Source organism: Sphingomonas plantiphila (assembly GCF_046000505.1).
GTDB classification, from domain to species: domain Bacteria; phylum Pseudomonadota; class Alphaproteobacteria; order Sphingomonadales; family Sphingomonadaceae; genus Sphingomonas; species Sphingomonas plantiphila.
Genome location: NZ_JBELQC010000003.1, coordinates 1 through 55,456 on the forward strand (window position 1 = coordinate 1; position 55,456 = coordinate 55,456).

Annotated in this window: 57 protein-coding genes (1 of these 57 cut by a window edge); 35 read left to right on the forward strand and 22 right to left on the reverse strand. The window is 66.1% G+C overall.

Annotated elements, in window-relative coordinates; genetic code table 11:
* Nucleotides 1-289: 289 nt before the first annotated feature.
* The 3 genes from ABS767_RS14900 to ABS767_RS14910 form a co-directional block, all read right to left on the reverse strand.
* Nucleotides 290-832 carry a hypothetical protein gene (locus ABS767_RS14900; RefSeq protein ID WP_408079757.1) on the reverse strand — a complete coding sequence of 181 codons (543 nt, stop codon included), beginning with the start codon at nt 830-832 and terminating at the stop codon, nt 290-292.
* Between the two features lie 539 nt (nt 833-1,371).
* Nucleotides 1,372-2,571 carry a tyrosine-type recombinase/integrase gene (locus ABS767_RS14905; protein WP_408079758.1) on the reverse strand — a complete coding sequence of 400 codons (1,200 nt, stop codon included), beginning with the start codon at nt 2,569-2,571 and terminating at the stop codon, nt 1,372-1,374.
* Between the two features lie 207 nt (nt 2,572-2,778).
* Entirely contained in the window at nt 2,779-3,243 is a 465-nt protein-coding gene (locus ABS767_RS14910; RefSeq protein ID WP_408079760.1) for an Lrp/AsnC family transcriptional regulator, read from the reverse strand.
* Nucleotides 3,244-3,371: 128 nt separating this feature from the next.
* Here ABS767_RS14910 and ABS767_RS14915 point away from each other — a divergent pair, with 128 nt between their 5' ends.
* The 9 genes from ABS767_RS14915 (at nt 3,372) to ABS767_RS14955 (ending at nt 14,948) form a co-directional block, all read left to right on the forward strand.
* Nucleotides 3,372-4,430: a Glu/Leu/Phe/Val family dehydrogenase gene (locus ABS767_RS14915; RefSeq protein WP_408079761.1), complete on the forward strand. Its 1,059-nt coding sequence runs from the start codon at nt 3,372-3,374 to the stop codon at nt 4,428-4,430.
* Between the two features lies 1 nt (nt 4,431).
* Nucleotides 4,432-4,686, forward strand: a complete 255-nt coding sequence (locus ABS767_RS14920; RefSeq protein WP_408079762.1) for a hypothetical protein — start codon at nt 4,432-4,434, stop codon at nt 4,684-4,686.
* 166 nt (nt 4,687-4,852) lie between these two features.
* Nucleotides 4,853-6,832, forward strand: coding sequence for a serine hydrolase domain-containing protein (locus ABS767_RS14925; protein ID WP_408079764.1), 1,980 nt, complete (start codon nt 4,853-4,855; stop codon nt 6,830-6,832).
* Between the two features lie 135 nt (nt 6,833-6,967).
* Nucleotides 6,968-9,178 carry a TonB-dependent receptor gene (locus tag ABS767_RS14930; protein ID WP_408079766.1) on the forward strand — a complete coding sequence of 737 codons (2,211 nt, stop codon included), beginning with the start codon at nt 6,968-6,970 and terminating at the stop codon, nt 9,176-9,178.
* 11 nt (nt 9,179-9,189) lie between these two features.
* Nucleotides 9,190-10,230: a DUF1611 domain-containing protein gene (locus ABS767_RS14935; protein WP_408079768.1), complete on the forward strand. Its 1,041-nt coding sequence runs from the start codon at nt 9,190-9,192 to the stop codon at nt 10,228-10,230.
* A complete protein-coding gene (locus tag ABS767_RS14940) occupies nt 10,227-11,348 on the forward strand; it encodes a YkvI family membrane protein (RefSeq protein WP_408079770.1) in 1,122 nt (373 codons plus the stop codon). The genes ABS767_RS14935 and ABS767_RS14940 overlap by 4 nt, the downstream gene beginning before the upstream one ends.
* Entirely contained in the window at nt 11,345-12,925 is a 1,581-nt protein-coding gene (locus tag ABS767_RS14945) for a serine hydrolase (RefSeq protein WP_408079772.1), read from the forward strand. Before ABS767_RS14940 ends, ABS767_RS14945 begins: the two co-directional genes overlap by 4 nt.
* The gene (locus ABS767_RS14950) at nt 12,922-14,109 is read left to right on the forward strand and encodes a dipeptidase (RefSeq protein ID WP_408079774.1); all 1,188 of its coding nucleotides are present in this window, start codon (nt 12,922-12,924) and stop codon (nt 14,107-14,109) included. Before ABS767_RS14945 ends, ABS767_RS14950 begins: the two co-directional genes overlap by 4 nt.
* Before the next feature lie 266 nt (nt 14,110-14,375).
* Nucleotides 14,376-14,948 carry a hypothetical protein gene (locus ABS767_RS14955; protein ID WP_408079776.1) on the forward strand — a complete coding sequence of 191 codons (573 nt, stop codon included), beginning with the start codon at nt 14,376-14,378 and terminating at the stop codon, nt 14,946-14,948.
* Nucleotides 14,949-15,053: 105 nt separating this feature from the next.
* Here ABS767_RS14955 and ABS767_RS14960 read toward each other — a convergent pair whose 3' ends face one another.
* From ABS767_RS14960 to ABS767_RS14985, 6 genes are all read right to left on the reverse strand, one after another.
* Nucleotides 15,054-15,725: a helix-turn-helix domain-containing protein gene (locus ABS767_RS14960; protein ID WP_408079778.1), complete on the reverse strand. Its 672-nt coding sequence runs from the start codon at nt 15,723-15,725 to the stop codon at nt 15,054-15,056.
* A gap of 144 nt (nt 15,726-15,869) precedes the next feature.
* Entirely contained in the window at nt 15,870-16,859 is a 990-nt protein-coding gene (locus ABS767_RS14965; protein ID WP_408079780.1) for a dipeptide epimerase, read from the reverse strand.
* 3 nt (nt 16,860-16,862) lie between these two features.
* Nucleotides 16,863-18,812 (reverse strand): serine hydrolase domain-containing protein, encoded by a 1,950-nt coding sequence (locus ABS767_RS14970; RefSeq protein WP_408079782.1) that lies wholly within the window; start codon nt 18,810-18,812, stop codon nt 16,863-16,865.
* A gap of 23 nt (nt 18,813-18,835) precedes the next feature.
* On the reverse strand, nt 18,836-20,320 hold the full coding sequence (locus tag ABS767_RS14975; protein WP_408079784.1) for a serine hydrolase domain-containing protein: 1,485 nt from the start codon (nt 20,318-20,320) through the stop codon (nt 18,836-18,838).
* Between the two features lie 73 nt (nt 20,321-20,393).
* A complete protein-coding gene (locus ABS767_RS14980) occupies nt 20,394-21,455 on the reverse strand; it encodes a DUF1611 domain-containing protein (RefSeq protein ID WP_408079786.1) in 1,062 nt (353 codons plus the stop codon).
* A 2-nt stretch (nt 21,456-21,457) separates the two neighbouring features.
* Entirely contained in the window at nt 21,458-22,591 is a 1,134-nt protein-coding gene (locus ABS767_RS14985; RefSeq protein ID WP_408079788.1) for a dipeptidase, read from the reverse strand.
* 259 nt (nt 22,592-22,850) lie between these two features.
* Between ABS767_RS14985 and ABS767_RS14990 the strand changes: the two genes are divergently transcribed.
* A complete protein-coding gene (locus ABS767_RS14990) occupies nt 22,851-25,658 on the forward strand; it encodes a TonB-dependent receptor plug domain-containing protein (protein ID WP_408079790.1) in 2,808 nt (935 codons plus the stop codon).
* A gap of 59 nt (nt 25,659-25,717) precedes the next feature.
* Here ABS767_RS14990 and ABS767_RS14995 read toward each other — a convergent pair whose 3' ends face one another.
* Entirely contained in the window at nt 25,718-27,034 is a 1,317-nt protein-coding gene (locus ABS767_RS14995) for a replication-associated recombination protein A (protein WP_408079792.1), read from the reverse strand.
* Nucleotides 27,035-27,275: 241 nt separating this feature from the next.
* Between ABS767_RS14995 and ABS767_RS15000 the strand changes: the two genes are divergently transcribed.
* From ABS767_RS15000 to ABS767_RS15010, 3 genes are all read left to right on the forward strand, one after another.
* Nucleotides 27,276-27,728: a PadR family transcriptional regulator gene (locus ABS767_RS15000; protein ID WP_408079794.1), complete on the forward strand. Its 453-nt coding sequence runs from the start codon at nt 27,276-27,278 to the stop codon at nt 27,726-27,728.
* Between the two features lie 2 nt (nt 27,729-27,730).
* Nucleotides 27,731-28,057 carry a DUF2218 domain-containing protein gene (locus ABS767_RS15005; protein ID WP_408079796.1) on the forward strand — a complete coding sequence of 109 codons (327 nt, stop codon included), beginning with the start codon at nt 27,731-27,733 and terminating at the stop codon, nt 28,055-28,057.
* A 132-nt stretch (nt 28,058-28,189) separates the two neighbouring features.
* A complete protein-coding gene (locus ABS767_RS15010) occupies nt 28,190-28,558 on the forward strand; it encodes a hypothetical protein (protein WP_408079798.1) in 369 nt (122 codons plus the stop codon).
* Nucleotides 28,559-28,597: 39 nt separating this feature from the next.
* Here the strand turns inward: ABS767_RS15010 and ABS767_RS15015 are convergent, their stop codons facing one another.
* Nucleotides 28,598-29,749: a glycosyltransferase family 4 protein gene (locus ABS767_RS15015; RefSeq protein WP_408079800.1), complete on the reverse strand. Its 1,152-nt coding sequence runs from the start codon at nt 29,747-29,749 to the stop codon at nt 28,598-28,600.
* Between the two features lie 177 nt (nt 29,750-29,926).
* On the opposite strand from ABS767_RS15015, the gene ABS767_RS15020 reads away from it, so the two are divergent.
* A complete protein-coding gene (locus tag ABS767_RS15020; protein ID WP_408079802.1) occupies nt 29,927-30,622 on the forward strand; it encodes a glutathione S-transferase N-terminal domain-containing protein in 696 nt (231 codons plus the stop codon).
* Here the strand turns inward: ABS767_RS15020 and ABS767_RS15025 are convergent.
* Nucleotides 30,606-31,085, reverse strand: coding sequence for a hypothetical protein (locus ABS767_RS15025; protein ID WP_408079804.1), 480 nt, complete (start codon nt 31,083-31,085; stop codon nt 30,606-30,608). The two genes, ABS767_RS15020 and ABS767_RS15025, sit on opposite strands and share 17 nt — an antisense overlap.
* A gap of 83 nt (nt 31,086-31,168) precedes the next feature.
* Between ABS767_RS15025 and radA the strand changes: the two genes are divergently transcribed.
* On the forward strand, nt 31,169-32,536 hold the full coding sequence (radA, locus tag ABS767_RS15030) for a DNA repair protein RadA (protein ID WP_408079806.1): 1,368 nt from the start codon (nt 31,169-31,171) through the stop codon (nt 32,534-32,536).
* Here the strand turns inward: radA and ABS767_RS15035 are convergent.
* Nucleotides 32,518-32,886 (reverse strand): VanZ family protein, encoded by a 369-nt coding sequence (locus tag ABS767_RS15035; protein WP_408079808.1) that lies wholly within the window; start codon nt 32,884-32,886, stop codon nt 32,518-32,520. The two genes, radA and ABS767_RS15035, sit on opposite strands and share 19 nt — an antisense overlap.
* A gap of 146 nt (nt 32,887-33,032) precedes the next feature.
* On the opposite strand from ABS767_RS15035, the gene ABS767_RS15040 reads away from it, so the two are divergent.
* The 5 genes from ABS767_RS15040 to ABS767_RS15060 are packed head-to-tail and all read left to right on the forward strand — an operon-like array spanning nt 33,033 to nt 36,349.
* Nucleotides 33,033-33,608 carry a CvpA family protein gene (locus tag ABS767_RS15040; RefSeq protein ID WP_408079810.1) on the forward strand — a complete coding sequence of 192 codons (576 nt, stop codon included), beginning with the start codon at nt 33,033-33,035 and terminating at the stop codon, nt 33,606-33,608.
* Nucleotides 33,605-34,048, forward strand: a complete 444-nt coding sequence (locus ABS767_RS15045) for an iron-sulfur cluster assembly scaffold protein (protein ID WP_408079812.1) — start codon at nt 33,605-33,607, stop codon at nt 34,046-34,048. Before ABS767_RS15040 ends, ABS767_RS15045 begins: the two co-directional genes overlap by 4 nt.
* Complete coding sequence (locus ABS767_RS15050; RefSeq protein ID WP_408079814.1) at nt 34,048-35,871, forward strand: monovalent cation:proton antiporter-2 (CPA2) family protein; 1,824 nt, start codon at nt 34,048-34,050, stop codon at nt 35,869-35,871. The genes ABS767_RS15045 and ABS767_RS15050 overlap by 1 nt, the downstream gene beginning before the upstream one ends.
* On the forward strand, nt 35,868-36,200 hold the full coding sequence (locus tag ABS767_RS15055; RefSeq protein ID WP_408079816.1) for a DUF423 domain-containing protein: 333 nt from the start codon (nt 35,868-35,870) through the stop codon (nt 36,198-36,200). The genes ABS767_RS15050 and ABS767_RS15055 overlap by 4 nt, the downstream gene beginning before the upstream one ends.
* Nucleotides 36,179-36,349 (forward strand): hypothetical protein, encoded by a 171-nt coding sequence (locus tag ABS767_RS15060; protein WP_408079818.1) that lies wholly within the window; start codon nt 36,179-36,181, stop codon nt 36,347-36,349. Before ABS767_RS15055 ends, ABS767_RS15060 begins: the two co-directional genes overlap by 22 nt.
* 140 nt (nt 36,350-36,489) lie before the next feature.
* On the opposite strand, the gene ABS767_RS15065 is transcribed toward ABS767_RS15060, so the two are convergent.
* Together ABS767_RS15065 and ABS767_RS15070 are read right to left on the reverse strand one after the other, a co-directional pair.
* Nucleotides 36,490-37,749, reverse strand: a complete 1,260-nt coding sequence (locus ABS767_RS15065) for a sensor domain-containing phosphodiesterase (protein WP_408079820.1) — start codon at nt 37,747-37,749, stop codon at nt 36,490-36,492.
* A gap of 93 nt (nt 37,750-37,842) precedes the next feature.
* Complete coding sequence (locus ABS767_RS15070) at nt 37,843-39,723, reverse strand: M1 family metallopeptidase (protein ID WP_408079822.1); 1,881 nt, start codon at nt 39,721-39,723, stop codon at nt 37,843-37,845.
* 86 nt (nt 39,724-39,809) lie between these two features.
* Between ABS767_RS15070 and ABS767_RS15075 the strand changes: the two genes are divergently transcribed.
* The gene (locus tag ABS767_RS15075; RefSeq protein ID WP_408079824.1) at nt 39,810-40,172 is read left to right on the forward strand and encodes a PRC-barrel domain-containing protein; all 363 of its coding nucleotides are present in this window, start codon (nt 39,810-39,812) and stop codon (nt 40,170-40,172) included.
* A 48-nt stretch (nt 40,173-40,220) separates the two neighbouring features.
* Here the strand turns inward: ABS767_RS15075 and ABS767_RS15080 are convergent, their stop codons facing one another.
* The 5 genes from ABS767_RS15080 to ABS767_RS15100 form a co-directional block, all read right to left on the reverse strand.
* Complete coding sequence (locus ABS767_RS15080; RefSeq protein ID WP_408079826.1) at nt 40,221-41,093, reverse strand: sterol desaturase family protein; 873 nt, start codon at nt 41,091-41,093, stop codon at nt 40,221-40,223.
* 58 nt (nt 41,094-41,151) lie between these two features.
* Complete coding sequence (locus ABS767_RS15085) at nt 41,152-41,370, reverse strand: DUF2842 domain-containing protein (protein WP_408079828.1); 219 nt, start codon at nt 41,368-41,370, stop codon at nt 41,152-41,154.
* Nucleotides 41,367-41,918 carry a 5-formyltetrahydrofolate cyclo-ligase gene (locus ABS767_RS15090; RefSeq protein WP_408079830.1) on the reverse strand — a complete coding sequence of 184 codons (552 nt, stop codon included), beginning with the start codon at nt 41,916-41,918 and terminating at the stop codon, nt 41,367-41,369. Before ABS767_RS15090 ends, ABS767_RS15085 begins: the two co-directional genes overlap by 4 nt.
* Before the next feature lie 308 nt (nt 41,919-42,226).
* Nucleotides 42,227-42,529, reverse strand: a complete 303-nt coding sequence (locus tag ABS767_RS15095) for a cell division protein ZapA (RefSeq protein WP_408079832.1) — start codon at nt 42,527-42,529, stop codon at nt 42,227-42,229.
* A complete protein-coding gene (locus ABS767_RS15100) occupies nt 42,529-42,714 on the reverse strand; it encodes a hypothetical protein (RefSeq protein ID WP_408079834.1) in 186 nt (61 codons plus the stop codon). The genes ABS767_RS15095 and ABS767_RS15100 overlap by 1 nt, the downstream gene beginning before the upstream one ends.
* 147 nt (nt 42,715-42,861) lie before the next feature.
* On the opposite strand from ABS767_RS15100, the gene tkt reads away from it, so the two are divergent.
* The 4 genes from tkt to ABS767_RS15120 all read left to right on the forward strand — a co-directional run bounded on the left by tkt (nt 42,862) and on the right by ABS767_RS15120 (nt 47,780).
* Nucleotides 42,862-44,814 carry a transketolase gene (tkt, locus tag ABS767_RS15105; RefSeq protein WP_408079836.1) on the forward strand — a complete coding sequence of 651 codons (1,953 nt, stop codon included), beginning with the start codon at nt 42,862-42,864 and terminating at the stop codon, nt 44,812-44,814.
* A gap of 6 nt (nt 44,815-44,820) precedes the next feature.
* Entirely contained in the window at nt 44,821-45,831 is a 1,011-nt protein-coding gene (gap, locus tag ABS767_RS15110; RefSeq protein WP_408080731.1) for a type I glyceraldehyde-3-phosphate dehydrogenase, read from the forward strand.
* Between the two features lie 306 nt (nt 45,832-46,137).
* Nucleotides 46,138-46,593, forward strand: coding sequence for an MOSC domain-containing protein (locus tag ABS767_RS15115; protein WP_408079838.1), 456 nt, complete (start codon nt 46,138-46,140; stop codon nt 46,591-46,593).
* Entirely contained in the window at nt 46,590-47,780 is a 1,191-nt protein-coding gene (locus tag ABS767_RS15120; RefSeq protein ID WP_408079842.1) for a phosphoglycerate kinase, read from the forward strand. Before ABS767_RS15115 ends, ABS767_RS15120 begins: the two co-directional genes overlap by 4 nt.
* A 4-nt stretch (nt 47,781-47,784) precedes the next feature.
* Here ABS767_RS15120 and ABS767_RS15125 read toward each other — a convergent pair whose 3' ends face one another.
* Entirely contained in the window at nt 47,785-48,300 is a 516-nt protein-coding gene (locus ABS767_RS15125; protein ID WP_408079844.1) for a TlpA family protein disulfide reductase, read from the reverse strand.
* Nucleotides 48,301-48,456: 156 nt separating this feature from the next.
* Here ABS767_RS15125 and ABS767_RS15130 point away from each other — a divergent pair, with 156 nt between their 5' ends.
* From ABS767_RS15130 to ABS767_RS15160, 7 genes are all read left to right on the forward strand, one after another.
* The gene (locus tag ABS767_RS15130; RefSeq protein WP_408079846.1) at nt 48,457-49,359 is read left to right on the forward strand and encodes a fructose bisphosphate aldolase; all 903 of its coding nucleotides are present in this window, start codon (nt 48,457-48,459) and stop codon (nt 49,357-49,359) included.
* Nucleotides 49,356-49,874 carry a hypothetical protein gene (locus tag ABS767_RS15135; RefSeq protein WP_408079848.1) on the forward strand — a complete coding sequence of 173 codons (519 nt, stop codon included), beginning with the start codon at nt 49,356-49,358 and terminating at the stop codon, nt 49,872-49,874. Before ABS767_RS15130 ends, ABS767_RS15135 begins: the two co-directional genes overlap by 4 nt.
* On the forward strand, nt 49,864-50,550 hold the full coding sequence (gene thiE / locus ABS767_RS15140; RefSeq protein WP_408079849.1) for a thiamine phosphate synthase: 687 nt from the start codon (nt 49,864-49,866) through the stop codon (nt 50,548-50,550). The genes ABS767_RS15135 and thiE overlap by 11 nt, the downstream gene beginning before the upstream one ends.
* Nucleotides 50,551-50,658: 108 nt before the next feature.
* A complete protein-coding gene (locus tag ABS767_RS15145) occupies nt 50,659-51,633 on the forward strand; it encodes a L,D-transpeptidase family protein (protein ID WP_408079850.1) in 975 nt (324 codons plus the stop codon).
* Entirely contained in the window at nt 51,630-52,253 is a 624-nt protein-coding gene (locus ABS767_RS15150; protein WP_408079852.1) for a M23 family metallopeptidase, read from the forward strand. Before ABS767_RS15145 ends, ABS767_RS15150 begins: the two co-directional genes overlap by 4 nt.
* A 40-nt stretch (nt 52,254-52,293) precedes the next feature.
* On the forward strand, nt 52,294-52,857 hold the full coding sequence (efp, locus tag ABS767_RS15155; RefSeq protein WP_257846149.1) for an elongation factor P: 564 nt from the start codon (nt 52,294-52,296) through the stop codon (nt 52,855-52,857).
* A 123-nt stretch (nt 52,858-52,980) separates the two neighbouring features.
* Entirely contained in the window at nt 52,981-53,796 is an 816-nt protein-coding gene (locus tag ABS767_RS15160; protein WP_408079855.1) for an inositol monophosphatase family protein, read from the forward strand.
* Between the two features lie 16 nt (nt 53,797-53,812).
* Here the strand turns inward: ABS767_RS15160 and ABS767_RS15165 are convergent, their stop codons facing one another.
* Nucleotides 53,813-54,319 (reverse strand): YbjN domain-containing protein, encoded by a 507-nt coding sequence (locus ABS767_RS15165; RefSeq protein WP_408079857.1) that lies wholly within the window; start codon nt 54,317-54,319, stop codon nt 53,813-53,815.
* 181 nt (nt 54,320-54,500) lie between these two features.
* Here ABS767_RS15165 and ndhC point away from each other — a divergent pair, with 181 nt between their 5' ends.
* The 3 genes in view from ndhC to ABS767_RS15180 are tightly spaced (at most 47 nt apart) and all read left to right on the forward strand, a layout consistent with a single transcriptional unit that may run on beyond the window.
* A complete protein-coding gene (ndhC, locus tag ABS767_RS15170; RefSeq protein WP_408079859.1) occupies nt 54,501-54,875 on the forward strand; it encodes an NADH-quinone oxidoreductase subunit A in 375 nt (124 codons plus the stop codon).
* 47 nt (nt 54,876-54,922) lie between these two features.
* The gene (locus ABS767_RS15175; protein WP_408080733.1) at nt 54,923-55,453 is read left to right on the forward strand and encodes a NuoB/complex I 20 kDa subunit family protein; all 531 of its coding nucleotides are present in this window, start codon (nt 54,923-54,925) and stop codon (nt 55,451-55,453) included.
* Nucleotides 55,450-55,456: the beginning of an NADH-quinone oxidoreductase subunit C gene (locus tag ABS767_RS15180; RefSeq protein ID WP_408079861.1), read on the forward strand. 905 nt of this gene lie beyond the right edge of the window; 7 of the gene's 912 nt are visible here — the first part of the coding sequence; its start codon is at nt 55,450-55,452; the stop codon falls past the right edge of the window. The genes ABS767_RS15175 and ABS767_RS15180 overlap by 4 nt, the downstream gene beginning before the upstream one ends.

Here is a 55,456-nt window from a genome sequence, read left to right on the forward strand (position 1 = left end):
GTTGCCATCCCCTCAACCAACCATCATGAAGGAGCCGAACTCTACCTCTGACTGGTAACAATCAGGGGCGCACGTCAGCCTGTGGGTGCCTTATGGGGAATACCGTCACCTGAGAATCGTTTCCGATGACGGGAGCTTCGATGCACTTACTTTTGAGCAGCCGCGCGCGCGATGGGCACCTGCAAAAACCTGACCGAGCAGTGTCCGCAATGGGGTCGTTTGCTGCCCGTCCGCTATTGGGGTCACGTGACACGCGCGCGAACCGCTGAAACTGGGTGGTTAGCTGCAGTCAGGTTGGGCATTTTACGAAAGTGAATTCCCACGCATCCCTTGGCAATTCTTTATGCTTCTCCGCCGCCGATGCGTGGAAGACGACAGCACTCCCATCGTCACCAAGCGTAATTACCGACTTTTGATCCTCAGAAACACCATCTTCACGAGTTATAACTTCGAGCTGGTGCGGACCGAGAGAACGGGCGGCAACGACGCGAACACTCGTAATGCCGTTACCCAGTTCGCTCTTGGAGAGTGACAAACCAAGACGCGCCTTCCGCGCGCACGTTTCGAAATCTTGCGAATAAAAGCCGACGAAGCGCTCTGGCATTTCTACCGGCGTGGTCTGACTCCCGAGAAGCGATATCAGAAACCACACAGCTACCATTTGCATCCCCTCCGCCCGCAGGAAGGTGACCGAAGCGGCTCTCGTCCGCAATGGGGTCGGCACCTGAATGGCAGGAAATCGCGGCGTTTGCGGAAAAGCAGCCCTCCCGGTGCCGACCCCACTGCGGACATTGGATGGATCATCACGAGGAGTTCGGAAAGAGATGCTCACAAGCAGCGGAAACTAAGGTTTTGACCCTCAATCCTGATCGCGCCCTTGGCAGGCGTTCCGGGCCAAGAGTCTGAATAATAGCAGCCCCCGTCCGAGTATCTCTTGTTTCTGAAGGTCCAAGAAATCTGCGGCCCTCCTTCGCCTGTGAGCCGCCCGTTAAACCTCTTAATTCCTTTGGGTTGCAAATCACCAAGGTCCCAAACGGATTGGCCATCGCTGATCGTGACGGAGAACACCGGCTCGTCGGTATTGTTCACAATATCCAGATCGCTGCGGGTGTCGCCGCACCCTACCAATCCGGCCGCAACCAATATGCATGTCGCGGTTCGAGCGAGTGTCAGATTGCTGCTCCCTTAAAATGTAGCCTACCCTTCAACTGTGAATTGGCAATGGCGGCTTTCCACCCAATTGTTGACATTCTGCGCCCAGCGAAGCCTGCCTGAAAGCCGACGTGCGGCTTTGACCCGTTTTTCGCCAAGACCTGACATTCTGCAACCGGCCAGTTCCGGACACATGGGCCCGGCATGGTCGTGCACGCACTAGGCTGTTCGTCGAATCGGCACGACCTTCGGCGTTCTCGGTGCCCCGCAGAAGCTGCTCCAAGCATCCATGAGCTTGCGCCGCTTCTCGAACAGGTCGCCGCGCCGATAGGCGGCCTCGGCCTTGTTTGCGATGGTATGAGCTAATGCGATCTCACAAACCTCGTGCGGGAAGCTGGTTTCCTCCGACGCCCAGTCCCGGAATGTCGAGCGAAAGCCGTGCACGGTGACATCGACGTTCATTCGACGGAGCAGCATCGCCATCGCCATTGAGGAGAGCGGCGTCCCCGGCTTGGAGCCGGGAAAGACAAACCCCTCAGTGTCGAGTTCTTCCATCGCCTCGACGATCTCAGTCGCGCGTGGCGATAGCGGCACGCGGTGTTCGCGTCCCGCCTTCATCCGCACGGCCGGCACGGTCCACAACCTGTTCTGCAGATCGATCTCGTTCCAGCGCGCGCCGAGCACCTCGCCCGACCGCGCAGCCGTGAGAATTGTGAACTCCAAGGCGCGTGCGGCCGTCGCGCTGCGCCCCCTCAAATCCTCCATGAACGTCGGTGCCGCAGTGTAGGGCAGTGCGGCATGATGGCCGCGTGACAGCCGTTGGCGCTTGGGCAGAAGCTGATCCAGGTGACCGCGCCAGAGCGCCGGGTTCTCGCCAGACCGATACCCTTTGGCCTTGGCTGCGCTCAGCACATTCTCGATCCGGCCACGAAGCCGCTCGGCGGTTTCCGGCGTGCGCTTCCACAGCGGCTCCAGCACCCCGAGGATCTCGTGCGTGCCAATTTCGTCGATCGGGCGGTGTCGAAGTGATGCTGCATATTTGGTCAGCGTCATCTTCCACTGTGCGGCATGCTTGGGATTGCGCCAGGACGGCGTCATTGCCTCGACATAGGCATCAGCAAAGTCTCCGAAGTTCGGGACACCCTTGAGCTTGTCGCGCTCAGCCTTGGGATCACCGTCAGCGGCAAGGATGGCACGCAGCGCAGCGGCCTCTGTCCGGGCGGCTGCGAGCGACATGTCCCGCCCGCCTCCAAGGCCAAGCTCGGCGCGCTTCCCGCGCCGGGTATACATGAAAATCCAGCGCCGCCGCTTGGCGTCGTCGATGAAGAGATAGAGCCCGCCACCATCCGAATGTCGGCCGGGCGCAGTCAGCTTCGCAGCCTGAACCGCTGTCAGCTTGTTGAGTGTGCGCGCTGCCATCTCGATGTCTCCGCCGAACCTTTTGGGTCCCACTTTCGGTCCCACTTTGTAGGTTAGATGAAGCGAAATGTCGAGGAAAGCCTTCGGACGTCAAAATCACCAAACCACTGGAAAGCATTGGAAATATGGCACTTCACCGGCTGCGGAGAAACGTCATGAAACAGGGGGTTCGAATTCCACCCTCTCCGCCACTATTTCTGTCGCCCGTTACACCGGCAGCGCGGTGGTCGACTTGATCTCCGACAGCGCCACCGTCGAATTGATCTCCTGCACACCGGGCAGACGCGAGAGCTTCTCGAAGAAGAAACGCTCATAGGCCTCGATATCGGCCGCGACGACGCGCAGCATGAAGTCGACGGTGCCCATCAGCACATAGCATTCGAGCACCTCGGGCAGCTCGTGGATCGAGGCGGAGAATTCGTCGAGATTGGCGCGGCCATGGGCGTTGAGCTTCACCAGTGCGAACACCTGGGCGTTGAGGCCGATCTTGCGGCGATCGAGCAAGGCGACGCGGCCCTTGATATAGCCTTCGCGTTCCAGCCGGTCGATCCGCCGCCAGCAGGGCGAGGCGGACAGGCCCACCTCCTCCGCGATCGCGGCGGTCGATTGCGCGGCGTCCTGCTGAAGCGCGCGAAGAATCTTGCGGTCGTAGGCGTCGAGCGGATCCGGCATGATCTGACCTCTCTTTCGGGAAAACACGGTCAAATTTAGCGCGATCGATCATGTCAGGGAAGAATCGGGTCAGAAATTTCGCCTTCTGCCGACTATTCTGAAGCGTATCGCGTTCGAAGGGTTCCGTTATGCTCGATCACACTGCTCCGATGCCTCCCGAAGAAGTCCTGCGGCTCGATGATGCCGAGTCGGGTCTTTCGGGCGTGATCGTCATTCATTCGACGGGTCTGGGGCCGGCAGCGGGCGGTTGCCGTTTCCACCGCTACGTGTCCGATGCCGCCGCAGTGACCGACGCGATGCGGCTGGCGGAGGGAATGAGCTACAAGAATGCACTTGCCGGCCTGCCATTGGGTGGCGGCAAGGCGGTGATCCGGATGCCCGACGGCCCGTTCGACCGCGCGTCCCTGTTCCGGGCGTTCGGTCGCGCAGTGGCTTCGCTCAACGGCCGCTATGTCACCGCCGAAGATGTCGGCACCAGCGTCGACGATATGCTGAGCGTCGCCGATACGACGCGGGACGTTGCCGGGCTGCCGGCCGGGCAGGGGGCTGCGGGGGGCGATCCCTCACCCTGGACCGCGCTGGGCGTGTTCCGCGCGATGGAGGTCGCGACACGGCGCCATCTGGGCGCGGACCTGCCCGACGTGACCGTCGCGGTACAGGGGTTGGGGCATGTCGGCTTCGCACTGTGCGAGCTGTTGCATCAGGCGGGGGCGCGGCTGCTGGTCGCCGAACCGCGCGCCGCCGTGGCGGAGCAGGCGGCGGAGCGGTTCGGTGCGACGGTGATGCCATCCGATGCGCTGTTCGATGCGCAGGCCGAAATCTTCGCGCCATGCGCATTGGGCGGGGCGATCGATGCCGGGTCGGCACGTCGGCTGCGCGCTGCGGTGGTCTGCGGCGCCGCGAACAACCAGCTCGCGACGCCGGCGGAGGGTGTGACGCTCGCGGAACGCGGCATCCTCTATGCGCCGGACTATGTCGTGAACGCGGGCGGCATCATCAACGTCGCCGCCGAACATCTCGGCTGGGGCGCGGACGCGGCGCGCGCACGGGTCGAGCGGGTCGGCGAGCGGTTGGCGGAGGTGCTGGACTTCGCCGCCGCGAACCGGCTCGCGCCGCATGTCGCCGCCGACACGCTCGCCCGCTCGATCATTGCCAGCGGCTCCAGGCAACCCGGCCTGGCCGCCTGACATGGCCGATCCGGATGGCGGCGGCACGGCGACGTTCGTCGTGACCGCAGCGCGCTGCCCGCAACTGCTGTGCCGACTGGTCGGACTGTTCGCGCAGCAGGACCGGCTGGTCCATTCGCTGCGGGTCGACACGCTGCCGCGCAGCGTTCGCGCGTCGATCACCGTGACCGGAATCGATCGCGACCGTGCAGAGATCATCCGCCACAAGATGGGCGCGATCGTCAGCGTGCGGACCGTACGGTTGCGGTTTGCCTGACCCGTCGCCTAGCTCCGCGCACTTTAGCACGCAGCATTTGACAATTCTCTAAATAGGATCATCATCCTCCAATCAGGACGATTCACCGTATCACGACGCATTCGGCCTCGTGTGCGGCAATGGCAATCGCATGGCTATCGGCCAAGGGGAAGGGGGACAAGTCTCCATGTGGAAGCATAAGGTGAAACTCGCGGTCGCGGCATTGCTCGCAATGACCGTCGCGATACCCGCATCGACGCAGCAGGCGCCGCTCGTGCCGAATCCGGCCTCGGTCCCGGTAGAGGAGACCGCGTCTCCCGTCGCACCCGCCGGGCTCGACCGACTGACCAAGAGCGACGTCGATACCTGGCTCGATGGCTACATGCCCTATGCGCTGGCACGCGGGGACATCGCCGGGGCCGTGGTGGTCGTCGTCAAGGACGGCGCGGTGCTGACGCAGCGCGGCTTTGGCTATTCGGACGTCGCCAAGCGCACCCCGGTCGATCCCGAAAAGACGCTGTTCCGTCCCGGATCGACGTCGAAACTGTTCACCTGGACCGCGGTCATGCAGCAGGTCGAGGCAGGCAAGATTGATCTCGACACCGACATCAACAAATATCTCGATTTCGAAATTCCCCCCTATCAGGGCAAGCCGATCACGATGCGCCATCTGATGACGCACACGGCCGGGTTCGAGGAGATCATCAAGGGTCTGCTCGCGTTCGACATCAAGCTCAAGCCGCTGGGCGACATCCTCAAGGAGCGGATCCCGGAGCGGATCTACCTACCCGGCACCACGCCCGCTTACTCCAACTACGCGACCGCGCTGGCCGGCTATATCGTCGAGCGCGTGTCGGGCGTGCCGTTCGACGACTATATCGAACGCAACATCTACAACCGGGTCGGCATGCAATATGCGACCTTCCGCCAGCCGCTGCCCGACACGCTCAAGCCGTTCATGTCGCAGGGCTATGAACTGGGATCGGGCAAGGCGCAGCGCTACGAACTGATCGGCCTGGCACCGGCCGGCGCGATGGCCGCAAGCGGCGGCGCGATGGCCAAGTTCATGCTCGCCTTCCTCAACGATGGCGGCCCGCTGCTGAAGCCCGAAACGACCAAGCAGATGCTCACCGCGCAGAATCTGAGCGTGAAGGGCAGCAACCAGATGGCGCTCGGCTTCTACGAAGAGTGGGTCAACGGCCGCCGCGCGGTGGGTCATGGCGGCGACACCGTCTATTTCCACACCGACCTCAAGATTTTCCCCGCCGAAAAGATCGGCGTGTTCGTGTCGGTCAACAGCTCGGGCAAGGATGGCGCGCCGGGTGCGGTGCGCAGCGCGCTGATCGATGGCTTTGCCGACCGCTATCTTCCCGATCCGAACGCCAAGCCGCCGGTCGAACTGGCGACGGCGAAGGAGCATGCGAAGCTGCTCGTCGGCAGCTGGACCAACAGTCGCCGGGTGGCATCCAGCTTCGCGTCCTTCGTCTATCTGCTGGGCGAGGAGAAGATCGGCCTGGATGCCGACGGACGCCCGCTCATCGGCGGCGTGCCGACGCTGGGCGGTGCGCCGCGCAAGTGGATCGAGGTCGAGCCGTTCGTGTGGCAGGACGCCTATGGCCATGAGCGGCTGGTGGCTGAGGTGCGCGACGGCCAGATCGTCCGCTGGACCTTCAACATGGTCTCGCCGTTCATGGTCTGGGACCGGACCCCCTGGTACGCGTCCGGATCATGGCTGATCCCCGCGTTGCTGTTCGCGCTCGCCGTGATCCTGATCACCGCGCTCGCCTGGCCCGCAGGATGGATCGCGCGCAAGCGGTTCGGTGCGCAGCTCGCGCTCACCGGACGCGCGCGCACCGCCTATCGCCTGGCACGCGGGTTCAGCTGGCTGGTGCTGTTGGTGTTGGTCGGCTGGCTGATCGTCGTCACGGGGATCGAGAATTTCGACTCGCACGGCAAGAATGACTGGCTGATCCTGCTGTTGCAGGTCGTCGGAACGCTGGGCTTCTTCGGGCTGCTCGGCGCTGCGGGGTGGAACCTGTGGCTGGCCTTCACGGGCAAGCGCGGCTGGTTCTCGAAATTGTGGTCGGTCCTGCTCGTCCTCGCCGCCTTCTTCCTCCTGTGGGTGGCGCTCGTGTTCAAGCTGATCAGCTTCGGCGCCGCATATTGACCGCTCAGGGCGGCGCGGTTCGCCGACCGCGCCGCCGGCTCATTGCGATTGACAATTATCCATTCGGGATAATAGCATCCCAATCAGAAAAAACTGCGCGTCTGCCGGCGTGACAGTCAGACCAGGGAGATTCAAATGACACGCCATGTCGCCGTCCCCACCCGCATCCTGTTGACCCTCTCGACCGCCGTCGCCGCGCTCGCGCTGCCGTCCGTGGCAAGCGCGCAGGACAGCGGCGTCACCGTCGATCGCGACGAGGTGGTCGTCACCGCGCAGAAGCGCGAGGAGAACATCCTCGAGGTCCCGGTCTCGATCAGCGTCGTCGGCGGCGAACAGCTGGTCGACCAGGGCGCGTCCTCGCTTGCGGACTATGCCGGCTATGTCCCCGGAATGCAGATCGGAAGCGCGGGCACGCCCGGGCAGTCGACGATCACGCTGCGCGGTGTCGCACCGCTCAGCGGGGCGCAGACTGTCGGCATGTATCTCGACGACGCCCCGGTGGGATCGAGCAGCATCTACAACCGCGCAGGCAGCTTCTCGCTCGACCTGCTGCCCTACGACATCGAGCGCGTCGAAGTCCTTCGCGGCCCGCAGGGTACGCTGTACGGCGCCAGCTCGATCGGCGGGCTCGTCAAATATGTCACCGTTTCGCCGAGCACCACGCGCACCAGCGTGCGCGGCGGCGTCGAACTGTTCGGCATCGATGGCGCGGGCGATATCGGCTGGGCCGCGAATGCGATGATCAATGCGCCGCTCGTGCGCGACAAGATCGGCGTGTCGGGCAGCTTCTCGTACCGCAAGACCCCCGGTTACGTGAACAGCGTGAACAATCCGGGCCTCGATGATCAGAACGACTATGTGCAGAAGGGCGGTCGCGTCGCGGTCCTGTTCCAGCCGAGCGAGGCGCTGAGCGTGAAGCTGAGCGGCATCTGGCAGTCGATCGACGCCGACGGCAACGGGCTCTACGCTGCCGATCTGACCGGTCGGCGCCTCGGCGATGGCGAGAGCTACAACAATTATGTCGCCGAACCCTTCACCACCGATCTCGAATTCTATGCCGGCACCATCGATTATGACTTCGGCGGGGTCAGCGCGACGTCGGTCACCACCTGGAGCCGCCGGACCGCGGTGCAGGTTCAGGACGCGAGCTATGCCTTCGGCGTGCTGTTCCCGCTGCTGACCGGCGGTGCGATCGATCCCGGCATCACGCCGTTCGAGATCCAGCTCGGCCTCGACAAGTTCACGCAGGAAGTGCGCCTCGCCTCGACCGGCGGGGGCATGTTCGAATGGCTCATCGGCGGCTTCTACACGCACGAAGACAGCAGCAACGCACAGCTGGTCCGCTCCTACGACATGACGGGGGCGCCGATCGCGGCGCTGGATCCGCTGGCGACGATCGCGCTGCCCGCAACCTACAAGGAATACTCGCTGTTCGGCAACGCGACCGTGCGCTTTAGCGACCAGTTCCACCTCACCGGCGGATTGCGCTGGGCGCGCAACGAACAGACCTTCCGCCAGATCAGCTCGGGCGCGATCGTGCCCACCGCGGACGATCCCGGCACGTCCGAGGAAGATGTCTTCACCTACAGCATCAGCCCGCAATTCCACATCAACGACAGCGCCATGCTCTACGGCCGGATCGCCAGCGGCTATCGTCCCGGCGGCCCCAATGTCATCGTCCCGAACGTGCCGCCCAGCGTGGATTCGGATACGCTCACCAACTATGAAATCGGGTTCAAGGCGGAGCTGGCGGACCGCGCGGTCACGGTCGACATCGCCGCCTTCTACATGGACTGGAAGGACATTCAGGTTACCCGCGCATTCGGCGGGGTCAGCGGCCAGGCGAATGGCGGCCAGGCGGTCAGCAAGGGCATCGAAGGCTCGCTTCTGCTGCGCCCCAGCCGCGGCCTGAGCGTCACCTTGATCGGGTCCTATACCGACGCGCATCTGTCGGAAGACGTGCCTGAAATCGGCGGCGTCGACGGCGATCGCCTGCCCGCTGTGCCGGAGTTCAGCGGGGCGATGCGGGTCGATTACAATTTCGACCTGGGGGGCAATCTCAGCGGCGATGTGGGTATCGGCCTGCGCCATGCCAGCAGCCGCCTGTCGCTGGTCGAAAGCGATCCGCTGGCGGTGCGTGCGCGGCCCTACACGTCGGTCGATCTGAATGGCGCGATCAATATCGGCGAAAGCTGGAAGGTGCGCGCCTACGCCCGCAACCTGTTCAACGACGAGGGCGAGTTGACGCGCGGCTTGCTGACCGACGGGCTCAATCAGCCGAGCTTCCTGTCGATCACGCCGATCCAGCCACGCACGCTCGGCGTGGCGCTCGAACTCGCATTCTGATCGCGCGGGATATGAACGCACCCTTTTCGGCGAGCGCTGGCATGTCGATGCTGCCGCACCCCTATCTTCTGTTCCTGGGGGACACCGAACAGGCAGGGTTCGCCAAGACCGCCTTCGGGCTGCGCGACTGGGCGGCGGACAAATGCGTCGGTGAGCTTCGGCTGACCGACGCGACCGTCTCGACCGGACTGACGGCGATGAGCCCGGCGGAGGCGCGATCGCGCGGGGCACGGGCGATGGTGATCGGGGTCGCGAACCAGGGCGGGGTCATCCCCCCGGCCTGGCGCGCGTCGCTGGTCGAGGCGCTCGAAGCGGGCCTCGATCTGATCGCGGGGATGCATATGCGCCTCGCCGACCTGCCCGAGGTCGCGGCGGCAGCGAAGCGGCTGGGCCGGCGCCTGCACGACGTTCGCGTGCCGCCCGCCAATATCCCCGTCGCGAGCGGGCGCAAGCGCAGCGGCAAGCGTCTGCTGACCGTCGGAACGGATTGCGCGCTGGGCAAGAAATACACCGCGCTCGCACTTGCCGGTGCATTCGCGGAGCGCGGCATCGACGTCGATTTCCGCGCGACCGGCCAGACCGGCATCATGATTTCGGGCGGCGGCATCCCGATGGACGCCGTGGTCTCGGATTTCGAGGCGGGCGCGGCCGAAATCCTGTCGCCCGACGCCGCCCCGGACCATTGGGACGTGATCGAGGGGCAGGGGTCGCTGATCCATCCGGCCTATGCCGCGGTCTCGCTGGGCCTGCTGCATGGCAGCCAGCCGGACGTGTTCGTCGTCTGTCACGAACCGGGCCGCACGCATATGCTGGGCACGGCCGGCTATCGCCTGTTGCCGGTGCAGGAGATCGTCGACCTGACCATCGCGCTCGGCCGGCGGACCAATCCCTCGATCCGCTGTGGCGGCTTTTCCTTCAACACCTCCGCGCTCGACGCGGACGCCGCTGAGGATCTGATGGCGCGGGAGAGCGAGCGGCTGGGACTTCCGGTCGCCGATCCGGTGCGGGGCGGACCTGCTTTCGACGCACTGGTCGCGAGCTGCCTCGCATGAGCGCGCCGGTCGCCTCGCCCAGCCGCTTCCAGCGCTTTCTGCTTCCGGGACTGGCATTCAAGGGCGTGGTGATCGGCGGCGGCTATGCCACCGGACGCGAACTCGCCGAATTCTTCGTGCCGAGCGGGCCGCAGGGCGGGCTGTGGGGCATGGTGCTGGCGATGGCGATCTGGAGCGCGGTCTGCGCCGCCACCTTCGCCTTCGCGCATCTGACGCGCAGCTACGACTATCGCAGCTTCTTCCAGCGTCTGCTGGGGCCCGGCTGGATCGTGTTCGAGATCGTCTACATCCTGCTGCTCGTGCTGATCCTTGCCGTGGTCGGCGCGGCGGCGGGAGAGATCGGGGCGAGCTTCGGCGCACCATCGGTCCTCGGCACGCTGATCCTCGCCGGCACGATCGCGGCGGTGGCGAGCTTCGGTACGGAGTCGGTCGAGCGCCTGTTCAAATACGCCTCGATGCTGCTCTATCTCGTCTATGCGCTGTTCGTCGTGATCGGGCTGTGGCTGTTCGGCGACGCGATCGCGACCAACATCGCGACGCCCGCCCCGACCACCGGCTGGTTCATGGGCGGCGTCGCCTATGCCGGATATAATCTGGTCGCGGCGGCGGTGGTGCTGCCGATGACGGCGCATTTCACCAGTCGTCGCGATGCAGTGCTCGCCGGAACCATCGCCGGTCCGCTGGCGATGCTGCCCGCGCTCGGCTTCTTCCTGTGCATGCTCGCCTTCTATCCGGGAATCGCGGACGAAACCCTGCCCTCGGCGTTCCTGCTGGGACAGATGGGCCTCCCGTTGTTCACGGTCGCGTTCCAGGCGATGATCTTCGCCGCGCTGCTCGAGACGGGGACGGGCATCGTCCATGCCGTCAACGAACGCGTCGCGGGGGTGTGGCAGGCGAAACGCGGCACCACGCTCGGCCCGCGCCCGCGCGCCGGCATCGCGCTCGCGCTGCTGCTCGGCTGCGCATTCGTCGCGACCAGCATCGGGCTCGTTGCCCTGATCGGCGGGGGCTACCGGCTGCTCGCCTATGCGATCCTGGCAGTGTTCGTACTGCCGCTGATGACCTTGGGCGTGTGGCGCATCGTGCGCGCGCGTCCCGAACAGGAGACACCCGCATGATCCGGATGCTTGTCGCGCTGCCCGCGCTGCTGCTCGCCACTGCGCTTCCCGCTGCCGCCGAACTGCCCAAGGGGTTCGAGGAACAGGTCGAGACGCTGCGCCAGCAAAGCGGCGCGCCGGGCATCGCGCTCGCGGTCGTCGAAAAGGGCAAGGTCACGCTCGCCAAGGGCTGGGGCATGCGCAAGCTCGGCGGGAGCGAGAAGGTCGACGCCGACACGATCTTCCAGACCGGGTCGACCGGAAAGGCGTTCACCGCCGCCGCGCTTGCCATCCTCGTCGATCGCGGCAAGATCAAGTGGGACGACCGGGTGATCGATCACATGCCGTGGTTCCGCATGTACGACCCCTGGGTCACGCGTGAGATCACCATCCGCGACCTGCTGGTCCATCGCAGTGGCCTCGGCCTCGGCGCCGGCGACCTGCTGTTCGTCCCGCGCGGCAGCCTGTCGCGCAAGGAGACGATCAAGCGCCTCGCACACATCAAGCCGGCCTACAGCTTCCGTTCGCGCTATGCCTATGACAACATCCTCTACGCGGTCGCCGGACAGCTGATCGAGGAAGTCAGCGGCAAGAGCTGGGAAGATTTCATGGCGCAGGACGTGTTCGCCGCGGGCGGCATGACCAGCGCGACGGCGAACTACGAAACCCGGCTCGCCAATCCCAACCGCGCACAGCCGCATGCCCGCATCGCGGGGGCGGTGCGGGGCGATGGCCCGATCTCGATGCTCGACGAGCGCGCGGCGGAACTGGGCCGCGCGGCGCTCCCCGCCGGCGGCCTTGCGCTCAGCGCCAACGACCTTGCGCGCTGGCTGCAGATCCAGCTCGGCCAGGGCGCACTGCCCGATGGCGGGCGGCTGTTCAGCGCGGAGCAGGCGGCGGAAATGTGGAAAGGGGTGACGCCGATGCCGATCGCGCCGATGCCGCCCTCGCTCGCGCCGCTGACGCCCAAGTTCAGCAGCTACGGGCTTGGCTGGAACGTCACCGACTATCGCGGGGTGCGCGTGATGTCGCATGGCGGCGCGGTGTTCGGGGCGATCGCCTATGTCATCCTGCTGCCCGACCAGGAGGTCGGCATCGCCGGGGTCGTCAATGCCGAGGAGACGGCGCTGCTGCGCGGCGTGATCCAGACGCTGGTCGATCATTATCTCGACGCGCCCGATCAGGACTGGCCGACCCGCTTCAACACCTTCATCGAACAGCGGGTGAGCGGCGCCAAGGCCGCGCTCGCCACCAAGCGTGCCGCACCCGCCAAGGTCGGGCCGTCGCTCGCGCTGGATCGCTATGCCGGCACCTATCGCGATGCCTGGTATGGCGATGTGGTCGTGGCCAAGGGCAAGAACGGTCTCACGATCGATTTCACCACCACCCCGGCGATGAAGGGCAAGCTGGTGCACTGGCAGTATGACACGTTCGTCACGCGTTTCGACGACACGTCGCTCGAGCCGGCCTACGTCACCTTCGCGCTCGACGCGGAGGGCAAGGTGGAGCGGGTGTCGCTGAAGCCGGAAAGCCCGATCGCGGACTTCAGCTACGATTATCAGGATCTGGACCTGCGTCCGGTGGGAGCGGCCCAATGAAGCGTTTCTCGACCCTCGCATTGCTGCTTCTCGGTGCCTGCGCCACCACACCGGGACCGCAGACAGAAGACGCGGCGGCGCTGCACAAGCGGCTGCTTACGCTCGACACGCACATCGATACCCCCCTGCACTTCGACCGGCCGGGCTGGGATTTCGGCGCGCGGCACGATCCCGCGACCGACGTGGTCCAGGTCGATCTTGTGCGGATGGAGGAGGGGGCGCTCGATGGCGGCTTCTTCGCGATCTACACCGACCAGGGCCCGCTGACACCCAAGGGCTATGCCGACGCGCTCGCCTTCGCGCGCAAGCGCTCGGATTCGATCGACCGCACCATCGCCAAATTCTCCGATCGCATCGCCCCCGCATTCACCGCAGACGACGCGCGACGGCTAAATCGGGCCGGGAAGCTCATCGCGTTCAAGAGCATCGAGAACAGCTACCCCCTCGGCGAAAACCTCTCGCTGCTCACCGAGTTCTACAAGCACGGCGTGCGCCTTGCCGGCCCGGTGCACGGCAAGAACAACCAGTTCGCCGATTCATCGGGCGACACGCCGCGCTGGAACGGCCTCAGCCCGCTCGGGCGCCAATGGGTCGCGGAGATGAACCGGCTCGGCATCGTGATCGACGCCAGCCACGCCTCTGACGCCGCGTTCGACCAGATGGTCGAACTGTCGCGCGCACCGATCCTGCTCTCGCACAGCAGCGGTCGCGCTGCCTATGATCATCCCCGCAATCTCGACGATGCGCGCATCCGCAAGCTGGCGGCAAGCGGCGGCGCGATGTGCATCAGCACGATCTTCCTGTCCGAACTCAACCTCGACGGCGAGCGCGGCGAGCTGTTCGCGCGCTACGAGCAGATCGGCACGATGAACCCGGCGGAACAGGTCGCGCTCGCGAAGAAGTGGCGCGAACTCGACAAGACGCAGCCGCTCTGGGGCGCCGATTTCGAGAAATACATGGCGATGGTGCTTCACGTCGTGAAGGTCGCGGGCCCCGACCATGTCTGCTTCAGCGGCGACTGGGACGGCGGCGGCGGCATTCCGGGCCTCGAGGACATCTCGGCGCTGCCCAAGGTGACGCAGCGCCTCAAGGCGGCGGGCTATTCGAACGAAGACCTGGCCAAGATGTGGGGCGGCAACATCCTGCGCGTGGTGGCGGAGGCCCAGGCCAAGGCGGGCGGCTGACCGCGCGCTTCGACGGTGGCCGCGGCGTAACCCGGCAATCCACTTCGTCGCCTCGGCCCAGTTCCGGGGTCCATTTCGCCTCGCATCCGCCGCTCGAGCCTCTCGCCCCGAGCCTGCCTTTCGGTGGACCCCGGCACAAGGCCGGGGGACCCAACGGAGAATAGCTGCCGGTCAGTTCACGACCCCATTGCGGACATCCTCTCCTCCCCGTTTGGCGACTGAGATGCGCGGTTGCGCCTGTCACATGGGAAGGGCATGAAATCACAATGACGACAATCGCGGCACTTAATTGGAATGGCAGCACCGTCGCTGGCAGCAATACGGGTTACACTCTAGCCCATGACTCTGTCATTTCGAGCGGCGTTCCTCCTTGGGTCTTTTTTCAAGATTGGGCGCTTGGCTTCACAGGGTCCATGCTGGCTCTAAATGTCTGCCGCACCGCCTTATCTAAAGCTACTTCTAGTTTGACGACCGAGGGCGATGTCGCGACCGCAATTGGAAAGTGCCTCACTGAATACGACATTGGACACAAGGAAACCGGTGAACTCACCTGGTCATTTGGCATCTGGTGCATTTTGGTAAATCGTGATGGTAGAATTTGGGACTTGGATGAAAGCCTCTCTCTCGGTCCGATCCCAAAAAGGACCTTTTGGGCGCGGGGTTCTGGTGAGCGATATGCTCTCGGCGCGGCGAGGGCTATAATGGCATCAGCACCAGACTGCGGATGTGATGAGGTTGTGAGGCGATCGATAGAGGCTGCAACGTTCAATGACATCTACAGTCCTGGCGACCCATTTGTCGTAAATCTTTCAGCAGCCGCGCTGAAGCAATCTACGTAATCGCGCGTCGGCGCTAGTGGCAACTCCCCACCCAATAGCGGCCATTCAAACCTTCCGCCTAAGCGCGACCGCCGACGCGATCCCAACCCGCCCCGGCGCTCCGCCCTAAAGCGCCGACTTCGACCGCCGTTCGCCGTTCTGCTCAACCACTTCCTGACCCTGCAGGGTCATCAGCGATTCCATCAGCCGTTCCTCGGCGCTGGAGCACACGCCCAGCACCGTCGCTTCGTCGCAGCCCTCGGCCGCGATATAGGCGTGGCCCATGTTCGAATCGATGTAGATCGACTCCCCCTCGTGCAGCACCACGGGGTCGTAGAACTCGGTATGCACCTCGATCGCGCCTTCGAGGACGTAGATGAATTCTTCGCCCGAATGGCGCACCAGTTCGCCGAATTCCTCGACCGTGCGCGCGCGGATCTTGGTGATGATCGGGATCATCCGCTTCCGGCGCAGCTCGGTGTTCATGTAGAAATAGTCGTAATTCGCGGTCTCGACCCGCACCGCGCGGTCGATCTTGCCTACGCTGCGGCGCGCGGTCACCGGTTGCTGCTGCTGGTCGCCCGGCTCGGCGCTTTCGGCGAACAGCTCCGACATGCGCAGCCCCAGTCGCTGGGCGAGCTGGAGCAGCTTGTCATAGCTGAGCGTCAGGCGGTTGTGCTCGATCTTCGACAGCGTCGACACCGGGATGCCGGTCCGCTCGCTCATCTGCTTGAGCGTCCAGCCCTCCTGGCTGCGCAGGCGCCGCAGGAAACTGCCGAGGGTCGGGGTATCAGACATAAAGGGCGATCATCCGGGACTGCTGACGGTATTTCCGATCAGGATCATCGATCTTGATCGGCACCTTTACGTGCATAGCAGTGTCCCGCCACCAGACAATCCCGTTACGGACCTATCGTGGGTGCCGCCCCAGCCATCGTTTATCTAGCGCCTTGGTCCCCAGACGCTGTCGTCGCACGTGACCGTCCCGTCGCGATAGACGATCGACGGGGTGCGATCCGCCTTCAGGAAGGTCGGGCCGTCGAGATCGACGATCGTGCAGCGCTGCGCCAGGATGAAGGCCGGCGCCATCGACAGGCTGGTGCCGACCATGTTGCCGACCATGACGCCAAGGCCCAGTTCCTCGGCCTTGTCGGCCATCATCAGCGCCTCGGTCAGCCCGCCGCATTTGTCGAGCTTGATGTTGATGACGTCGAACCGCCCCTTCGCGCCCCCTACATCTTCGAGCGTCAGGATGCTCTCGTCGCCGGCCAGCGGGATCGGCGAGCTGTAGCCGTCGAGATCGGCCTCGCGCCCGCGCTTCAACGGCTGTTCGAGCAGGTCGACCTTCGCCTCGACCAGCACCGCGACCAGCGCGTCGAGCCGGTCGATCGTATAGCCCTGGTTGGCGTCGACCCCCAGCCAGACATCGGGCCGCGCCGCACGGATCGCGCGGACGCGATCGGCGTCAATCGCGTCGTCGCCGGTCAGCTTGACCTTGATCGCGCGCGCATCGGCCCAGCCGCGCGCGGCTTCTGCCATCGCCGCGGGATCGTCGGCGCCCAGCGTGAAGGTGGTGATCACCGGGTGCGGCGCGTCGATCCCGGCGATCTGCCAGACCGGCACGCCGGCGCGATCCGCCTCAAGCTCCCACAACGCTGCGTCGACCGCGTTGCGCGCGCCGCCCGCGGGCATCAGTTCGCGCAGGGCCGCGCGGTCGATGCCCGCCTCGATCGCGCCGCGTGCGGTCTCGATCGCGGCGAGCATATGGTCGACGTCATCGCCGAGATAATAGACCCCCGCCGCCTCGCCGCGCCCGCGCGCGCCGCCATCTTCCAGTGTGACGACGATGATATCCGACGTCTCGAACACATGGCCCGAGATGCGGAACGGCGCCTTGAGCGGCAGGCTCTCACGCGCGACGGTCAGCTTCATTCCTCAATCCTCGACATAGACATATTGATTCTGCTGCCCGTCGTTGATGGTCAGCGTGCGCTTGCCGTCCTTGACGCCGACCAGCGCCTCGACGCCGATACTGCCCGGCCCGACCGAGACGATCGAGACGGTGCCGTCGGCATTCTTGCGCGTGGCGATCGGGCCTTCGACGAACCCGGCCTTGATCCACTTGGCGCCGTTCTTCTCGCTGATCGTGATCTGGCCGACTGCCGGATCGACATAGTGACCGGCGAGGTTGCCGAGCACCGCAGGGTCGCCCGGATAGGTCAGGCGGCCGCGGCGGGCCTCGGCCCCGGCCTTGATCCGCGCCGCCGCGGCGGCGACGTCGCGCTCCGCCTCGGGCTGGCCGTCATAGAGAATCTCGAGCAGGCGGCGCAGCGTCGGCGCGAGCATCGATGCGCCCGGATCGCTGTTGGTAAGGATGATCATGCCGACGCCGCTCTCGGGCAGCGCGTACCAGTTGCTGTGATAGCCGAGCAGCGTGCCACCATGCGTCACGACGTTGACGCCCTTGGCGTCCATCTGGAACAGCCCCATGCCGTACCAGCTGTCGGGGCCGACCTGGACGCCCTTCTCGCGGCGCTTGAGGATGTTCGCCTCGCTGACGATGCGCTTGCCGTCGAGCACGCCCTTGCCCAGCTCCAGCTTGACGTAGCGGATCATGTCGGCGGTGGTAGCGAACGCCGCGCCCGCCGGGCGATAGGGATAGGGCGCCCAGTTGAAGTCGTTCGACATCAGCGTGACCTTGCCGTCGATGTCGAGGCCGTGCGGCGCCGCCCAGTTGCCGGCCATGCCCTCGGCATAGTCGAAGGTCGCATCCTTCATGCCCAGCGGCTTGAAGATCTTCTCCTCCATCGCCCGGTCATAGGCGGCGCCGAACTCCATCTTCGGATAGAGGATATGCCCGCCGACATAGCCGGCCGCGGACGCCAGCTGGTTGTTGTACTGGAACAGGTCGCCGAACTTGCTGGTCGGCATCGTCGCGGCGAGCTGGGTGAAGGTCGCCGCTGCCGGCTGCCCCTTGTCGGCGAGGATAAAGCCATAGTCCTTGCGCGGCAGGCCGGTGCAGGCGCAGATCAGATGCCGCACCTCTACCGACCTGGTGACTTCGTCGTTGCCCAGCCGGAATTCGGGATAGAGGTCGACGACCTTCTCGTTCCAGTCGAGCTTGCCCTCGTCGGCCAGCACCGACAGGAGCAGCGTCGTCATCCCCTTGGTGTTCGACGCGATCATGAACTTGGTATTTTCGTCGACCTTGGCCGACGATCCGAGCGCGCGGACGCCAAAGCCGCCCTGCCACAGGATCTTGCCGTCATCGATCAGCGCGAAGCCGACCCCCGGCACCTCGAGCGTCTGGCGCGCCTTATCGACGAAATCGGTGAGCAGCTTGATCCGCTCGGGGGTCAGTTCGTGCGCGGTTTTTCCGGCAAAGCTCTCGGCCTGATAGCCGGCGGGCTTGAGCGCGGCCTGCACCACCGACATCGCCGCCGAGCGTTTTGCGGCGGTACCCGCGCCGCCATCGACGATCAGCACGGTCCACGCCGTCCCCTTGCGCAGCGCGAGCGCAGAACGCACCGCGCGCTCGGTCGGCGCGACTTCGTAGGACAGCGCCAGCCGCTCGTCCCACCCATCGCCCGCCGGGACCGGTGTGGCGAGGCGCGGCTCGGGGCCGGCGGTACCACGAACCGCGGTCCATGCCTTGGCCGCCGCATCCTTGCCATCGGCCGCAGTGCCGACGTCGATTACCGAGATGCGCAGATCGCCTTCCGGCGCAGTGAAGGTCACCGTTTGTCCGCTGCGCGCGGCGGTCCAGTCCTTGGGCTGGACGAATTGCACGCCGGTCGCGGTCTTGCCGGACGTGTCGACGGCCACGGTCTGCGCGAGGGCGGCGGCGGGCAGGGTCATCAGTGCGAGTGCGGCGAGGAATTTCATGCGACCTCTCCTTGGCGTTGGAATCAGGGCTTTACGCGGTGGAACGCGACGTGCGGAAGCGAGCTCAGCGACATGCGCCACTTGCCCGCGCCGCCATAGAATTGCAGCCGCTCGAACGGACCGCCTGCGCGTGCGCCGGTGCGGCGCTCATACAGCTGCGGCCCGATCCGTTCCCAATGCGTTTTGGCGCCGTCGATCACCAGCGTGATCGCATCGGGTCCAGCGGCGACGACCTGCCAGTCGTTGTCGGGATCGGCCGGGCGCGCATAGTCGCGCCGGTTCATGCGATAGGCGCCGACCGGCACGCGCTCCCCCGCCGGAGCGGCGACGCGCGGTGCCGGGTCGACCGGGAACAGCCGACCGATCAGCGCCTCGGTCAGTTCGGTGCGGCCGCCATAGCTCCCCGCGCCGCCGGTCTCCGACACGAAGAAGCCCAGCCCCGCCTCGGGGGCGAGGATCATGTTCGAATGGAAGTCACCGGTATTGCCGCCATGGCCCACCAAACGCGGCCCCGCTTTGCGTACCACGAAGAAGCCGTGCGCCATTCCTTGCAGATCGGGCGCATTGGCGCGCGAATCCGACATCAGATAGGCAACCGACTTGGCGCTCAGGATGCGCTTGCCGTTCCACGCGCCGCCGCCCAGCATCGCGAGCATGAAGCGGCTCATGTCTGCGCCGCTGCTGCTTGCGGATCCCGCCGGCATCACCGGGCTGAACAGCTCGAACGGCTCTGCCACGAGCTTGCCGTCCTTGACCACATAGCCCTTCGCCATGCGCGGGGCGAGCGCGGCGGGCAACGGCTCGCGGAAGGTGGTCGAGGTCATGCCGAGCGGACGGAAGATGTGCTTTTCGACATAGTCGGGGAAGGGCATGCCCGACACCCGCTCGACGATATAGCCGGCGATCACGGAGCCATAGTTGGAATAGGAGGTCTCGGTACCCGCCGGCCATAGCCGTTGGGGAACGTGCGACTTCATCCATTGCTGATACGGCACCAGCCTGTCGACCGACGGCGCGGTCAGATCGCCGACGTCGCTCATGCCGACCGCGTGCGCGAACAGGTCGCGCACCCGGATCGGCTGGCCTTCGAACTCGGGAATCCTGAAGTCGAGATATTTGTTCACATCGGCGTCGAGATCGACCTTGCCCGCCTCGACCTGCTGGAGCAGCGCGGACCAGGTGAACATCTTGCCCGTCGAACCGGGGCGGAACAGGGTGCGCATGCCGTCGACCGGAATGCCCTTGTCGACATCGGCAAAGCCATAGCCGCGCGAGAACAGGATCCTGCCCTGATACACCACGGTGACGACCGCGCCGGCCACTTCGCGCGTCGCGATCTGCTGCGCCATCACGCCGTCGACGAAATCGGCGAGGCCGGCGATGCGGGCAGGGGGGATAGTATAGGTCGCGGCGGGCACGGGCGCGCGGCTGTTGGCGGCGGCGGGAAGCGCGGCGCCGATCAGCGCAAGCGCGGCGGTGGCGCGCAGCCAGGACGATGGTCGCTGCATCAGTTTCTCTCCCCTGAAATTCGGACGTACGGGATGCGCGGCGCCGGGTCGTTGCCCAGGCGCCGCGCCGCGATCATGCGAGGCAGCTCGCGACCAGCGCGTCGAATGCCGGTCCGCCGCGGATCGGGTCCGCAACCGGCAGCCCCAGCCGCTCGCTCTCGCGTGCCATCAGGTCGGTCGCCTCGGCATCGCTCAGCGCCGCGGTGTTGAACGAAAAGCCGCCGCAGCGGATCGCGGGGTTGGTGCGGCTGCCGAGCTTCATCGTCAGGTCGACGATCTCCTCGATGCTGGTCAGCGCATAGCTCGCCGTCCCGATCATCTCCGTGCGCCCCGGCTCGTGGCACACGACGAACACGTCCGGCTGGCTGCCGTGCAGCAGGCCGAGCGAGACGGCGGCGAAGGACGGGTGGGTGAGCGCGCCCTGACCCTCGATCACGTCCCAATGATCCGGCGCGGCGTCGGGCGACAGCAGTTCCGCCGCCCCCGCCTCGAAGTCGGAGACGACCGCGTCCATCGGAATGCCGCCGCCCGCGATCATGATCCCGGTCTGTCCGGTCGCGCGGAAATCGCTGTCCACGCCGCGCGCCGCGAATGCGCGCCACAGCGCCAGTGCGGTATATTTCTTGCCCAGCGCGCAATCGGTGCCGACGGTCAGCAGCCGCTTGCCGCTGCGCTTGCGTCCGCTCGCGACCGGGATATCGGCGGGCGGCACGCGCACATCGATCAGGCGGCGCCCCAGCCGCTCGGCGACATGCGCTAGGCCGGGAATGTCGGTCAGGCGCATGTGCATGCCGCTGACGATATCCAGCCCCGCCTCTAGCGCGTCGAGCAGCGCGGCGCGCCAGCTTTCGGGGATCGTGCCTCCGGGATTGGCGACACCGATCAGCAGCGACCGTGCCCCCGCCGACCGCGCCTCGATCGGCGTCATGCGCGTCAGGCCGGTGGTGACGTCCGCTTCCGTCAGCGCATATTCGCCGACGCACCGCTCGGGCGCCCAGTCGCGCAGGCCGAAGGCGGTCTTGGCGTAGCCGGATTCGCGCGTGTCGCCGAGGAACAGCAGATAGGGTTGGGGAAGCCCGGGCGCGGCGCGCTCGGGTGCGTCCGACGGAGCGGCCAATACCGATGCATTGCCCATGATCAGGCTCCCCAGGTCGCGGTCAGCAGACGCTGGAAATTGCCGCCCAGCACCGCCTTGATGTTCGCATCGGAATAGTTGCGGCGGATCAGCTCGTCGGTCAGCTCGTACATCTTGAGCGGGTGGTCGAACCCGTCGATGTCGATCTTCTCGCGAAAGGCATAGCTGTCCTTGTAGGCGCCGCGCAGCATCTTGTTCATCTCCGGCGGGGTGTCGTCATAGCCGTACAGATCGGAATCGGTGCCGATGCCGACATGGTCGATCCCGACCAGCTTCACGACATGGTCGATATGATCGGCATAGTTGCGGATCGTGGTGGGATCGGTCTTGCTGACGAAGTTGCGCACGCCGGTGATGCCCATCACGCCGCCCTTCGCCGCCAGCGCCCTGATCGCCTCGTCGGTCTTGACGCGGGGATGTTCGATCAGCGCGCGGCAGTTGCTGTGGGTGATCGCGATCGGCTTGGGCGAGATGGCGATGGCGTCGAGCGTGGTGCGATCGCCGCAATGCGACACGTCGACCAGCATGCCGACCTCGTTCATCGCCTTGATGATCTCGGCACCGAAGTCGCTGACCCCGCCGTCGACGCGGTCGGTGGAGCCCGAACCGATCCGGTTTTGCGAATTATAGGTCAGCTGTGCACAGCGCTGGCCCAGCTGGTAGAAGGTCTTGACGTCGGCGGGGCGCAGGAAGTGGTCGGCATTCTGCAGGCCCATGATGACCGCGACCTTGCCGTCCTGCTTGGCGCGCAGGATATCGGCGAAGCTGCTGATCCCCGTCAGCACATGGCTGTTGCGCGCGACGTAATTGCCCCAGATCGCGAAGAATTCGAGCGCCGATTCGCGCGCATCGGGCCCGCCGAGCCCGACTGCATGGTGGATCGCGTTGATCCCGCTGGCGCGGAAGTCCGCCGCCATCTGCTCGCTCATCGGCTTGGCGTAGAATTCGGGGCCGAACTCGATCTTGATCGGCGCGAGCATGTCGACGACCACCGACTCGCGCACCAGTTCGATCGCGCGCTTCGAATAGCTGCGTCCGGTCACCGGATTCACCTGAAAGCTGGCACGGGCCACATGCGGAGCCGCGATCGCCGCAGCCCCCATGGCGCCGATGGCATGACGACGTGATATCCGCATCACCTTCCCTCCCGAATTCTCTGATAAGGACGCTATAGTCCCAAACGGAAAAGGTCAACGACCAGATTCGGATGGAATGGCAGTCGGAAAGCAGGTCGCGCGAAGGCGTGTCGCGAAGCCTCAACTTATCAGCTTTCCCGGAAAAATTGCGCAAAAAGGTCCTTCAATGAAATATATTGTCCGGATCAGGACAATATGTCACTTTCGTTGCGGGAGAGGATGGCCGTCCGAGAGGCGAGCCAACACAAGGGGAGACAATATGCGCAACCTCGTATCCGGTCTGGGACGGACGATTGCCCAGGGAAGCAGCGCTGCCGCGATGGTTGCAGCGATGATCGGCGCGGTGCCTGCATTCGCGCAGACGGCTGATGCGGCGCCAGAAGCCGAATCGGAAAAAGAAGTCGTCGTTACCGGATCGCGCATCTCGCGCGACGGCTTCGATCAGCCGACCCCGACGACGGTGATCGGCACCGAGGAACTTCGCCTTGGCCAGCGCCCGAACCTGCAACAGGTGCTCAACGATTCGCCTGCCTTCCGTCCCACGGTCACCACGCAGGTGTCGGTCGGCAATACGTCGAGCGGCAGCGCACCGGTCGATCTGCGCGGGCTCGGCACCAACCGCACGCTGACGCTGGTCAACAAGCGCCGCTTCGTCGGCAACAACAACCTCAACTATGTTCCGATGGGATTGGTCGACCGGGTCGAAGTCGTGACCGGCGGTGCATCGGCGGCGTGGGGCTCGGACGCAGTCGCGGGCGTGGTCAACATCATCCTCAAGGAGAGCTTCGAAGGCGTGACCGTCGGCGGAGTCAGCGGCATTTCCTCACGCGGGGACGGCGCGCGCTATGGCGGCGACATCACCGCCGGCACGTCCTTCGCCGATGGGCGCGGTCAGATCCTGTTTGGCGCGGAATATGTGAAGGACGAATCGATCCCGGATCGCAACTCGCGCGATCGGCTGGGCAGCGCGGGGATCGTGCGCCTCAACCCGACGTCCGCGACCGATCTGCGTCAGATCCTGGTGCCCGACGTCAATTACGGCAACCAGACGCCCGGCGGTCTCATCACGACCGGTGTCCTGGCCGGCCAGATGTTCAACGACGATGGCACGCTGCGCACCTATCGCCCCGGCACCTCGGTCAATTCCAATCCCGCGATCCGTTTCCCGTCGCAGGTGATCGGCGGCGCCGACGCGGTCGGCCTCTATGACGTGATCGCGGTGACGACCCCGCTCGAACGCATCAGCACCTATGGCCGCGCGACCTATGACTTCGGTGCGGTGAAACTGTGGGCCGACGTCACCTATGGCCGGTCGAAATCGAAATATCCCTTCCTGCCCGACATCGGGCTTGGAGCGCAGACGATCTCGGCGACCAACCCGTTCCTGTCGCAGTCGATCCGCACGGCGCTCGCCAATGCCGGTGAGACAAGCTTCACGCTGGGCCGTCTCTACACCGGGCCCTACAGCCTGATCTATGACGGCACGCGCGAACAGAAAGAGGGCGCGATCGGCGTCAATGTCGATCTCGGCGGCAGCTGGAAGGCCAGCGCCTATTACAGCCATGGCGAGGTCGATCAGGCGCAGCGCATCCGCAACGCGCGCATCGTTTCGAACTTCAACAAGGCGATCAACGCGGTGTCGAGCGGCGGCCAGATCGTGTGTGCGGTCAACGCCGATGCCAGCACCGCCAACGACGATCCGGCATGCCGCCCGCTCAACCTGTTCGGCCTCAACGCGGCCTCGCCCGAAGCGCTCGCCTATATTCGCGGGACGCAGCAGAACGACACCACCAACAAGCTCGACGCGGCCTCGGTCGAAGTGCAGGGCGACCTGTTCTCGCTATGGGCCGGGCCGGTGACGGTGGTGCTCGGCGCGGAAGGGCGCTGGGAGGAGCAGCGGTCGGTCAGCGGCGCGCCGGATCTCGCCGGTGCCTATGGTCCGATCAACCTCTACGGCTCGCCGGTCAGCGGCGGCTATGACGTGCAGGAAGGGTTCGGCGAAGTCGCGCTCCCGCTGTTCGATGTGGAGGGCACGGCCAAAGTCGACCTCAACGGTGCCGCGCGCTATTCGGACTATAGCCGCAGCGGCGGCATCTGGTCGTGGAAGGGCGGGGCCACCGTCAGCCTGTTTGATATGCTGTTGCTGCGGGGCACGCGCTCGCGCGACATCCGCGCACCGACCATCACCGAATTGTTCAGCAGCCGCTCGATCAACATCGGTCCGTTGGTGGATCGCGACACCGCCGGGCGACAGGCGGCCAACCCGGCCTACAACCCCACGCCTGCGGGGGTGACCACCTATAGCGGCGGCAATCCCGACCTGGTGCCGGAAATCAGCTACACGACCACGTTCGGCGCGACCTTCTCGCCGAAATTCCTGCCCGGCTTCAACCTGTCGGTCGATTATTACGACATCGAGATCCAGGGCGCGATCACCACGCTCTCCGCTTCGAACCTCACGCTCGCCTGCGCGAACGGCAGCGCCGCCGCGTGCGATCGGATCACGCGCGACGCGACCGGCACGGTGACCGAAGTGCGGTCGAACTCCCAGAATATCGCGGTGTTCGAAACCAGCGGGTTCGATATCGAGGCGTCCTACGTCACTTCGATGTCGCGGATCGCCAACATCCCGGGCACGCTGCGCATCCGCGCGCTGGCGACGCATGTCCGCGACTTCGTGATCGATACCGGCGTGTCGCGCGTCGATACGGCCGGCGATGTCGGCGCAGGCACGGGCAACGCGATCCCAAGCTGGCGCGGAACGTTCAGTGTCAGCTATCAGAACGACAGCATGGGGCTCGACGCGCGCGTGCGCTATGTCGGCGCGGGCAAGTTCAACAGTCAGCTCGACCAGTCGGTCAACCCGACAGGCTATCTGGTGAACAACGACATCGGCGCCTATGCCTATCTCGATCTCGGCGCGCAGGCGAAGGTCGCGGACCGACTGACCCTGTCGCTCAACGTCAACAACGTGCTCGATCAAAAGCCGCCGCTCAGCCCGGTCGGCCCGGTCTTCTACGATGCGATCGGCACCTATTTCTCGTTCGGCGCGAAGGTCAGGTTCTGACCCGAACCGTGCGGTGAGCGCCCGGCCGTCCGCGCGACGGCCGGGTCGTTCATCTCAGCTCACTCGCCGCCCTCGCGCCGCGCGTCCCACCACGCCAGACGCTCGGCAATGCGCTTCTCCAGGCCCCGGTCGGTCGGGGTGTAGAAGGTCTGCGGCTTCATCTCCTCCGGCCAGTAATTGGCGCCGCTGAAGCCGTCCTCCGCATCATGGTCATAGGCATAGCCCTTGCCATAGCCGATCTCCTTCATCAGCTTGGTCGGAGCATTCAGGATGTTCTGCGGCGGCATCAGCGATCCGGTTTCCTTGGCCGACCGCCACGCCGACTTCATCGCCATATAGGCCGCGTTCGATTTGGGCGCGGTCGCGCAATAGAGGCACGCCTGCACGATCGCGAGTTCGCCCTCGGGCGAGCCGAGAAAGTCGTAGCTGTCCTTCGCGGCAAGACACTGGACCAGCGCCTGCGGGTCGGCCAGTCCGATATCCTCGCTGGCAAAGCGCACCAGCCGCCGCAGCACGTACAGCGGCTCCTCGCCCGCCACCAGCATCCGCGCCAGATAATAGAGTGCCGCCTGCGGATCGCTGCCCCGCAGCGATTTGTGGAGCGCGGAGATGAGGTTGTAATGCCCCTCACGATCCTTGTCGTACACCGCGACGCGCCGCTGCAGGAACGCCGACAGCCCCGCCGGGTCGAGCGGCGCGTCGAAGCTGACCGAGAACAGCGTCTCGGCCTGGTTGAGCAGGAAGCGCCCGTCGCCGTCCGCGCTCGCCACCAGCGCGTCGCGCGCCTCGGGGGTGAGGGGAAGGGGGCGGCCCTCGATCGCTTCGGCGCGATCGAGCAGCAGCGACAGCGCCTCATGGTCGAGCCGGCGCAGGATCAGCACCTGCGCCCGGCTGAGCAATGCGGCGTTGAGCTCGAACGACGGATTCTCGGTGGTGGCGCCGACCAGCGTCACCGTCCCATCCTCGACGAAGGGCAGGAATCCGTCCTGTTGCGCGCGGTTGAAGCGGTGGATCTCGTCCACGAACAGCAATGTGCGCTTGCCGATCGGGGCATGCTCCTTCGCCTCGGCAAACACCTTCTTGAGATCGGCGACGCCGGAGAACACCGCGCTGATCGCGACGAAGCGCAGCCCCACCGCGTCGGCGAGCAGCCGCGCGGTCGTCGTCTTGCCGGTGCCGGGCGGCCCCCACAGAATGATCGACGACAGCTTGCCCGCCGCGACCATCCGCCCGATCGCGCCTTCCGGTCCGGTGAGGTGATCCTGCCCGACCACCTCATCCAGCCGCGCGGGACGCAGCCGATCGGCAAGCGGCGCGGAGGGAAGCGGTGCGGCAGGGGCGGTGGCGGAATCGGTCCCGCCGAAAAGGTCGGCCATGCGGAACGATATAGGAACTTCGCCCGCCGTCGCGAAGGGGCTTGTCAAAATGCGTTTAAGATATATCTTTGACGCATCACGAATCGATATAGAAGGATTTGGAATGTTTCGAGGACATCATCGCGGCCACGGGCCGCATGGACTGCACGGTGGCCGGGGCCGGGGCTCCTGGGGTCCCTTCACCGTCGAATGGGATATGCGCGGGGATGAAGGGCGCGGCGGCGGCCGCGGCCGACGCCGCATGTTCGCCGGCGACGAACTCCGGCTGGTGCTGCTCAAGCTGATCGAGGAAAGCCCGCGTCACGGCTATGACCTGATCCGCGAGATCGAGGAGCGGACCGGCGGCGCCTATGCGCCCAGCCCCGGCGTGGTCTATCCCACGCTGACCATGCTCGCCGACATGGACCTGATCGCCGAGCAGAAGAGCGACGACGCCAAGAAGGTGTTCGAGATTACCGATGGCGGCCGCGTCCACCTCACCGAGCGCGACGAGGAAGTCGCCGCGCTGATGGAACGGCTCGAGAGCATCGGTGCGATGCGCTCGCGCAGCCATGGCAGCCCGGTGCGTCGCGCGATGGGCAATTTGCGTTCGGTCCTCCAGCACCGGCTGGGCGATGGCGAAGTGACGCAGGATACGCTGCATGCCGTCGCCGAGATCATCGATGCGGCGGCGCGCAAGATCGAAAGGTTGTGACGATGTCGGTCAGTGCGACGGGCTTCGCCGCGACGGACAAGGCAAGCCGCTATCTCCAGCAACTGTGCAAGCATTGGGAGCACAATCTGCAGGTCCGGTTCGACGCCGACCATGGCACGATCGTGTTCCCCAAGGGTGCGCGCGGTGCGGAATGGCCCGATGACGGGCTGGTCACGCTGGATGCGCGACCCGATGGTCTCGCGATCCGGATCGATGCCAGTGCGCAGGGTCAGCTGGACGGGCTGAAGGGTGCGGTCGAACGCCATGTCGATCGCTTCGCATTCCGCGAGGGGGCGCTAGAGTATCGTTGGTCCAATACTGGGCAATAGTTCGAAATGGATCGATGTTAATCCGCATCGGATTTGCTAACATTCAAATAGGACCATAATCGGCTCAGCTATTCGGTATCAAACGCATAATATCTCTCCGCCGATCTCCGGCATTTCAACAGGAGGGATATTATGGAAGCGAAAGAAGGACTGCCTGAATTCGACGCGAAGGTAATCGATCAGGCGCTCGAAGCGGCGCAGCGGCACGGCGAGACCCTGCGCGCCGAGACGATCAGCCACGAAACGCCGCTCGCCGACGGGCAGCTCAAGGTCAGTGCGCAGTGCATCAGCGTGACGGTGAACAACGGCGAGGTCTGCCTCAACCTTCCGCTCGGCATCGGCAGCGTCTGCCTGCCGGTGCCGTCGTGGATCCCGAACGGCACGGCGGCGCAGGCGTGCCTCGACATCTGCACCAAATGGGGCATCCCGTGCGGGGTCGAGGTGACCGTGTCGGTCGCCGGGCAGCAGATCATCCAGAAGGGCTTCGGCTGCAGCTGCTGAGGCGCGGGGGCGTCGCGGGATCCTGCGGCGCCCTACGCCTTATCGTGTCCGTTCGGCCATCAATTGCAGGTAGGTGTCCAGTACCGCCTGGTTGACCTGCGGCCACATCTGCACCTGCATCCTCTCGTGACCCGCGGCGCCGAAGGACCGCCGCATCGCCGCGTCGCGCGCTAGCCGCTCGATCGCATCGGCATAGGCATTCACGTCGCGCGGCGGGACGAGGAAGCCGGTCTCCCCCTCGACCACCAGGTCCATCGCGCCGGTCGCGTGTGCGGCGACGACGGGCACGCCGCATGCCATCGCTTCGGATGTCACATTGCCGAAGGTCTCGGTCACCGAAGGGTTGAAGAACACGTCCATCGACGCGACCGCGCGACCGAGTGCATCGCCCGACTGAAACCCGGTGAAGATCGCGTCGGGCACCTGTTCGGCAAACCAGTCGCGCGCCGGGCCTTCGCCCACCACCAGCACCTTGTGCGGCACGCCGCGACGGGTGAGTTCGCGCGCCACCTCGGCAAAGATGTCGAGGCCCTTTTCCAGCACCAGCCGTCCGAGAAAGCCGATCGCGGGTACGTCGTCGGCAATGCCGAGGTCGCGCCGCCATGCAAGGTCGCGGCGCTCCGGGTTGAACCGGGCGTGATCCACGCCGCGCGACCAGATTCCGATCGGCGTCGTCACGCCCCAGCCCGCGATGAGTTCGGCGATCGAGTTGCCCGGCACCACGACCCGGTCGAACTTGTTGTAGAAGCGCGTCAGCCGTCGGATCAGCCACGGCTCGACGAACCCCAGCCCGTAATAGCGCGGATAGGTCTCGAACCGCGTATGCAGCGACGCGACCGTCGCGATGTCACGCTTGCGCGCCCAGGCGACGGCTGCGTGCCCAAGAAATTCGGGCGCGGAGACATGGACGAGGTTTGGCGCGAACGCCTCCAGATCCTCGCGCGGCGCGCGCGGTAGGCCGAGTGCGATCTTGTACTCGCCGCGCCCACCGGGAACGGGCAGCGCGGGCACGCTGACCAGATCGCCCTCGGGCTCGAACGCGGGCTTTTCCACTGTCGGCGAATAGACGCGCACCCGCACGCCTGCGTCGAGCAGGTGGCGCACCAGCTTGTTGAGTGCCTGGTTCGCGCCGTCGCGGACATAGTTGTAGTTGCCGCTGAACAGCGCCACGCGAAGGTCGGTCGGGTTCATTCGTCGGCCCATAGCGATGCGAATGCGGCATTCCTATGTCGTGGGCGACGTTTGATCCGGCGTCGCCGGATGGCGGCACCGGCCCGCTCCCCCACCCGGCCACCCGCAAGGTATCTTCGATGGGTGGTCAGGTGGGGAAGCGGGCCGGTGCCGTCACCCTACAAAGGAGATTCCCGAATGGCCGACCTGTCCGATTTTCCCGTCACCCGCCGCTGGCCCGCGCAGCATCCCGACCGCATCCAGCTCTATTCGCTGAATACCCCCAATGGCGTGAAGGCGGGCATCATGCTGGAGGAGACCGGGCTGCCCTATGAGGCGCATCTCGTCGATTTCGCGACAGACGACCAGAAGAGCCCGGAATTCCTTAGCCTCAATCCCAACGGCAAGATTCCCGCAATCCTTGACCCAGATGGGCCGAACGGACGTCCGCTCGCCCTGTTCGAAAGCGGCGCGATCCTGATCTATCTCGCCGACAAGAGTGGCCGGTTCCTCGATCCCGACCAGCGCTACGAGACGCTGGCCTGGGTGATGTGGCAGATGGGCGGCCTGGGGCCGATGTTCGGCCAGCTCGGCTTCTTCCACAAATTCGCCGGACGCGAGATCGAGGACAAGCGGCCGCTCCAGCGCTACGTCGATGAATCGAAGCGCCTGCTCGGCGTGCTCGACGCGCGGCTGGCGGATCGCGAGTGGATCATGGGCGACTATTCGATCGCCGACATCGCCTCGCTCGGCTGGGTCCGCAACCTGATCGGCTTCTACGAGGCGCGCGATCTGGTGGGTTTTGACGCTTTCACGAACGTCGCCGGCTGGCTCGAGCGCGGTCTGGCGCGCCCGGCGGTCCAGCGCGGACTGATGGTTACGGCGAAGGGGTAACCCGGCGCAGGACCATCGTCTCGGTCTCGCTCTCGGGGCCGGCGGAATAGGTTTCCGCGCGGCGCATCGTGCCGTCGGACGCGATCTCGATCCAGAACGCGTGCAGATGCGACTTGCCCGGAGCCAGGTTGGTCGCATCTTGGAAGGCGAAGCGCATCCAGTCCCCCTCGGGCGCAGCCAGCACGAGACGTGGCTGGTTGCCCTGGCCGCAGAAATGCGTCGCCATTACCCGGTCGCCGTCGCGGTAATAGACGGTCATCGTCTGGTTTCCGCGCGGCGACGTCCACTCTTCGATCAACGCGGACCCGTTGGCGATCAGCCGATAGCGGATGTCGATGACGCGGTTGTCCTCCGCGGTCCCGCGCCAGTGCCCTGCGAGCGCCGCGAGTCGGGCAAAGTCGTCCGCAGGGGCGGGGGCGGGAGCGACGGCCAGCACGGCAGTCATGGCAAGCAGGGTGAGCATCGCGCGAGCCTATGGTCCCGCATGCAAGCACGCAATCGCGCTTTTCTGTTCCCCAATCGTTCCGCTTTTGCTAGGTGCACGCCATGGCCAAGCCGAAGAAACGCTATGTCTGTCAGCAATGCGGGTCGGTGACGTCGCAATGGCAGGGGCAGTGCGCCGACTGCGGCGAGTGGAATTCGTTGGTCGAGGATGCCGGCGCGGTGGTGACGCCATTCCAGGCCAAGCATAATTTGCAGGGCGGCGGGCGGATGATCCTGATGTCGGGGCTCGATGCCGATATCCCGCTGCCGGCGCGGATGAGCACCGGCATTGCCGAGCTCGATCGAGCGCTCGGCGGCGGGTTCGTCGAGGCGTCGGCGACGCTGATTGGCGGCGACCCCGGCATCGGCAAGTCGACGCTGCTGCTCCAGGCGGCGGCGAAGATGGCGCTGGCGGGCAAGGGTGTCGCCTATGTCTCGGGCGAGGAGGCGGCCGATCAGGTGCGGCTGCGCGCCCGCCGCCTCGGCCTCGGCAATGCGCCGGTCCAGCTCGCCTCGGCGACCAGCGTGCGCGATATCCTGACGACGCTCGGCGGCGCGACCCCGCCCGACCTGCTGGTCATCGATTCGATCCAGACGATGCACAGCGACCTGATCGAAGGCGCGCCAGGCACGGTGAGCCAGGTGCGCGCCGCCTCGCAGGAACTGATCCGCTTCGCCAAGGAGCGCGGGACCGCGGTCGTGCTGGTCGGCCATGTCACCAAGGATGGCAGCCTCGCCGGGCCGCGCGTGCTCGAACATATGGTCGATACCGTGCTGGCGTTCGAGGGCGAGCGCAGTCACCAGTATCGCATCCTGCGGGCGGTCAAGAACCGCTTCGGCGGGACCGACGAGATCGGCGTGTTCGCGATGCAGACCGAGGGTCTGACCGAGGTCGGTAATCCCTCGTCATTGTTCCTCACCAGCCGCGACGAAAGCGTCAGCGGAACGGTGGTGTTCCCCGCGCTGGAGGGCACGCGTCCGGTGCTAGTGGAAATCCAGGCACTCGTCGTCCGCCTCGCGTCCGGAGCGACGCCGCGCCGTGCGGTGGTCGGCTGGGATTCGGGCAGGCTGGCGATGATCCTCGCGGTGCTCGAGGCGCGCTGCGGCCTCAGCTTCGCCACGAGCGAAGTCTATCTCAACATCGCCGGCGGCTATCGCGTGCAGGACCCGGCCGCCGACCTTGCCGTTGCCGCCGCGCTGATCTCCGCACTGTCCGAACGCCCGGTCGCGACCGACATGGTCGCGTTCGGCGAACTGGCGCTGTCGGGCGAAGTGCGGCCGGTCGCGCATGGCGCACTGCGGCTCAAGGAAGCGGGGAAGCTCGGCTTCACCCGCGCACTGGTCCCCGCCGCGCAGGCGAAGGAGGGCGCCGTCGCGCTGTCGGGCTTCCGCAATCTAGGCGGCTTCGTCGATCACTTGCTCGGGCGCTGAGCCTCGCGCCGCTCGCGCGCGATCTGGATCGGCTCAAGAAGGACCAGCGTGATCGCCGTCGCCGCGATATCGACCATCCAGTCGTCCAGGCTGCAATCGCGGCCCAGCGCGGGGATCGCCTGGACGAGCTCGATCAGCCCGCCAAAGGCAGCGATCGCGATCAGCAGCGTGAGCATCCGCGCGCGCGGATAGGCGAGCCGTGCGAGCAGGGTGATCACGACGAACGCGACGAAATGCTGGGTCGCGTCGTCGGGGCGCGTCCACAGTTCGGGCGGGTGCGGAAGCGACGCCATCACCAGCGCCAGCAGCGCCGCGGCCCAGCAGGCAAGGACGAGAACTCGATGAATCATGGCGCTGCGATAGGGCGGTGATGCGCCCCGGCAAAGGGCTTTGCGCGCCGCAGCATGAAAATCGAGGCCGGACGCCGACGAATTGCGCTTCGCCCATGCCGACCCGCCCGCTATTGAGCGCGAATGAACGGATCGGGCACACGGACATGGGACTGACGGCGATCGACATCTTGGTGCTGCTGGCGGTCGGCGCGGCGGCGGTGATGGGGTTCATGCGGGGCTTCGTCACCGAAGTGCTGTCGCTGATGGCGTGGCTGTTCGTCGTCGCGGCGGTGCGGCTGTTCCACACCCCCGTCGCGGCCGCTTTGGCCGAGCCGGTCGGGACCGTGCAGGGCGCTGCGGTGCTCGCCTTCGCACTGATCGGCGGAATCACCTATTTCGGCGGGCGGATGATCGCCAATGCCATCGGGTCGCGCACCCGCACGGGCTTTCTCGGCCCGATCGATCGCGCGCTCGGCCTGGGCTTCGGCGGCATCAAGGGACTGATCCTGGTCAGCCTCGTCTTCCTGCTTGTCACGCTGGTCGTAGACACGGTCAGCGGCGGCCCGGCACGGCGCCCGGAGTGGATGACCCAGGCGCGCACCTACCCGCTGCTCAACGCCACCAGCGCCAGCATCGCCGAATTCGTCGATCGCCGCCGGCGCGGCGAACCGGTGTTCGGCAACGATAGCGATGCCGCCGCGCTTGCGAACGGTTCGGGAGAGGCTATCTCCGAGGAATGACCGCGCCGCTCTACAACACCACGATCCTGCGGCTCGCTGCCACCATTCCCTTTCACGAACGGCTGCCCGACCCGATGGCGAGCGTCGAGAAGCGCTCCCCCGTCTGCGGCAGCCGGGTCGCGGTCGACGTGATCGTCGACGAAGCCGGCCGCATCGCCCGGCTCGGGATGCAGATCCGCGCCTGCGCGCTGGGGCAGGCGTCGGCGTCGCTCATGGGCGCGCACGCGGTCGGCCGGTCGCATGACGAGCTGACGGCGGTACGCGACGCCCTCACCGCCTGGCTGGCGGGGGAGCGCGATACACCCCCCGACTGGCCCGGCCTCGACATCTTCGCTCCCGCGCTTCCGCACAGCGCGCGGCATCCCTCGATCCGCCTCGCGTTCGAGGCGGTGGCGGACGCCGTGGCAGAGGCGATCGCCCGCCACGAGGACGCCGCCTGATGGAACACAGCGCCGCACATAGTTTCGTCGCGGAGGGCGCGCCGCTGCTCGGCTTCGCGCTGCTGTTCGTCTTGATCTTCCGCCGCATGGGGCTCGGCGCGACGCTGGGCTATCTCGTCGCCGGCGCGCTGGTCGGCCCGCAATTGTTCAACCTGGTGGGCGAGGCGGAGACCAAGATGGGCATCGCCGAATTCGGCATCGCCCTGCTGCTGTTCCTCGTCGGCCTCGAACTCAGCCCGTCGCGGCTGTGGCGGATGAAGCGCGACATCTTCGGCTTCGGCCTGTTGCAGGTCGTCCTTTGCGGCCTCGCGCTCAGCGTGGTGATCGGCTTCGGCGCGAACTTCTCGCTCTCCGCCGCGCTCGCGCTCGGCCTGCCGCTCGCGCTGTCCTCGACCGCGCAGGTGCTGCCGATGCTGCAAAGCGCCGGGCGCCTGCGCACGCCGTTCGGCGAACGCGCCTTTTCGACGTTGCTCTTCCAGGACATCTCGATCGTCCCGCTGATCACGATCATCGCGATCCTCAGCCGCAATCCCGCCGATGCCGAGGGGCCTCCCGGCTGGCTGCTCGCCATCTACACCGTTGCCGCGATCGTCGGTCTGGTGCTCGTCGGCCGCTATGTGCTGCGCCCGCTGTTCAAGCTGATCGGCAATTGGGGCGAGCGCGAATTATTCGTGTTCGCCGGCCTGTTCACCGTCGTCGGCGCCGCCGCGCTGATGCAGTCGATCGGCTTGTCCACCGCGCTCGGCGCGTTCATCGCGGGCGTGATGCTCGCCGACAGCCCGTACCGGCACGAGCTGGAGGCGGACATCGAACCCTTCCGCTCGATCCTGCTAGGCCTGTTCTTCCTCTCGGTCGGGATGATGCTCGACCTCACCGCCATCGCCGAACGACCGGTCTTCGTGCTCGGCATGGCCGCGGCGCTGATCGTGACCAAGACGGTCGTGATCGGCGGGCTCGCCATGGCGTTCCGCATGCCGTGGCGCCAGGCGCTGGGTCTCGGCCTGCTGCTCAGCCAGGGCGGTGAATTCGGCTTCGTCCTGTTCGCCCAGGCACAGAATGCGCTGCTGATCGCGCCCGAAGCGGTGAGCGTGTTCAGCGCGGTCGTCACGCTGTCGATGGCGACCACGCCGTTCCTGATGATGTTCACCAAGCGGCTCCGCACCGATGCGGTCGCGGATCAGGGCGAGCGCGACGGCCCGGTGGCGGACGGCTCGACCGCGCTGATCGTCGGTTACGGCCGGTTCGGACAGACGGTGGGCCAGATGCTCAACGCCCAGGGCATCGGCGTCACCCTGATCGACACCGATATCGAGATGATCGACGTCGCCGGCCAGTTCGGCGCCAAGGTCTATTATGGCGACGGCACGCGCATCGACATGCTGCGGCAGGCGGGCGCGGCGGACGCCGAACTGATCCTGTTCTGCCTCGACGGCGACAAGATCGAACCCGAACTGGTCGAGGCAGTGCACGAGGCGTTTCCCCACGCCGCGATCTTCGTGCGCGCCTATGATCGCCGCGCGCTGCTCAAGCTCAAGGGTTCCCCTGCCAGCGGGGTCGTGCGCGAAGTGCTCGAATCCGCGATCCTCATGTCGCGTCGCGCGATGGAAGCCGTCGGCGTGGAACTGGAAGAGATCGACCGCACCGAGGATCTCTATCGCCGCCGCGACAAGGAAAGGCTGCGCATCCAGCATGAGGCGGGCAGCCTGATCGCCGCGCGCGAAACGATCATCGGCCAGCCCGAGCTGGGCTTCTCCGCCGGGCGCGAAAAGCCCAAGCCCGAACCGCTCGAGGGCAAGCCCGCGACCGGGAGCGAATGCGGATGAACGCGCTGCTCGCCGCCGCCGCGCTGTCCGGCGCGATCGCCGTCGGCGCCGGCGCGTTCGGTGCGCACGGTGCGGAGGGCAAGGCCGCCGAATGGCTGCGCACCGGTGCGACCTATCAGCTGATCCATGTGGTCGCGGCGCTGGTCGCGGCACAGATGGGCGCGAAGGGGCCGGGCTGGCTGTTCGCCGCCGGCGCCGCGATCTTCGCTTTCACCCTCTATGCCATGGCATTCGGCGCGCCGCGCTGGCTCGGCGCGATCACCCCGATCGGCGGCACCGCGCTGATCGCCGGGTGGCTGTGGCTGGCATGGCACGCACTACGCGGCTGAGCGTCTGCCGCCGCAAACGGCGCTTTGCCGACGCGGCCGAGGCGATCACCGCCGCTCGCGCCGCCGATATCGCGCTCCGCCCCTATCGCTGCGACCGCTGCTTCGGCTTTCACCTGACCGGGCGGACCAAGGGGAAGCGTCGCCTTTGACCGCTTGACCAAGCTCCGCTCCATCCGCTTGTGCTGAGCTTGTCGAAGCACTGCTCCGGGACGCAATGGCGTCCGACTACGGCCCTTCGACAAGCTCCGGGAAAACGGGTGTTGGCGATACCGATGTCTCGCTCGGCGCGTTACCCCGCTGTGCGCAATTCCGTCGCCGCATCCCGGATCGCCGCAAGCGGTTGCGGCCGACCGAGCAGATAGCCCTGGATCAGGTCGATCCCCAACGCGCGCAGCACGGCGAGTTCGTCCTCGCGCTCGACGCCTTCGGCGATCAGCCGGCTGCCGGTATCGCGCGCGAACATCATCAGCCCGGCGGCAAGTGCCCGGCGGCCCGGATCATGCTGGATATCCTCGATCAGGAAGCGGTCGAGCTTCACCAGATCGGGGCGCATGTGGACGATCTGCTGAAGGCAGCTATAGCCCGATCCGGCATCGTCCACCGCGATCTTGAGTCCGTCCGCACGCAGCGGCGCGAGCCGGTCGAGCAGGGTTTCGATGTCCGACACGCGGTCATGCTCGGTCACTTCCAGCACCACACGGTTCAGCGGGGCGCGGCGCAGGATCGCCGGCAGCTCGGCCGATATCGCTACCGCGGGACTTGCATTGACCGACAGATAGGCATGGTCGGGAAGCTGCGACAGCCCCTGCAGCGCGCGCTCGATCGCGAACAGCTCGAACGCCTCGCCCATGCCCACCAGACTGGCCTGGTTGAACCAGTGGTCGGGTGAGCGATAGGGTTCGGCCTGGATCCGTGCCAGCGCCTCATAGCCGACGGCGCGACCTTGGGAGAGGCTGAAGATCGGCTGGTAATGGATTTCCATCCGATCCCCGGCCATGACCGCTTCGATCGCCGCCCGCGCGGCCGCAGCCTCTTCGCGGTCCCCCAGATCGCGTTCGACCTCGAATGCGGCAAGGTCGGCAAAGGCGCGCATCATGCCCAGGTCGCGTGGATTGAGCGACGGATTGGCAACGGGGCCAAGGCAGCAGAACATGCCATAGGTGCGTCCGTCCGACAGGCGGATCGGCACGCTGACATGCGCGCCGATCGGCACGGCGGCGGTGATCGGCATCGCCATCGCGATCGGCTCGGCCGCGGTGTCGGGGATCAGCTCGGGCAGTCGCCCCGCGAGAATATGACGGCAATAGACATCGTCGAGCGAGTGGACATTGCCCGCCTTGGCGAGATGCTCCAGCCCCGGCGCGTCCACTACCCGGAACACCGAATCATCGCCGACGAATTCGGAAACATAGGCGACCTGCAGGCCGAGATGGACGCGGACCGCCTGCAATGCCCGTCCGATGACCGTATCGGGGCTCGAATGGTCGCTGGCATGGGCGATGATTTCGCGCAGGGCCGACGACTGGGCTGCTTCTTCACGCTCCGACATCGCCTGGCCTTCGATTCTCGCTCCCTCCGAAATGGAGGCGCTCGTTCCCGGGTGCCGGAGAGTCGTGAAGATTTCGTCACGTGCGGCGACGGATCAGCTCGGATCGAGAATCCGCGTGACCGCGCCGACCGTCACCGGATGGTATCCCGGCTTCGCCTTGGCGAAGATGCGCCGCGCGATCGGCGTGCCCCAGTCGCCCTGCGCCACCAGCCCGCGATACAGCGGCGTTACCAGCAGGTTGCGCCCGACGCGGGTCAGATAGTCCTCCACCGCCGGGATGACGGGGTCGTAGCGGTTGGCTATGGCGAGATCGAACCACGCCGACTGGACATAGGCGTTCTTCGACCTGGTCAGTCCCAGCGCCGCATCGAGTTCGGCGAGCCGCGCCGCGCTCTGCTGGCGCGGCAGATTGTCGAGCAGCCGCTTCCACTGCTGCGTCTGCCAGCCTGCGGTGTCGATCGCCGAAGCCGGCCCGCCCGCGTTGAATGCGGCGAGCTGCGCGTCGACCTTGGCCAGCGTATCCGACTTCACGTGTACCGCGTTCGACGGGATGCCCGGCTCGAACACCCAGCGGTCGAGCTGGAGCTTCGCCTCGAGCGCCGTGTCGCCCTTGATCAAATGTTCGCGCAGGTCCGCCAGGAACCCGGCGCTGGTCTGCGGCTGAAAGGCGTGCCGGTCGAAATAGCCGCGCAGATACGCGTCCCAGCGCGCGCGCCCGACGGCATATTCGATCGTGCGCAGGAAGGTGCTGCCCTTGAGATAGTCGAGCTGCCCCGCGCTGCCGCCCAGATCGCCGTGCAGTCGCGTTTCCGGCGCGGCCTCGCCACCCGCATTCTTCACGTCGCGCACCATCCCGGCATAGTCGAGATCGGCATAGATCGCCGCGCGCTCCTTGCCGTACAGCGCCTCCATGATGCGGTTCTCGAAATAGGTGGTGAAGCCCTCGTTCAGCCAGCTGTCGGCCCAGGTCGCATTGGTGACGAGATTGCCCGACCAGCTATGCGCCAGTTCGTGTGCCAGGACGTCGGTGTTCGACTTGTCCCCGGTGATGATCGTCGGGGTGAAGAAGGTGAGGTTGGGGTTCTCCATCCCGCCATAGGGGAAGGACGGCGGCAGGACGAGCATGTCGTAGCGCCCCCAGCGATAGGGGCCGTACAGCGCCTGCGCCGCGTCGATCATTTTCTCGACATCGGCGAATTCCTCGGCCGCCGCGTCGAGCATTCCGGCCTCGGCCCACACGCCCGTGCGTGGTCCGGTTTCCTTGAACTTGAGGTCGCCGACCGCCAGCGCGATCAGATAGGGCGGTACCGGATTGTCCATCGCGAAGCGAAATTCGCGCTGGTAATGCGGGACGAGTTCGCCCTCGGGCGGACCCACCTTCTGCGCGCTCATCACCGCGACGAAGCCGTCGGGCACGGTGATCTTCGCGGACCAGGTCTGGCGGATGCCCGGGCTGTCCTGCGTCGGGATCCAGCTGCGGTTGTTGATCGCCTGTCCCTGGCTGAACAGGTACGGCATCTTCTTGCCCAGCGTCTGCTCGGGGGTCAGCCATTGCAGCGCGCGCGCGCCGGGCTTCGAGGCATAGCGGATGCGGACCTTCTTCGCGCCGTTCAGCTGAATCGTCAGCGGGCTGCCGAGCTGCGCGTCCCTGGCGCCGATCGCATAGGGCAGGGCGCGGCGGTTCTCGTCGGACACCTCCTCGATGTCGAGGTCGAGCGTGTCGAGCACGATCTCCTTGGCGCCCTTCGCCGCCAGCACGTCCAGCATCGCCACGTCGACGATGGTTTTCGTCGGGAAATCGACATGCAGATCCAGGTCGACATGGGTCACCCGCGCCTCGGCCGGGCGGGCATAGGTCCATGCGTCCTTCGCCTCCGGCGTCGTCAGGATCGGCGCGACCTTCGCGGTTTGGGCCGGGAGCGAGGAGGGGGCGGCGGAAGCGAGCAGCAGCGCTGCAAGGGTAAGGATACGCATGCGCCAACAGCTAGGGCCCGGACGCGTCGGACACAAGCGCAGGGCTCATGCGTTGACCTGGCACACCCAAAATGAGGAGAGATGCGATGAACACGACAGTGGACAGTCCCAACCCCCTGATCGCCTCCGACCGCGTCGAAGGCACGACCGTCTACGACCCGTCGGGCGAGAAGCTCGGCTCGGTCGAACGCTTCATGGTCGACAAGGTGTCGGGCCAGGCGGAATATGCGGTGATGGCGTTCGGCGGCCTGTTCGGCCTCGGCCACCGTCACTATCCGGTGCCGTGGAAGGCGCTGACCTACGACACCGACAAGAACGGCTATGTGATCTCGCTGACCAAGGAAAAGCTCGAAAACGCGCCCTATTACGACAATGAGGGCGAAGAGCCGAGCTACGACCGCGCCTATGGGCAGGAGGTCTACGCCTATTACGGCGTTCCGTACCTCTGACACTGGAGCGGCGCGGGGCCGCAGCGGCGGCGCCGCGCCGGCCGTGCCTCAGGCGCCCGCGCGCTCGCCCGTCCAGTCGCGCACCGGGGAGTCCACGCTTTCTGCGCGGCCCGGCGCATCGTCGGCGACGGCACGGGAATAGCGCGCCGGCAGGTCCAGCCATTCGGACAGATTGCGCGGCTGATCGACTTCGGCCAGGCCGACGTCCGGCCACTCGTCGCGCTGGGGCGCGTAATGCGTGCCGAACAGTCGATCCCATATCGTGGTGAACGCGCCGAAATTATGGTCGAAATGGCGGTGCTCGAGCGAGTGATGGATGCGGTGGTAGCGGTTGTCGACGAAGACTGCGCGCAACGGACCGAAATTGAATCGCGTTGGCGAATGAATCCATACGATGTGGAGCCAGAGGAGCAGGCTCGCGAACGGCAGTGCCGGGCCGACATCGGAGACGATCAGTGTCGTCGGAAGCGTGAACAACGCCAGCCCGATCCAGCTTTCGCTGATATGATGGTAGGAATTGACCGCGCTGAGATCGCGGATCGAATGGTGCACGGCGTGATAGCGCCACAGCCAGCGATGCTGGATCCGGTGAAAGGCATAGAAGAACAGATCGTTGATCACGGCGCCGATCAGCAGGGCCAGGATCGATGCCAGCGGACCCGCCCAGGCCAGCGTGGCGAATACGGGCAATTCCATCAGCGGAGGGATTTCCAGCGCCGCCATTCCGGCGGTAAATGCCGTGGCGAGAAGGGCTGTGACCGGGATCGAGAAGGCCCAGAACGCCATGCCGCTGCTGCGCTGCTTGAGCGAAAGTCGCTGATGCGGGTTGAGCAGTTCGAACAGCGTCAGGATGACCGCAACCAGCACCCACCCGAAGGTGCCGCGCTGTAGCGTCTCGCCGAACTGAACGATCCAATCCATCCCGCGCGTGTCGCAGGCGAGTTCATAACTTTGGGTTAAATGGACCCCGGCGTCGCGCCTAGGCGTCGGGCAACCGCCAGCGGCCGGTCTCCATCCAGCGCAGCAACGGCTTGAGCGGCAGAATCCACACGATCCCGGTGAACACGTAGAAGACCAGCTGGATCAGCACCGGCCACTGGCCGACCGTCGCTGACAGGCTGGCGACCGCGACGCACCAGATGACGATCAGCGCGATGATCGCGAAGGCCCCGACGGGCTTGCGCCACGACGGGGTCATTCGGCCAGCTCGCCATAGGCGCCGGCCTCTGTCACGATCCCGTGCAGCGGGACGTCCCACGGGTCGGTCGCCACGCCCTCGACGCGCTGCACCGACCAGGCGATGCCGATCCGCCACGCATCTGGCAGGCGTTCGAACACGCGGTCATAATGCCCCGCGCCCTGGCCGAGCCGGTTGAGCGCGTCGTCGAAGGCGAGCAGCGGGGTCAGCACGATGTCGGGGTCGCTTTCGGGGCCGCCATCGTCGGGCTGGCGCAGCCCGAGCGGCCCATCGATCAGCGGATTCTCCGGCTCCCACGCAAAGAAGCGCACCGCCGATTCGCGGCTGGAGACGTGCGGCAGCACGATCGTACACCCGGCCTCGCGCGCGGCCCAGGCGATCGCGGTCGGGTCCGCCTCGCTGCCCAGCGGGATGTAGGAGGAGATGGTCACTCCCGGGCGAAACCGCGCCAGCAGCGCCGGCGGCGGCTCGATCACCCCGCCGATCGTCATCGCGAACTCGTCGCGCAGCGAGCGCATCCGGGCGCGCAGGGTGCGTTTCTCATCCATCGGCTATGCGACTCGCCCTTGGCGAGGCGGCGGTTCCGGCCCGCTCCCCCACCCGGCCACCCAGCGCCAGCGTCCTGTGGGTGGCCGGGTGGGGGAGCGGGCCGGAACCGCGCAGCTTCGCTGCCAAAATCAAAAACGGTTGGCGGGACCACCATGGGCCGGTTGCGGTGATATCCACTGACGCCCAAAACGTCAGGTGGGGGCCATATACTGCAGACCAGGATCTGCGCAGGGACAGCCCCCGTGGATGATGAATAGCCTCAGGGATTACCGTTCGCTCGTACCGGGCAGTACCCGCCGCCCCCGATTTAGGCGTTCGGCGCGCGATCCTCAAGTGCCGTCGCAACCGCCTCGAGCCGGTCGGCGAGATTGTCGAGCAGTACCGGCGACACCCCGCCCGGCGGGTTGCGCTCCGCCTCGTCGAGCAGGTCGGCCAGGATCAGCGCCAGGAACAACATCGTGCGCTCCCCGCTCAGCCCGCCCGATGCGCGCACCGCAGTCTCGGCATGCCGGTCGAGCAAAGCGCCGAGCCGTTCGAGATGCAGTTCCTCGCCGTCGCGACAGGCGATGCTGTGGCTGCGCCCGGCGACGGTGAGCGTGATCTGACCCATCAGTCCTCGCCCTCCTGTTCGATCAGCGAATCGAGCGCGGCGATCGCTTCCTCGACCTTGCCGCGCAGCGCCGCATGCTTGTGTTCCAGCCGTTCGGCGTCGAAGGCGCGGCGCGACGCCGCCGCCTCGATCCGCGTGAGCGCGCGCTCGATCCGGTCGAGCGCGGAAGGTGCCGCATCCGCCATGGCGGGGGGATAGGGTGGCTTTACCCGACCCGCAACCCCCGCCCGGTTGACGCACGCGCCCGTCCGCCCCATTGGCACGCCACATTCGATTCGCCGGGCCGTGGCGGGATTTCGATCGCAGCGCACAGGCCCGCAAGGGGACCTGCCGTGACCGTTTCTTTCAGCGACCGCGCGAACGCCATCCGCGCCCTCTCGATGGACGCGGTCGAGGCCGCCAATTCGGGCCATCCCGGCATGCCGATGGGCATGGCCGATGTCGCCACCGTCCTGTTCGGCGACTATCTGAAGTTCGACCCCAGCGATCCGCACTGGGCCGACCGCGACCGCTTCGTGCTGTCCGCCGGCCATGGCTCGATGCTGATCTATTCGCTGCTGCACCTCACCGGCTATGCGCGCCCGACGCTCGACGACATCAAGGCGTTTCGCCAGGTCGGCAGCCCGTGCGCCGGCCACCCCGAGAATTTCGAGCTTCCGGGCGTCGAATGCACCACCGGGCCGCTGGGTCAGGGCCTTGCGATGGCGGTCGGCATGGCGATCGCCGAACGCCACCTCAACGCGCGCTTCGGCAACGATGTCGTCGATCACCGCACTTGGGTGATCGCGGGCGACGGCTGCCTGATGGAGGGCATCAACCACGAAGCGATCGGGCTTGCCGGGCATTTGAAGCTCGGCCGCATGATCGTGCTGTGGGACGACAACGACATCACCATCGACGGCAAGGTGTCGCTCTCGTCGAGCGAGGACATCCCCGCGCGCTACACCGCCACCGGCTGGCACGTCGTCGGCTGCGACGGGCATGACGAAGCGAGCATCAAGGCGGCGATCGACGCGGCGCTCGCCGATCCGCGCCCCTCGCTGATCCGTTGCAAGACCGTGATCGGCAAGGGCGCCCCGAACAAGGGCGGGACCAGCAAGGTGCATGGTTCGCCGCTCGGCAAGGACGAGGTCGCCGCCGCGCGCGAAGCGCTGGGCTGGCCGCACGCCCCGTTCGAGATCCCGCAGGACATCCGCGACGCGTGGAGCGCCGTCGGCGGCAAGGGCCGCGACGTTCGCACCGCCTGGGAAGCCCGCTTCGCCCCCGTCGCGGACCAGTTCAAGGCGCTCGACACGGCAACCCCGGGCTTCCTCGACGGCTATATTGCCGACCTGATCGCCAATCCTGTCAAGGTCGCGACGCGCAAGTCGTCGGAAATGGCGCTGGAGGCGATCAACGCCGCGCTCCCGGGCACGATCGGCGGCTCGGCCGACCTCACCGGCTCGAACAACACGCTGACCAAGGATCTGGGCGCGCTCACCGCTGACAATTATGGCGGCCGCTACGTCTATTACGGCATCCGCGAATTCGGCATGGCCGCGGCGATGAACGGCATGGCGCTGCACGGGGGCGTGATCCCCTATGGCGGCACCTTCCTCGTCTTCTCCGACTATTGCCGCCCCGCGATCCGCCTCTCGGCGCTGCAGCAGGCGCGCGTCGTCTATGTGATGACGCATGACAGCATCGGCCTCGGCGAAGACGGCCCGACCCATCAGCCGGTCGAGCATGTCACCAGCCTGCGCCTGATCCCCGGTCTCGACGTCTATCGCCCGTGCGACGCGGTCGAGACCGCCGAATGCTGGGCGCTGTCGCTCGAACGCGCCGACGGCCCCTCGCTGCTCGCGCTGACCCGCCAGAACCTGCCGCAGCTGCGCACAGAGGCGTCGGAGAATCTCTGCGCCAAGGGCGGCTATCGCCTGCGCTCGGCGGGCGCCGCGCGCCGCGTCGTGCTCGTCGCGACCGGCTCGGAGGTCGAGATCGCGGTGCAGGTGCGCGATGCCCTTGAAGCGCAGGGCATCGGTGCCGATGTCGTCTCCATGCCCAGCTGGGAACGCTTCGATGCACAGGACGCCGCCTATCGCGCCGACCTGCTGCCCGCGAATGTCCTCAAGGTCTCGATCGAGGCCGGCACGACGCTCGGCTGGGAACGCTATACCGGCCTCGACGGGCTGCGCTTCGGCCTCGACAGCTTCGGCGCGTCGGGCCCGGCTGAGGATCTCTACAAGCATTTCGGGCTGACCGCCGACGCGATCGTCCCGCAGATCATCGAACAGCTAAACGCCTAGGAGACACTGATGACGAAGGTTGCGATCAACGGGTTCGGACGGATCGGGCGTCTGGTGGCGCGCGCCATCCTGGAACGTCCCGACAGCGGTCTCGAACTGGTGACGATCAACGATCTGGCCGATGCCAAGTCGAACGCCTGGCTGTTCAGCCGCGACAGCGTGCATGGCCGCTATCCGGGTGAAGTCTCCGCCGATGGCGACGATCTCGTCATCGACGGCAAGCGCATCAAGGTGACCAAGGAACGCGATCCCGCGAACCTGCCCCACGCAGCCAACGGCGTCGACCTCGTGCTCGAATGCACCGGCTTCTTCACCGATCGCGAAAGCGCGCAGAAGCATATCGATGCCGGCGCGAAGAAGGTGCTGATCTCGGCCCCGGGCAAGAATGTCGACCTGACCGTCGTCTATGGCGTCAACCACGACAAGCTCGAGGCCGGGCACACGATCGTCTCGAACGCGTCGTGCACCACCAACTGCCTCGCGCCGGTGGCAAAGGTGCTCAACGACAGCATCGGGATCGAGCGTGGCCTGATGACCACGATCCACGCCTACACCAACGATCAGAAGATCCTCGACCAGATCCATGGCGACATGCGCCGCGCCCGCGCTGCGGCGATGAGCATGATCCCGACCACCACCGGCGCCGCCCGCGCGGTGGGCGAGGTTCTGCCCGAGCTCAAGGGCAAGCTCGACGGCTCGTCGGTGCGCGTCCCCGTCCCCGACGGCTCGCTGATCGACCTGACCTTCACGCCCAAGCGCGACACGACCAGGGAAGAGGTTAATTCGATCCTCAAGGCCGCGTCGGAAAGCGGCCCGCTCAAGGGCGTGCTCGACTATACCGACGAGCCTCTGGTCTCGATCGATATCGTCCACACGCCTGCCTCATCGACCATCGACAGCCTCGAGACCGCCGTGATCGACGGCAAGCTCGTCCGCGTGGTCAGCTGGTACGACAATGAATGGGGCTTCTCGAACCGCATGGTCGACACCGCCGGCGTCATGGCGAAGCTGGGCTGAGCTTCGCGCCGCTGACTAACTCTACACCGTCACCCCCGCGAAAGCGGGGGCCCATCTCCCGCACCGTCGTAACAGCGGAACGGTCACAAGATGGGTTCCCGCTTTCGCGGGAATGACGATGGGGAGGGCGACCCGCTTTCCTACAGCCGCCGCTTTCGGTTAGGGTCGAAGCATGACGCATAGTCACCGCCTTCCGACCGCAATCGGCAGAACCAACGGACAGCCTGACACGCCCCTACACATACGCAATAACGTCAGACTTGTCAGGAACGGGTATCTCACTACCCGCGCAATCGGAGCGATCGCATGACCGGCCGCATCGCGGGCATCGCCCGCCACGCCTTCCCCAAGGGGCCGATGGAGGTCATCGACCACGCCCGCGTCACGCTCGAAGGCGGAATCGCCGGCGATTTTCGAGGTGCGATGAAGGGCAAGCCCTACAAGCGCCAGGTCAGCCTGATGGAAGCGGCCGACTGGGACGCCGCGATGGCGGAGACCGGCCATTCGATCCCGTGGGAACAGCGTCGCGCCAACCTGCTGGTCGAAGGACTCGACCTGCCCCAGATCGTCGGCGCACGGCTGCGCATCGGCGCCGATGTCGTGCTCGAGGTGCGCGACGAAACCAATCCCTGCGAGCGGATGGAAGCGCTCGCCGAAGGACTCCGCGCCGCGCTGACGCCCGACTGGCGCGGCGGCGTGCTCACCATGGTCATCCAGCCCGGCGAGATCGCCGTGGGTGACCCAATCAGGATCGAACAATGACGCGAGCTTTCAAGACCCTCGACGATATGGGCGACATCGCCGGCAAGCGCGTGCTGGTCCGCGAGGATCTGAACGTGCCGATGGCCGATGGTGCCGTCACCGACGACAACCGCTTCCGCGCCGCGGTGCAGACCGTCGCCGAACTGGCCGACCGGGGCGCGATCGTCCTGATCCTCGCCCATTTCGGTCGTCCCAAGGTCCCGAGCCCCGACCTCTCGACCGCGCAGCTCGCTCGGCCGTTCAGCCAGGTCCTGGGCCGCGAGGTCCGCTATATCGACTGGGAGGGCGACGCCGAGTCGGTTGCGACGCTACGGCCCGGCGACATCGGCCTGCTCGAAAACACCCGCTTCTTCGGCGGTGAGGAAAAGAACGATCCCGCGACGATCGACCGTTTCGCCGCATTGGGCGACCTTTACGTGAACGACGCCTTCTCCGCCGCGCACCGTGCCCATGCTTCGACCGAGGGGCTGGCGCACCGTCTGCCCGCCTTCGCCGGACGCCAGATGGAGGCCGAACTCGACGCGCTCGACAAGGCGCTGGGCAATCCCGACCACCCTGTCGCGGCGGTGGTGGGCGGCGCCAAGGTTTCGACCAAGCTCGATGTGCTCAAGGCGATGGTGGGCAAAGTCGATCACCTGATCATCGGCGGCGGCATGGCCAACACCTTCCTCGCCACGCGCGGGGTCGACGTCGGCAAGTCGCTGTGCGAGCACGACCTGACCGGCACCGCCGAGGAGATCTTCGACGCGGCGGACAAGGCCAATTGCACGATCCATCTGCCCTATGACGTGGTGGTGTCGAAGGAATTCGCCGCCAATCCGCCCAGCTTGCGCACCTGCAACGTTCACGAAGTCGCCGCCGACGAGATGATCCTCGATATCGGCCCGGCGGCGAGCGAGGCGCTGGCGGACGTGCTCAAGAATTGCCGCACGCTGGTGTGGAACGGTCCGCTCGGCGCGTTCGAGACCAAGCCGTTCGACACCGCCACCATGGCGCTCGCCCACACCGTCGCCGCGCTCACCAAGGAAGGCTCGCTGGTCTCGGTCGCAGGCGGCGGCGACACCGTCGCGGCGCTCAATCAGGCGGGCGTGTCGGGCGAGATGAGCTTCGTCTCGACCGCCGGCGGCGCGTTCCTGGAATGGATGGAAGGCAAGGAGCTGCCGGGCGTGGCCGCGCTCACCGCCTGATCGCTCAGGAGGTCGGTGCGGGCTCGTTCAGCAGCGGGATCAGGATGCGGTTGAGATCGTCGAGGTCGAACGACCCGGCCTTGGCGTACCGGACCCGGCCCGCGCGATCGATCACGAAGTTACTGGGAACGGCGTTTCCGATCGGTCCGTAGGGTCCCTTGATCCGGCGCGCCGACTCGATCGTCATCGCCGCGAAGACGGGCTTCAGGTTCCTCAGCGGCAACGAGGTTTCGGTCGTCACCGCAAAGACCCGCAGGCCGTTCTTCTTCTGCAGCCGGTAATAGGTATCGAGCAGCGGGAGTTCGCGTTTGCACGGAACGCACCAGGTCGCCCAGAAATTGATGACCACCACCTGGCCGCGCAACCCCGCCAGATCGACCTTGGTGCCATCGATCAGGGTCAGCTCGAACGGCGGCGCGGGCTGATCGACCACCGGCTGCTTGAACGGCGCGGCACCGACCGTCAGCAGCGCCAACGGCAGGCCCATGAGCCGCAGAATGATGTCGCGTCGCCCGATCATATGTTCCCCCTGGTCCGGAGGTTCGACCAATGCCCGGTCACCGTCAATCGGGGCCGCGTCATTTTTCGATCGATTGGCCAGCGTTGTCAGGCTTTTCAGCCGCTTGCCGCACTGCAATAGGCCGCGCAACAACGTGTCGGAACAGGGATGTCAGCCATGAACACCGCCGAAATGACCGCCAAGATCGCCGAAGGAAACGGCTTCATCGCCGCGCTCGACCAGTCGGGCGGTTCGACCCCAAAGGCGCTCAAGGGCTATGGTGTTTCGGACGATGCCTGGTCGACCGACGAAGAGATGTTCGGCCTCATCCATCAGATGCGCAGCCGCATCATCACCTCGCCCTGCTTCACCGGCGAGAAGGTGATCGGCGCGATCCTGTTCGAACGCACGATGGACGGGCAGGTCGACGGCAAGCCGACCCCGCAGGCGCTGATCGAGCGCGGCGTCGTTCCCTTCATCAAGATCGACAAGGGGCTGGAGGACGAGGCGAACGGCGTCCAGCTGATGAAACCGATGCCCGATCTCGACGCACTGCTGACCAAGGCCAAGGGCCTCGGCGTGTTCGGCACCAAGGAACGCTCGGTTGTCAACCTCGCCAATGCCGAGGGTATTGCCGCGGTGGTCAGGCAGCAGTTCGAGATCGGCGCGCAGGTCATCTCCCACGGGATGATGCCGATCATCGAGCCCGAGGTGAACATCAAGTCGCCCGAGCGCGCGCAGGCCGACGCGATCCTGCGCGACGAGATCCTCAAGGCGCTCGACGACCTGCCCGAGGGGCAGCAGGTCATGCTCAAGCTCTCGATCCCCGCCGAGGCCGGCCTGTTCGATCCGCTGGTCGACCATCCGAAGGTGCTGCGCGTTGTCGCTTTGTCCGGCGGCTACGCCCGTCCCGAAGCCTGTGCCGAGCTGGCGAAGAACCGCGGCATGATCGCCAGCTTCAGTCGCGCACTGCTCGAGGATCTGCGCCACGGCATGGGCGACGCCGAATTCGACGCCTCGCTCGCCGGCGCAATCCATGACATCCACAGCGCGTCGACGCGTAAGCGGGCGGCCGTGTGACCGACACGGCGCCGACGCCCGACGATGATGGGAACGCGCTTCGCTTCTTCTATCATCGCGGCGTCGCGCCGATGCTGTGGGCGCTGATGGCGATTTCGCTGGTCGAGCTCGGGGTCGTCCATCTGCTCGTCGCTTTGCTGTGGAGCGGGACTGCGGCGCTGGCTTTGTCCGTCGTGACCCTGGCCGGGCTCGGCTGGATGGTCTGGCAACTGCGCCAAATGCCTCGACGTCCGGTGCTGCTCGACGCCGACGGACTGTGGATGCGCGTTGGCACGATCCGCTCGATCCGCGTCCCGACGGCGGCGATCGCCGGGGTGCGAACCGCGATCGACCCCGCGATCCGCCGCGATCGCTCGGTGCTGCGACTGTCGCTGCTTTCCCATCCCAACGTCGTGGTCGCGCTGAATGCACCGCTTTCGGAGGGGCGCCCGATCAGCGCAATCGCCCACCGTCTCGATGATCCCGACGCTTTCGTCGCGGCGATTGAAGCGCTAGGCCACGGCCATGATCGATGACGACAACGACCTCCCGCCGCTCGGCCCCGAATTCGCTGCGCAGTTCAAGCGCGACGACAGCCGCCCACCCTGCCAGCTCTACCTGATCTCGCCGCTCGACGTCACCGGCGCGTTTCCGGATCGGCTAGCCTGCGCGCTCGATGCCGGGCCGGTCGCCGCGTTCCAGTTCCGCGTGAAGGACGTCGACCAGCACGAAGCCGCGCGGCTGGCCGAGCCGCTGCTGCGCATCTGTGCCGACCGGGAAGTGGCGTTCATCGTCAACGACAGCATCAGCCTGGCCAAGCGTCTCGGCGCCGATGGCGTGCATCTGGGGCAGGGCGATGGCGACCCGCGCGAGGCGCGCTCGATCCTCGGCCCGGCGGCGCAGATCGGCGTGACCTGCCACGATAGCCGCCATCTTGCGATGGAAGCGGGCGAGGGCGGGGCGGACTATGTCGCGTTCGGCGCCTTCTATCCCACCAGCACCAAGGAAACGCGCCATCGCCCCGACCCGGCGATCCTGTCGTGGTGGACCACGGTGTTCGAAATCCCTTGCGTCGCCATTGGCGGGATCACGCCGGACAATGCCGCACCGCTGGTGGCGGCGGGCGCGGATTTCCTTGCCGTGTCGGGCGCCGTGTGGGGAGGCGACGAGGGGGGCGCCGTTCGCGCCTTCGCGGAGGTGCTGAACGGCTGAGGCAACCCGGTTGCGCTTGCATCGTTCTTCTTCTGAAACGGATGGAGAGTGTGTGTGCGTAAATTGATAGCTGGATTGATCGGAGCCACCGTAATCGCAGGTGGTGGGGTGGCCGCGGTTCATGCGCAGAACGCGGCGGCGCCAGCTGCCAAGCCGGCCAAGCCCGGCCTGTCGCGCGATTTGCTCCACGTCCAGGTGATCCTCGACCGGCTGGGCTTCCCGCCAGGTCCGCTGGACGGACGCGACGGGGCGTCGCTCGCCTCCGCGTTGAAGGGGTTCCAGCTGTCGCGCGGCCTTCCCGTCACCGGCAAGCCCGACACGCGCACGCTGCAGGCGCTGCATCAATATCGCTCGATCCGGCCCACGCGGACGCTGCGGCTGACCGCCGACGCGCTGTCGGGCCCGTTCGTTCGGCCATGGCCCAAGGATGTGGCGGCGCAGGCGAAACTCAAGTCGATGGGCTATCGAACCGCGCTCGAGAAGCTGGCGGAGATGTTCCACACGACCCCCGAAGTCCTGATCGAGCTCAACAGCCCCGACACGCGCCTGGCGCCCGGGGTTCCGGTCGAATTCCCCAATGCAATCCCCGGGTCGCGGGATTATCCGGCCGATCTGAAGCCGGAATGGCGCAAGACGCTCAACGATCTGAACGTCGATGCGAACCAGCCAAAGGCGAACCGGGTCGTGGTCGACAAGTCGGACAAGGTCCTGCGGGTGTTCGGTCAGGACGGGAAGCTGGCCGCGCAGTTCAACGTGACCGTCGGCAGCACCCGCGACCCCCTGCCGATCGGCAGCTGGAAGGTGAACGGCGTGGCGACCAACCCGGAATTTCACTATAATCCGAAGCTGTTCTGGGACGTCAGCGACAAGAAGCCAGACGCGTTGCTCCCGCCCGGCCCCAACAGCCCGGTCGGCGTGGTGTGGATCGATCTGAGCAAGGAGCATTACGGCATCCACGGCACCCCCGAGCCGCACACGATCGGCCGCACCGAAAGCCATGGGTGCATCCGCCTGACCAACTGGGATGCTGCGCGCGTCGCGTTGATGGTCGCCCCTGGCACGCCGGTGATCTTTCAGGAATGAGCACAGTGCGGGTGGTGCTGTGGGTGATGGCGGGGTGCGCACTCGCCGCCTTCGTCTTTCTCGCAGCGACGATTCGCGTGGTCGATCCCCCGACCGCAAACGGCCAGCCAGCGCCGGTTCCGCGATCCGCCCCCACCGATCAGGCCCTCGCCGGGCCCGCCGCGTCGGTTTCGGGCCCGCTCGGCATCCCGGTCGTCGGCATCGCGCCATCGGCGTTGCGTAGCAACTGGGGAGATCCGCGCGGCGAGGGCATGCGCGCGCATCAGGGCCTCGACATTATGGCGCCCGCCAATACCCCGGTGATCGCCGCCGCGGACGGGCGCGTGGAAAAGCTGTTCTATTCGAACGGCGGGGGCGGGGTCACGCTCTATCAGCGCTCGATCGACGGCAAGTGGATCTACTATTACGCGCACCTCGCCGCCTATGCCCCCGGCATCGCCGAGGGCCGCGACCTGCGCCGGGGTGAGACGCTGGGCTATGTCGGCGACACCGGCAATGCCGGCGCGGGCAATTATCACCTGCATTTCGGCGTCGCGCGGATGGCACCGGGCGAGCGCTGGCACCAGGGCACCCCGGTCGATCCCTATCCCCTGCTTGCCGGATCGCGCGCGGGCGGCTAAGGGCCGCGCCTGTTCTTTCTCAGCACTGTAGGCGATCCCCATGAAGATCAGCGGCGTGGACATCCGTCCCGGCAACATCATCGAATATGAAAACGGCATCTGGCGCGCGGTGAAGATCCAGCACACCCAGCCGGGCAAGGGCGGCGCCTATATGCAGGTCGAGCTCAAGAACCTGCGCGACGGCCGCAAGAACAACGTCCGCTTCCGCTCGGCCGAGACGGTCGAGCGCGTGCGTCTCGACACCAAGGATTTCCAGTTCCTCTACCCCGAGGGCGATGGCCTCGTCTTCATGGACAAGGAAACCTATGACCAGGTGACGCTGCCGCGCGACCTGCTCGGCGACGCCGCCGCCTTCCTGCAGGACGGCATGGACGTCGTCATGGAGCTGTATGACGAGGAAGCGATCAGCGTCCAGCTGCCCGACACGATCGAAGCGACGATCGTCGAGGCGGACGCGGTGGTAAAGGGCCAGACGGCATCGTCGTCCTACAAACCCGCGATTCTCGACAATGGCGTGCGCATCATGGTCCCGCCACACATCGCGAGCGGCACCCGCATCGTCGTTGACGTGTACGAGCAGACCTACGTCCGCCGCGCGGATTGAGGCCGAGCGGACGAGTCAAATAGCGCAGCTATTTGCCCGATCCGCCGGCCCGGCCGGCGAGCGCAGCTCGACCGACGCGCGGGCTTTGCCCGTGCGGGGCCACAATGAAGTTTAGGAAGTAACATGGTTTCCCATTCCGGCCTCATCACCGTCATCGAGCGTGCCGCGCGCAAGGCGGGGCCGCGGCTGCGGCGCGACTTCAACGAGGTCCAGCAGTTGCAGGTCAGCCGCAAGGGGCCGGCGGACTTCGTGTCGATGGCCGACAAGCGCGCCGAGGACACGCTGATCGAGGAGCTGCGCAAGGCGCGGCCGGACTGGGGCTTCCTGGTCGAGGAGCGTGGGGCAATCGCGGGCGATCCGGACAAGCCGCGCTGGATCATCGATCCGCTCGACGGCACGACCAACTTCCTCCATGGGATCCCGCATTTCTGCATGTCGATCGCGGTCGAGGATCCGCACGGCAGCCAGGGCAAGCCCGAGATCACGCACGGCTATGTCTATCAGCCGCTGACCGACGAGAGCTTCTGGGCCGAAAAGGGCCGCGGCGCGTGGGTGCAGGACCAGCGGCTGCGCGTCTCGTCGCGCCGCGACCTGGCCGATGCGCTGATCGCGACCGGCATCCCGTTCCTGGGCCATGGCAATTTCGCCGAATGGAGCCGCATCTTCGGCGCGATCGCGCCCGAAGTCGCCGGCATCCGCCGCTTCGGCTCGGCGGCGCTCGACCTCGCCTGGGTCGCGGCGGGTCGCTATGACGGCTTCTGGGAAAGCGGCCTCAAGCCGTGGGATACGGCAGCCGGAATCCTGCTGGTCAAGGAAGCAGGCGGCTTCGTCACCGATTTCCGCGGCACGGACAATGCACAGGCCAAGGGGGAAATCCTCGCCGCCAATGACGGGCTACATTCGAAGCTGCACAAGCTGCTGGCAGGGTCGCTGCGCTAGTCGCGCAGCGCCGACCTCAGATCTTCGCCGGCGCGGGATCTTTCGCTTCTTCCGGGTACAGCAGGTCGCTGTAGTGGCCCAGGATCGCGTCCCACAGGTCGAGGTTATCGACGAATAGCGCCCGGCTGATCCCGCCTTCGTCGAGGTTCAGGTCCATCTCGATCACGGCGTCGCCATCCGAATCGAGATAGGCGCGGGCGAAGCGATATTCGGTGTTCCATTTGACCATCTCGGCCGCGCCCGCCTTGGTGTCGGTGAAGGCGGCGACGAACTGGATCGAGGTGCAGTTCGCATTCTTCTCGCACCCGTAGAAATAGATCCTGAACTTGGTCCCCTGCTCGAACGTGGCCTCAATCAGCGGATCGCCCTGCTTGTCCGCTTCGATCGTTGCCCAGAAATTCTGCTCGCGCAGGATCGCGGAAATCACCTTGGGGTCGGCGGTAACGTTCTGGGCGATCGCCGGAGACGTCGTGGCAACCGTCGTCAGGGCCAGGGTCGCGGCAAGCGCGAAAGTGCGTAGCATCGATGGAGTCCCCCGTTTGAATCCGGCACGAGGTTAGTAGGGCGGATCGCCGTCGGCAATCGCCCGAACGCTTGGGCTAAGCACTATTTGTTGCGAGTGATTCTCACGGGTTTCCGCCCTTGATGCCCCCCTGCCATCGGCCTAAAGCGACCCCTAGATTCCGCAACCGCGAGGGGCCGTCTTGGTCGACCTTATCGAATATCTGCCGATCCTGCTGTTCCTGGGGGTGGCGCTGGTGCTGTCGAGCGCCTTTGTCTTCCTGCCCATGATCGCGGCCCGCTTCACCGGCGCGCATCAGCCGACGCCGGAAAAGCTCACCGAATATGAATGCGGCTTCCCCGCGTTCGAGGATTCGCGCAGTCAGTTCGACGTGCGCTTCTACCTCGTCGCGATCCTGTTCATCATCTTCGACCTCGAGGCTGCCTTTCTCTTCCCGTGGGCGGTGTCGGTGTTCGATCTGGGCTGGGCCGCGTGGATTTCGATGATGATCTTCATCGGCGAACTCGGCCTTGGCCTCGCTTATGCGTGGAAGGTCGGCGCGCTGGATTGGGAATGAGTATCGTGAACCAGACTTCTCCGATCCTGAACGCACAGGGACAGCCGATGGCGGCGCCCACAACCGGTGCGGTGGTCCAGCCAGATGCAGCGTTCTTCAACGACCTGAATGGCGAGCTGGGCGATAAGGGCTTTCTCGTCACCTCGACCGAAGAGCTGTTCCAGTGGGCACGCACCGGCTCGCTGTGGTGGATGACCTTCGGCCTCGCCTGCTGCGCGGTCGAGATGATCCACGTCAACATGCCGCGCTATGACATGGAGCGGTTCGGCGCCGCGCCGCGCGCATCGCCGCGCCAGTCCGACGTGATGATCGTCGCGGGCACGCTGTGCAACAAGATGGCCCCGGCGCTGCGCCGCGTCTACGACCAGATGTCGGAGCCGAAATACGTCATTTCGATGGGCAGCTGCGCCAATGGCGGCGGCTATTATCACTATAGCTACAGCGTCGTGCGCGGCTGTGACCGGATCGTGCCCGTCGACATCTACGTCCCCGGCTGTCCGCCGACCGCCGAGGCGCTGCTCTACGGCGTGATGCAGCTCCAGCGGAAGATCCGCCGCATCGGCACGGTGACGCGGTGAGGG

Bases quoted from the DNA above. Each gene is read 5' to 3' on its own strand.
- ABS767_RS14905 (WP_408079758.1), bottom strand. From the start codon at position 2,571: ATGGCAGCGCGCACACTCAACAAGCTGACAGCGGTTCAGGCTGCGAAG.
- ABS767_RS14910 (WP_408079760.1), bottom strand. From the start codon at position 3,243: ATGCCGGATCCGCTCGACGCCTACGACCGCAAGATTCTTCGCGCGCTT.
- ABS767_RS14915 (WP_408079761.1), top strand. From the start codon at position 3,372: ATGCTCGATCACACTGCTCCGATGCCTCCCGAAGAAGTCCTGCGGCTC.
- ABS767_RS14920 (WP_408079762.1), top strand. From the start codon at position 4,432: ATGGCCGATCCGGATGGCGGCGGCACGGCGACGTTCGTCGTGACCGCA.
- ABS767_RS14925 (WP_408079764.1), top strand. From the start codon at position 4,853: ATGTGGAAGCATAAGGTGAAACTCGCGGTCGCGGCATTGCTCGCAATG.
- ABS767_RS14930 (WP_408079766.1), top strand. From the start codon at position 6,968: ATGACACGCCATGTCGCCGTCCCCACCCGCATCCTGTTGACCCTCTCG.
- ABS767_RS14935 (WP_408079768.1), top strand. From the start codon at position 9,190: ATGAACGCACCCTTTTCGGCGAGCGCTGGCATGTCGATGCTGCCGCAC.
- ABS767_RS14940 (WP_408079770.1), top strand. From the start codon at position 10,227: ATGAGCGCGCCGGTCGCCTCGCCCAGCCGCTTCCAGCGCTTTCTGCTT.
- ABS767_RS14945 (WP_408079772.1), top strand. From the start codon at position 11,345: ATGATCCGGATGCTTGTCGCGCTGCCCGCGCTGCTGCTCGCCACTGCG.
- ABS767_RS14950 (WP_408079774.1), top strand. From the start codon at position 12,922: ATGAAGCGTTTCTCGACCCTCGCATTGCTGCTTCTCGGTGCCTGCGCC.
- ABS767_RS14955 (WP_408079776.1), top strand. From the start codon at position 14,376: ATGACGACAATCGCGGCACTTAATTGGAATGGCAGCACCGTCGCTGGC.
- ABS767_RS14960 (WP_408079778.1), bottom strand. From the start codon at position 15,725: ATGTCTGATACCCCGACCCTCGGCAGTTTCCTGCGGCGCCTGCGCAGC.
- ABS767_RS14965 (WP_408079780.1), bottom strand. From the start codon at position 16,859: ATGAAGCTGACCGTCGCGCGTGAGAGCCTGCCGCTCAAGGCGCCGTTC.
- ABS767_RS14970 (WP_408079782.1), bottom strand. From the start codon at position 18,812: ATGAAATTCCTCGCCGCACTCGCACTGATGACCCTGCCCGCCGCCGCC.
- ABS767_RS14975 (WP_408079784.1), bottom strand. From the start codon at position 20,320: ATGCAGCGACCATCGTCCTGGCTGCGCGCCACCGCCGCGCTTGCGCTG.
- ABS767_RS14980 (WP_408079786.1), bottom strand. From the start codon at position 21,455: ATGGGCAATGCATCGGTATTGGCCGCTCCGTCGGACGCACCCGAGCGC.
- ABS767_RS14985 (WP_408079788.1), bottom strand. From the start codon at position 22,591: ATGCGGATATCACGTCGTCATGCCATCGGCGCCATGGGGGCTGCGGCG.
- ABS767_RS14990 (WP_408079790.1), top strand. From the start codon at position 22,851: ATGCGCAACCTCGTATCCGGTCTGGGACGGACGATTGCCCAGGGAAGC.
- ABS767_RS14995 (WP_408079792.1), bottom strand. From the start codon at position 27,034: ATGGCCGACCTTTTCGGCGGGACCGATTCCGCCACCGCCCCTGCCGCA.
- ABS767_RS15000 (WP_408079794.1), top strand. From the start codon at position 27,276: ATGTTCGCCGGCGACGAACTCCGGCTGGTGCTGCTCAAGCTGATCGAG.
- ABS767_RS15005 (WP_408079796.1), top strand. From the start codon at position 27,731: ATGTCGGTCAGTGCGACGGGCTTCGCCGCGACGGACAAGGCAAGCCGC.
- ABS767_RS15010 (WP_408079798.1), top strand. From the start codon at position 28,190: ATGGAAGCGAAAGAAGGACTGCCTGAATTCGACGCGAAGGTAATCGAT.
- ABS767_RS15015 (WP_408079800.1), bottom strand. From the start codon at position 29,749: ATGAACCCGACCGACCTTCGCGTGGCGCTGTTCAGCGGCAACTACAAC.
- ABS767_RS15020 (WP_408079802.1), top strand. From the start codon at position 29,927: ATGGCCGACCTGTCCGATTTTCCCGTCACCCGCCGCTGGCCCGCGCAG.
- ABS767_RS15025 (WP_408079804.1), bottom strand. From the start codon at position 31,085: ATGCTCACCCTGCTTGCCATGACTGCCGTGCTGGCCGTCGCTCCCGCC.
- radA (WP_408079806.1), top strand. From the start codon at position 31,169: ATGGCCAAGCCGAAGAAACGCTATGTCTGTCAGCAATGCGGGTCGGTG.
- ABS767_RS15035 (WP_408079808.1), bottom strand. From the start codon at position 32,886: ATGATTCATCGAGTTCTCGTCCTTGCCTGCTGGGCCGCGGCGCTGCTG.
- ABS767_RS15040 (WP_408079810.1), top strand. From the start codon at position 33,033: ATGGGACTGACGGCGATCGACATCTTGGTGCTGCTGGCGGTCGGCGCG.
- ABS767_RS15045 (WP_408079812.1), top strand. From the start codon at position 33,605: ATGACCGCGCCGCTCTACAACACCACGATCCTGCGGCTCGCTGCCACC.
- ABS767_RS15050 (WP_408079814.1), top strand. From the start codon at position 34,048: ATGGAACACAGCGCCGCACATAGTTTCGTCGCGGAGGGCGCGCCGCTG.
- ABS767_RS15055 (WP_408079816.1), top strand. From the start codon at position 35,868: ATGAACGCGCTGCTCGCCGCCGCCGCGCTGTCCGGCGCGATCGCCGTC.
- ABS767_RS15060 (WP_408079818.1), top strand. From the start codon at position 36,179: ATGGCACGCACTACGCGGCTGAGCGTCTGCCGCCGCAAACGGCGCTTT.
- ABS767_RS15065 (WP_408079820.1), bottom strand. From the start codon at position 37,749: ATGTCGGAGCGTGAAGAAGCAGCCCAGTCGTCGGCCCTGCGCGAAATC.
- ABS767_RS15070 (WP_408079822.1), bottom strand. From the start codon at position 39,723: ATGCGTATCCTTACCCTTGCAGCGCTGCTGCTCGCTTCCGCCGCCCCC.
- ABS767_RS15075 (WP_408079824.1), top strand. From the start codon at position 39,810: ATGAACACGACAGTGGACAGTCCCAACCCCCTGATCGCCTCCGACCGC.
- ABS767_RS15080 (WP_408079826.1), bottom strand. From the start codon at position 41,093: ATGGATTGGATCGTTCAGTTCGGCGAGACGCTACAGCGCGGCACCTTC.
- ABS767_RS15085 (WP_408079828.1), bottom strand. From the start codon at position 41,370: ATGACCCCGTCGTGGCGCAAGCCCGTCGGGGCCTTCGCGATCATCGCG.
- ABS767_RS15090 (WP_408079830.1), bottom strand. From the start codon at position 41,918: ATGGATGAGAAACGCACCCTGCGCGCCCGGATGCGCTCGCTGCGCGAC.
- ABS767_RS15095 (WP_408079832.1), bottom strand. From the start codon at position 42,529: ATGGGTCAGATCACGCTCACCGTCGCCGGGCGCAGCCACAGCATCGCC.
- ABS767_RS15100 (WP_408079834.1), bottom strand. From the start codon at position 42,714: ATGGCGGATGCGGCACCTTCCGCGCTCGACCGGATCGAGCGCGCGCTC.
- ABS767_RS15115 (WP_408079838.1), top strand. From the start codon at position 46,138: ATGACCGGCCGCATCGCGGGCATCGCCCGCCACGCCTTCCCCAAGGGG.
- ABS767_RS15120 (WP_408079842.1), top strand. From the start codon at position 46,590: ATGACGCGAGCTTTCAAGACCCTCGACGATATGGGCGACATCGCCGGC.
- ABS767_RS15125 (WP_408079844.1), bottom strand. From the start codon at position 48,300: ATGATCGGGCGACGCGACATCATTCTGCGGCTCATGGGCCTGCCGTTG.
- ABS767_RS15130 (WP_408079846.1), top strand. From the start codon at position 48,457: ATGAACACCGCCGAAATGACCGCCAAGATCGCCGAAGGAAACGGCTTC.
- thiE (WP_408079849.1), top strand. From the start codon at position 49,864: ATGATCGATGACGACAACGACCTCCCGCCGCTCGGCCCCGAATTCGCT.
- ABS767_RS15150 (WP_408079852.1), top strand. From the start codon at position 51,630: ATGAGCACAGTGCGGGTGGTGCTGTGGGTGATGGCGGGGTGCGCACTC.
- efp (WP_257846149.1), top strand. From the start codon at position 52,294: ATGAAGATCAGCGGCGTGGACATCCGTCCCGGCAACATCATCGAATAT.
- ABS767_RS15160 (WP_408079855.1), top strand. From the start codon at position 52,981: ATGGTTTCCCATTCCGGCCTCATCACCGTCATCGAGCGTGCCGCGCGC.
- ABS767_RS15165 (WP_408079857.1), bottom strand. From the start codon at position 54,319: ATGCTACGCACTTTCGCGCTTGCCGCGACCCTGGCCCTGACGACGGTT.
- ABS767_RS15175 (WP_408080733.1), top strand. From the start codon at position 54,923: ATGGCGGCGCCCACAACCGGTGCGGTGGTCCAGCCAGATGCAGCGTTC.